At 46.1% G+C, this 56312-nt stretch carries 62 protein-coding genes and 1 pseudogene (1 of these 63 running past the window's edge); 26 read left to right on the forward strand and 37 right to left on the reverse strand.

Features of this window, described 5'->3' with window-relative positions; genetic code table 11:
- Positions 1–302: 302 nt before the first annotated feature.
- The 9 genes from ACJBF3_RS21425 (at position 303) to ACJBF3_RS21465 (ending at position 5074) form a co-directional block, all read left to right on the forward strand.
- The gene (locus ACJBF3_RS21425) at positions 303–593 is read left to right on the forward strand and encodes a nucleotidyltransferase family protein (RefSeq protein ID WP_001247892.1); all 291 of its coding nucleotides are present in this window, start codon (positions 303–305) and stop codon (positions 591–593) included.
- Entirely contained in the window at positions 590–991 is a 402-nt protein-coding gene (locus ACJBF3_RS21430) for a DUF86 domain-containing protein (protein ID WP_001293886.1), read from the forward strand. The genes ACJBF3_RS21425 and ACJBF3_RS21430 overlap by 4 nt, the downstream gene beginning before the upstream one ends.
- Positions 981–1337 (forward strand): cupin domain-containing protein, encoded by a 357-nt coding sequence (locus ACJBF3_RS21435; RefSeq protein WP_000215515.1) that lies wholly within the window; start codon positions 981–983, stop codon positions 1335–1337. The genes ACJBF3_RS21430 and ACJBF3_RS21435 overlap by 11 nt, the downstream gene beginning before the upstream one ends.
- Before the next feature lie 254 nt (positions 1338–1591).
- Complete coding sequence (locus ACJBF3_RS21440) at positions 1592–1918, forward strand: hypothetical protein (protein WP_003100858.1); 327 nt, start codon at positions 1592–1594, stop codon at positions 1916–1918.
- Entirely contained in the window at positions 1915–2415 is a 501-nt protein-coding gene (locus ACJBF3_RS21445; RefSeq protein ID WP_003100856.1) for a hypothetical protein, read from the forward strand. The genes ACJBF3_RS21440 and ACJBF3_RS21445 overlap by 4 nt, the downstream gene beginning before the upstream one ends.
- Positions 2412–2783, forward strand: a complete 372-nt coding sequence (locus ACJBF3_RS21450; protein WP_021243030.1) for a hypothetical protein — start codon at positions 2412–2414, stop codon at positions 2781–2783. The genes ACJBF3_RS21445 and ACJBF3_RS21450 overlap by 4 nt, the downstream gene beginning before the upstream one ends.
- Positions 2777–3334 carry a recombinase family protein gene (locus tag ACJBF3_RS21455; RefSeq protein ID WP_003100847.1) on the forward strand — a complete coding sequence of 186 codons (558 nt, stop codon included), beginning with the start codon at positions 2777–2779 and terminating at the stop codon, positions 3332–3334. The genes ACJBF3_RS21450 and ACJBF3_RS21455 overlap by 7 nt, the downstream gene beginning before the upstream one ends.
- Positions 3335–3412: 78 nt before the next feature.
- Positions 3413–4417: an IS110-like element IS4321 family transposase gene (locus ACJBF3_RS21460; RefSeq protein ID WP_000427623.1), complete on the forward strand. Its 1005-nt coding sequence runs from the start codon at positions 3413–3415 to the stop codon at positions 4415–4417.
- A 285-nt stretch (positions 4418–4702) separates the two neighbouring features.
- Complete coding sequence (locus tag ACJBF3_RS21465) at positions 4703–5074, forward strand: 3'-5' exonuclease (protein WP_223259313.1); 372 nt, start codon at positions 4703–4705, stop codon at positions 5072–5074.
- Positions 5075–5076: 2 nt separating this feature from the next.
- Here ACJBF3_RS21465 and ACJBF3_RS21470 read toward each other — a convergent pair whose 3' ends face one another.
- A complete protein-coding gene (locus ACJBF3_RS21470) occupies positions 5077–5331 on the reverse strand; it encodes a hypothetical protein (protein WP_000880375.1) in 255 nt (84 codons plus the stop codon).
- A 140-nt stretch (positions 5332–5471) separates the two neighbouring features.
- Positions 5472–5692: pseudogene (locus ACJBF3_RS21475) on the reverse strand (type I restriction-modification system subunit M N-terminal domain-containing protein); the annotation flags it as partial.
- A 625-nt stretch (positions 5693–6317) separates the two neighbouring features.
- Here ACJBF3_RS21475 and ACJBF3_RS21480 point away from each other — a divergent pair.
- On the forward strand, positions 6318–6659 hold the full coding sequence (locus ACJBF3_RS21480) for a hypothetical protein (protein ID WP_001151572.1): 342 nt from the start codon (positions 6318–6320) through the stop codon (positions 6657–6659).
- A gap of 91 nt (positions 6660–6750) precedes the next feature.
- Positions 6751–6942 carry a hypothetical protein gene (locus tag ACJBF3_RS21485; protein WP_000398479.1) on the forward strand — a complete coding sequence of 64 codons (192 nt, stop codon included), beginning with the start codon at positions 6751–6753 and terminating at the stop codon, positions 6940–6942.
- A 240-nt stretch (positions 6943–7182) separates the two neighbouring features.
- On the opposite strand, the gene ACJBF3_RS21490 is transcribed toward ACJBF3_RS21485, so the two are convergent.
- From ACJBF3_RS21490 to ACJBF3_RS21525, 8 genes are all read right to left on the reverse strand, one after another.
- On the reverse strand, positions 7183–7638 hold the full coding sequence (locus ACJBF3_RS21490) for a hypothetical protein (protein ID WP_000374058.1): 456 nt from the start codon (positions 7636–7638) through the stop codon (positions 7183–7185).
- 90 nt (positions 7639–7728) lie between these two features.
- Complete coding sequence (locus tag ACJBF3_RS21495) at positions 7729–8970, reverse strand: VWA domain-containing protein (protein ID WP_001053340.1); 1242 nt, start codon at positions 8968–8970, stop codon at positions 7729–7731.
- A gap of 428 nt (positions 8971–9398) precedes the next feature.
- Complete coding sequence (locus tag ACJBF3_RS21500; protein ID WP_000301247.1) at positions 9399–9974, reverse strand: TerD family protein; 576 nt, start codon at positions 9972–9974, stop codon at positions 9399–9401.
- Between the two features lie 68 nt (positions 9975–10042).
- Positions 10043–10621, reverse strand: a complete 579-nt coding sequence (gene terD, locus ACJBF3_RS21505) for a tellurium resistance membrane protein TerD (RefSeq protein ID WP_000116680.1) — start codon at positions 10619–10621, stop codon at positions 10043–10045.
- Between the two features lie 48 nt (positions 10622–10669).
- The gene (terC, locus tag ACJBF3_RS21510) at positions 10670–11710 is read right to left on the reverse strand and encodes a tellurium resistance membrane protein TerC (protein WP_000255079.1); all 1041 of its coding nucleotides are present in this window, start codon (positions 11708–11710) and stop codon (positions 10670–10672) included.
- Between the two features lie 22 nt (positions 11711–11732).
- Positions 11733–12188 (reverse strand): tellurite resistance TerB family protein, encoded by a 456-nt coding sequence (locus tag ACJBF3_RS21515; RefSeq protein ID WP_000007449.1) that lies wholly within the window; start codon positions 12186–12188, stop codon positions 11733–11735.
- Positions 12189–12210: 22 nt separating this feature from the next.
- On the reverse strand, positions 12211–13368 hold the full coding sequence (locus tag ACJBF3_RS21520) for a TerD family protein (protein WP_001054786.1): 1158 nt from the start codon (positions 13366–13368) through the stop codon (positions 12211–12213).
- Positions 13368–13949, reverse strand: a complete 582-nt coding sequence (locus tag ACJBF3_RS21525) for a tellurium resistance-associated protein TerZ (RefSeq protein ID WP_000254137.1) — start codon at positions 13947–13949, stop codon at positions 13368–13370. Before ACJBF3_RS21525 ends, ACJBF3_RS21520 begins: the two co-directional genes overlap by 1 nt.
- A 320-nt stretch (positions 13950–14269) precedes the next feature.
- Between ACJBF3_RS21525 and ACJBF3_RS21530 the strand changes: the two genes are divergently transcribed.
- From ACJBF3_RS21530 to ACJBF3_RS21590, 13 genes are all read left to right on the forward strand, one after another.
- On the forward strand, positions 14270–15328 hold the full coding sequence (locus ACJBF3_RS21530) for an ATP-grasp domain-containing protein (RefSeq protein WP_012695441.1): 1059 nt from the start codon (positions 14270–14272) through the stop codon (positions 15326–15328).
- A gap of 9 nt (positions 15329–15337) precedes the next feature.
- On the forward strand, positions 15338–16480 hold the full coding sequence (locus ACJBF3_RS21535) for a phosphoribosyltransferase domain-containing protein (protein WP_001280115.1): 1143 nt from the start codon (positions 15338–15340) through the stop codon (positions 16478–16480).
- On the forward strand, positions 16473–17246 hold the full coding sequence (locus ACJBF3_RS21540) for a hypothetical protein (RefSeq protein ID WP_001040058.1): 774 nt from the start codon (positions 16473–16475) through the stop codon (positions 17244–17246). The genes ACJBF3_RS21535 and ACJBF3_RS21540 overlap by 8 nt, the downstream gene beginning before the upstream one ends.
- 1 nt (position 17247) lies before the next feature.
- Entirely contained in the window at positions 17248–18327 is a 1080-nt protein-coding gene (locus tag ACJBF3_RS21545) for a cysteine protease StiP family protein (RefSeq protein ID WP_001585166.1), read from the forward strand.
- On the forward strand, positions 18327–19283 hold the full coding sequence (locus ACJBF3_RS21550; protein ID WP_031942304.1) for an HpcH/HpaI aldolase/citrate lyase family protein: 957 nt from the start codon (positions 18327–18329) through the stop codon (positions 19281–19283). The genes ACJBF3_RS21545 and ACJBF3_RS21550 overlap by 1 nt, the downstream gene beginning before the upstream one ends.
- Positions 19284–19293: 10 nt before the next feature.
- A complete protein-coding gene (locus ACJBF3_RS21555) occupies positions 19294–20502 on the forward strand; it encodes a DUF4236 domain-containing protein (protein ID WP_011152964.1) in 1209 nt (402 codons plus the stop codon).
- Positions 20503–20519: 17 nt separating this feature from the next.
- Complete coding sequence (gene terW / locus ACJBF3_RS21560; RefSeq protein WP_001176767.1) at positions 20520–20987, forward strand: tellurium resistance protein TerW; 468 nt, start codon at positions 20520–20522, stop codon at positions 20985–20987.
- A 463-nt stretch (positions 20988–21450) separates the two neighbouring features.
- Positions 21451–22089 (forward strand): VWA domain-containing protein, encoded by a 639-nt coding sequence (locus ACJBF3_RS21565; protein ID WP_001253657.1) that lies wholly within the window; start codon positions 21451–21453, stop codon positions 22087–22089.
- 22 nt (positions 22090–22111) lie between these two features.
- Positions 22112–22753 carry a TerD family protein gene (locus tag ACJBF3_RS21570; RefSeq protein WP_000116681.1) on the forward strand — a complete coding sequence of 214 codons (642 nt, stop codon included), beginning with the start codon at positions 22112–22114 and terminating at the stop codon, positions 22751–22753.
- A complete protein-coding gene (locus tag ACJBF3_RS21575) occupies positions 22753–23391 on the forward strand; it encodes a VWA domain-containing protein (RefSeq protein WP_001253658.1) in 639 nt (212 codons plus the stop codon). Before ACJBF3_RS21570 ends, ACJBF3_RS21575 begins: the two co-directional genes overlap by 1 nt.
- Positions 23392–23475: 84 nt before the next feature.
- Positions 23476–24516 (forward strand): TerY-C metal binding domain-containing protein, encoded by a 1041-nt coding sequence (locus ACJBF3_RS21580; protein WP_001253656.1) that lies wholly within the window; start codon positions 23476–23478, stop codon positions 24514–24516.
- Positions 24516–26153, forward strand: a complete 1638-nt coding sequence (locus ACJBF3_RS21585) for a PP2C family serine/threonine-protein phosphatase (RefSeq protein ID WP_000081060.1) — start codon at positions 24516–24518, stop codon at positions 26151–26153. The genes ACJBF3_RS21580 and ACJBF3_RS21585 overlap by 1 nt, the downstream gene beginning before the upstream one ends.
- 25 nt (positions 26154–26178) lie before the next feature.
- Positions 26179–27678: a helix-hairpin-helix domain-containing protein gene (locus ACJBF3_RS21590; RefSeq protein WP_001284318.1), complete on the forward strand. Its 1500-nt coding sequence runs from the start codon at positions 26179–26181 to the stop codon at positions 27676–27678.
- A 165-nt stretch (positions 27679–27843) separates the two neighbouring features.
- On the opposite strand, the gene ACJBF3_RS21595 is transcribed toward ACJBF3_RS21590, so the two are convergent.
- Together ACJBF3_RS21595 and ACJBF3_RS21600 are read right to left on the reverse strand one after the other, a co-directional pair.
- On the reverse strand, positions 27844–28926 hold the full coding sequence (locus tag ACJBF3_RS21595; RefSeq protein ID WP_001232447.1) for a hypothetical protein: 1083 nt from the start codon (positions 28924–28926) through the stop codon (positions 27844–27846).
- Positions 28927–29286: 360 nt separating this feature from the next.
- Positions 29287–29499 carry an Hha/YmoA family nucleoid-associated regulatory protein gene (locus ACJBF3_RS21600; RefSeq protein WP_001285422.1) on the reverse strand — a complete coding sequence of 71 codons (213 nt, stop codon included), beginning with the start codon at positions 29497–29499 and terminating at the stop codon, positions 29287–29289.
- A 169-nt stretch (positions 29500–29668) separates the two neighbouring features.
- Here ACJBF3_RS21600 and ACJBF3_RS21605 point away from each other — a divergent pair, with 169 nt between their 5' ends.
- Positions 29669–30844: a tyrosine-type recombinase/integrase gene (locus tag ACJBF3_RS21605; RefSeq protein ID WP_000795949.1), complete on the forward strand. Its 1176-nt coding sequence runs from the start codon at positions 29669–29671 to the stop codon at positions 30842–30844.
- Between the two features lie 21 nt (positions 30845–30865).
- On the opposite strand, the gene ACJBF3_RS21610 is transcribed toward ACJBF3_RS21605, so the two are convergent.
- The 24 genes from ACJBF3_RS21610 to trhI form a co-directional block, all read right to left on the reverse strand.
- Positions 30866–31210: a hypothetical protein gene (locus tag ACJBF3_RS21610; protein WP_001805195.1), complete on the reverse strand. Its 345-nt coding sequence runs from the start codon at positions 31208–31210 to the stop codon at positions 30866–30868.
- Positions 31146–32051 carry a hypothetical protein gene (locus ACJBF3_RS21615; RefSeq protein WP_001198595.1) on the reverse strand — a complete coding sequence of 302 codons (906 nt, stop codon included), beginning with the start codon at positions 32049–32051 and terminating at the stop codon, positions 31146–31148. Before ACJBF3_RS21615 ends, ACJBF3_RS21610 begins: the two co-directional genes overlap by 65 nt.
- A gap of 9 nt (positions 32052–32060) precedes the next feature.
- Positions 32061–33023: a DNA replication terminus site-binding protein gene (locus ACJBF3_RS21620; RefSeq protein ID WP_000119428.1), complete on the reverse strand. Its 963-nt coding sequence runs from the start codon at positions 33021–33023 to the stop codon at positions 32061–32063.
- A gap of 90 nt (positions 33024–33113) precedes the next feature.
- On the reverse strand, positions 33114–33560 hold the full coding sequence (locus ACJBF3_RS21625; protein WP_000549069.1) for a hypothetical protein: 447 nt from the start codon (positions 33558–33560) through the stop codon (positions 33114–33116).
- A gap of 16 nt (positions 33561–33576) precedes the next feature.
- Positions 33577–34113 (reverse strand): hypothetical protein, encoded by a 537-nt coding sequence (locus tag ACJBF3_RS21630; protein ID WP_000107167.1) that lies wholly within the window; start codon positions 34111–34113, stop codon positions 33577–33579.
- Between the two features lie 73 nt (positions 34114–34186).
- Positions 34187–34444: a hypothetical protein gene (locus tag ACJBF3_RS21635; protein WP_001371933.1), complete on the reverse strand. Its 258-nt coding sequence runs from the start codon at positions 34442–34444 to the stop codon at positions 34187–34189.
- Positions 34445–34451: 7 nt separating this feature from the next.
- Entirely contained in the window at positions 34452–35042 is a 591-nt protein-coding gene (locus ACJBF3_RS21640) for a hypothetical protein (RefSeq protein ID WP_000578891.1), read from the reverse strand.
- 44 nt (positions 35043–35086) lie between these two features.
- Positions 35087–35362, reverse strand: coding sequence for a hypothetical protein (locus tag ACJBF3_RS21645; RefSeq protein WP_001004201.1), 276 nt, complete (start codon positions 35360–35362; stop codon positions 35087–35089).
- Positions 35363–35625: 263 nt separating this feature from the next.
- On the reverse strand, positions 35626–36582 hold the full coding sequence (locus ACJBF3_RS21650; protein WP_000149830.1) for a hypothetical protein: 957 nt from the start codon (positions 36580–36582) through the stop codon (positions 35626–35628).
- Positions 36583–37071: 489 nt separating this feature from the next.
- Complete coding sequence (locus tag ACJBF3_RS21655) at positions 37072–37692, reverse strand: hypothetical protein (RefSeq protein ID WP_031942301.1); 621 nt, start codon at positions 37690–37692, stop codon at positions 37072–37074.
- 66 nt (positions 37693–37758) lie between these two features.
- Entirely contained in the window at positions 37759–38679 is a 921-nt protein-coding gene (locus tag ACJBF3_RS21660) for a hypothetical protein (protein WP_031942300.1), read from the reverse strand.
- Positions 38680–38747: 68 nt separating this feature from the next.
- Positions 38748–39683 (reverse strand): hypothetical protein, encoded by a 936-nt coding sequence (locus tag ACJBF3_RS21665; protein ID WP_000691119.1) that lies wholly within the window; start codon positions 39681–39683, stop codon positions 38748–38750.
- A 69-nt stretch (positions 39684–39752) separates the two neighbouring features.
- Complete coding sequence (locus tag ACJBF3_RS21670) at positions 39753–40631, reverse strand: hypothetical protein (RefSeq protein WP_000762003.1); 879 nt, start codon at positions 40629–40631, stop codon at positions 39753–39755.
- A 78-nt stretch (positions 40632–40709) separates the two neighbouring features.
- Positions 40710–41231: a hypothetical protein gene (locus tag ACJBF3_RS21675; protein WP_001011130.1), complete on the reverse strand. Its 522-nt coding sequence runs from the start codon at positions 41229–41231 to the stop codon at positions 40710–40712.
- A gap of 269 nt (positions 41232–41500) precedes the next feature.
- Positions 41501–42733 (reverse strand): toprim domain-containing protein, encoded by a 1233-nt coding sequence (locus ACJBF3_RS21680; RefSeq protein ID WP_000220379.1) that lies wholly within the window; start codon positions 42731–42733, stop codon positions 41501–41503.
- A 113-nt stretch (positions 42734–42846) separates the two neighbouring features.
- A complete protein-coding gene (locus tag ACJBF3_RS21685; protein WP_000192120.1) occupies positions 42847–43068 on the reverse strand; it encodes a hypothetical protein in 222 nt (73 codons plus the stop codon).
- 72 nt (positions 43069–43140) lie between these two features.
- Complete coding sequence (locus ACJBF3_RS21690; RefSeq protein WP_233904144.1) at positions 43141–45147, reverse strand: VWA domain-containing protein; 2007 nt, start codon at positions 45145–45147, stop codon at positions 43141–43143.
- A 77-nt stretch (positions 45148–45224) separates the two neighbouring features.
- Complete coding sequence (locus ACJBF3_RS21695) at positions 45225–46352, reverse strand: DUF3150 domain-containing protein (protein WP_000174396.1); 1128 nt, start codon at positions 46350–46352, stop codon at positions 45225–45227.
- 63 nt (positions 46353–46415) lie between these two features.
- Positions 46416–46589, reverse strand: a complete 174-nt coding sequence (locus tag ACJBF3_RS21700; RefSeq protein WP_031942299.1) for a hypothetical protein — start codon at positions 46587–46589, stop codon at positions 46416–46418.
- Positions 46590–46720: 131 nt separating this feature from the next.
- On the reverse strand, positions 46721–47779 hold the full coding sequence (locus ACJBF3_RS21705) for an AAA family ATPase (protein WP_031942298.1): 1059 nt from the start codon (positions 47777–47779) through the stop codon (positions 46721–46723).
- 57 nt (positions 47780–47836) lie between these two features.
- Positions 47837–48814, reverse strand: a complete 978-nt coding sequence (locus ACJBF3_RS21710) for a hypothetical protein (protein WP_000810361.1) — start codon at positions 48812–48814, stop codon at positions 47837–47839.
- Between the two features lie 60 nt (positions 48815–48874).
- A complete protein-coding gene (locus ACJBF3_RS21715; protein WP_000120822.1) occupies positions 48875–49252 on the reverse strand; it encodes a hypothetical protein in 378 nt (125 codons plus the stop codon).
- Positions 49253–49309: 57 nt separating this feature from the next.
- Positions 49310–50182, reverse strand: a complete 873-nt coding sequence (locus ACJBF3_RS21720) for a hypothetical protein (protein ID WP_000041927.1) — start codon at positions 50180–50182, stop codon at positions 49310–49312.
- A gap of 394 nt (positions 50183–50576) precedes the next feature.
- Positions 50577–52361 (reverse strand): IncHI-type conjugal transfer helicase TrhI, encoded by a 1785-nt coding sequence (gene trhI, locus ACJBF3_RS21725; RefSeq protein WP_000517885.1) that lies wholly within the window; start codon positions 52359–52361, stop codon positions 50577–50579.
- A 179-nt stretch (positions 52362–52540) separates the two neighbouring features.
- Here trhI and ACJBF3_RS21730 point away from each other — a divergent pair, with 179 nt between their 5' ends.
- Positions 52541–53413, forward strand: coding sequence for a hypothetical protein (locus ACJBF3_RS21730; protein WP_000771834.1), 873 nt, complete (start codon positions 52541–52543; stop codon positions 53411–53413).
- Positions 53414–53441: 28 nt separating this feature from the next.
- Here the strand turns inward: ACJBF3_RS21730 and trhN are convergent, their stop codons facing one another.
- On the reverse strand, positions 53442–56312 hold the 3' portion of the coding sequence (trhN, locus tag ACJBF3_RS21735; RefSeq protein WP_000776701.1) for an IncHI-type conjugal transfer protein TrhN. 318 nt of this gene lie beyond the right edge of the window; only the last 2871 of its 3189 coding nucleotides appear in the window; its start codon lies off the right edge, out of view — the gene reads right to left on this strand; it ends in the stop codon at positions 53442–53444.

A 56312-nucleotide genomic window follows, 5' to 3' on the forward strand; every position in this document is an offset into this window, starting at 1 on the left:
AGGCGCGGAACTCATCGAGGCGCGGGAATAAAATCCCATTCAGACGCCGGATAGATTCAAGCAAGCCAACTTATCGTCAAAATCGGTGTTGCAAAAACGGGAGTGACCATAGATTCCGTTTTCTGAGACGACCACAGATCAGAAAAGACTGTGCAGCCGACTCTTGATATTCCGTGCAGTCACCTTCTGAAAATGACAGGCGCGGCACGGGAATCAAGGCATTGCGATTCTCGAAAATAGTTCTTGAAATTCTATTCTTGATTGCATATCATCTCAACGAGTTTCGATAAGAAAGGATGCGCATGCGACCGTCTGTTGTGCTTGACATGAAGCGAAGCGCAGTGCGTGAAGCGGTAGGCCGCTTTCGCGCCGCGAACCCGCGCGTCTTCGGCTCGGTGCTGCATGGCACCGACCGGGATGGCAGCGACCTCGACCTGTTGGTCGATGCGCTGCCCGGTGCCACGTTGTTGGACTTGGGCGATTTGGAAGAAGAACTGAAATCGCTGCTCGGCGTTGACGTCGATCTGCTGACTCCCGGCGACCTGCCGCCGAAGTTCCGGGCCAAGGTGCTCGCGGAGGCGCAACCGATATGAGCGAGAACCGCCTGCCCGATTACCTCGACCACATTCAGCAGGCCGCAACCGATGCGCGCAGCTTCGTGGAAGGGATGGCCAAGGACGACTTCTTGGCCGACAAGCGCACCCAGCAGGCCGTCATCATGAGCCTGATCGTCATCGGCGAGGCGGCCACAAAGGTGATGGATGGCTACGTCGAGTTCACCCAGGCGCATGCCGACGTGCCGTGGCGCAGCATGCGCAATATGCGTAATCGCATGGCTCACGGCTATTTCGACATCAACCTCGATGTGGTGTGGGAGACGGTACAGGAATGGCTGCCGGCGTTGCTCCAGCAATTGCCCGCCGTGCGTCAGGATGCCGACGATGAAGACCGTAACGACAACTGTGAAAGAGGGATCTCCGATGACTGTTGAATCGAGAATATTTTCTGTAGCCGAGTATGTTCAGCCGTCCGAAGGCGAGCCTATTCGTTCCGTTGTGCTTGAAACCCGAGACTCAATTATCGTGGTTTGGCATGTCCATCCCGGGCAGGAAATTGCGGCTCACATTCATCCTCACGGCCAAGACACGTGGACTGTTTTGTCGGGAATGGCTGATTACTTTCAGGGCAATGGGATTGTTCGTGCCCTCAGGGAAGGTGAGATAGCCGTGGCAAGACCGGGCCAAGTGCACGGGGCGCGAAATACAGGTACCGAGCCATTTGTGTTAGTCTCGGTTGTGGCATCAGCCAATGCCGGTTTCGTATTGGCTGAGCGATAGAGCCCAATCTCTGGAGTTGGTCCAATGAGCGGTCGGGGAGATAGGTAACAGACATGCAGCGGACACGGCTGCTAAACCAGGTCGCAAACCTCCTTGCGTCGCAGCGTGCCGCAAGCGACGCGATCAATCGAATGGGGTCGGCATGAGACTGAACACCATCCAGTTCCCGACCGCGTAGCCGCCTGTCCTGCCGATCAGGTCTTGACCATCGACGCCTGGGATCAGTCCTGAATGTTCTTGGAGACCACTACGTTATGAGCCGCAGCCGCCGCAAAACACCCATCGTCGGGCACACGACCTGCGGCAGCGAGCGCGAGGACAAGAAGCTCTGGCATCAGCGCTGGCGCACCCGTGAGCGCACGGCGCTGACCAGCGCGTCGCCCGAAGCCCTGAGCGCCCATCTGCCCCTGCTGGAAAACCAGGCCAGCAGCGTCTGGTCGATGGGCAAGGATGGCCGCTCCTACTGGCCCGTCAAGCGCCAGGCCGCCACGGCGGATCGCATCGCCAATCACAAGGGACGCAACCCGCAAGAACGCGCCTCCCTGAAAAAGCGCCTGCTGCGCAAGTGGATGAGCAAATGAAGCTCTCCTTCCATCAGCACATTGCGCTGTTCTGGATGATCGGTGCTCCGGGCGTCTTCGCGCCCGTGATCGAGAACGCCAAGCGGCCCGATGCCGGCGCCGTCATGGCGTGGGGTGTCGCGATCGTGGCGGTGATGATCCTCTTCACCCCTTTGCTGCTGCGCTGTCCACCATTCCGGCGCTGGTATGGCCGGACGGATGCGCTGTCGGAGCGGCAGCGCCAGGCGCTTGCCGAGCGCGGCCTGCGCCGCTACTACCAGACCGCTTTCGATGACGGCTACGTGCCCCGCGTGATGCCCTACGTGTGGCGCATCATCTGGACGGTCGGCGGGTTGATGGCTGTGACCGCCGTACTGCCTACCAACACCGGACGGCCAGCCTTCGATGCCTTGGTGGTCTTCTCGACCTGGTATCCGATAGGCGTGATGCTGCTGGTTTTCGCGTCGAGGCCCCTTGGCCGGTTGATTCGCCAAAGAGCACAGGAGCGGCGGAAATGAGCACGTCAACCATCGAGGCGCTGGCCAGCGCCTGGGCAAGGATTGCCGAGGAAGCGGAATTCCCCGCTGACTACGAGGGGACTGCCACACCACAAGCGCATCGGGCTAGCGAAGCTATTCAGGAGCAGATTCGGGAGCGCATCGTCGCCACCAACGACATGCGGCTGTTCAGCCTGCTGCACCTGCTGAGTCAGGCGTCGCTGCGCATGGAGCAAGCGCTGTGGCCGGAGGATTACGAGCGGATGACGCGCGAGGTTGAGGAAGCCCTGCGGCAAGCCACCGACGCCAACGCCAGATCGTACACCCACGAAGAAGTGATGCAGGCGATGCAGGAACGCATCGACCGGGCGCGAGACAAGCCATGTTGATTGGCTATGCGCGCGTCTCGACGCAGGATCAGAACCTGGAGCTGCAACGCGAAGCCTTGAGCAAGGCCGGATGTAAAAAGGTCTTCGAGGACAAGGTGAGTGGCACGCGGGCAGACCGGCCTGGCTTGGCCAAGACGCTCGAAATGCTGCGCGAAGGCGATACTTTGGTCGTCTGGAAGCTCGACCGGCTGGGCCGGTCGGTCAAGCAACTGGTCGATCTGGTCGGCGATCTGCACAAGCACGGTGTCCAGTTCAGGAGCCTCACCGACTCCATCGACACCGGCACACCATCCGGGCGGTTCTTCTTCCACGTCATGGCGAGCCTTGCCGAAATGGAGCGCGAGCTGACCGTCGAGCGCACCCGCGCCGGGCTGGAAGTCGCCAAGCAGCTCGGCCGCAAAGGCGGCCGCAAGCCGAAGATGACCGACAGCAAGATCGAGTCGGCCAAGAAGCTGCTGGCCAGCGGGGTGCCGCCCAAGGACGTGGCCAAGAACCTCGGCGTGTCCATTCCGACGCTGTACCGCTGGGTGCCAGCCTCCACGCACGCTTAGCGTGCTTTATTTAATGAGATGGTCACTCCCTCCTTCCCGGTACTATGCTGAGGACAGGCTTTCATTCGGAGAACTATCATGGAAAACATTGCGCTCATTGGTATCGATCTGGGTAAAAACTCTTTCCATATTCATTGCCAGGATCGTCGCGGGAAGGCTGTTTACCGTAAAAAATTTACCCGGCCAAAGTTGATCGAATTTTTGGCGACATGCCCCGCTACAACCATCGCAATGGAAGCCTGTGGCGGTTCTCACTTTATGGCACGCAAGTTGGAAGAGTTGGGGCATTCCCCAAAGCTGATATCACCACAATTTGTCCGCCCGTTCGTTAAAAGCAATAAAAACGACTTTGTCGACGCCGAAGCTATTTGTGAAGCTGCATCGCGTCCGTCTATGCGTTTTGTGCAGCCCAGAACGGAATCTCAGCAGGCAATGCGGGCTCTGCATCGTGTCCGTGAATCCCTGGTTCAGGATAAGGTAAAAACAACCAATCAAATGCATGCTTTTCTGCTGGAATTTGGCATTAGCGTTCCCCGAGGAGCTGCCGTTATTAGCCGACTGAGTACCATTCTTGAGGATAATAGTTTGCCTCTTTACCTCAGCCAGTTATTGCTGAAATTACAACAGCATTATCACTATCTTGTTGAGCAGATTAAAGATTTGGAATCCCAGTTGAAACGAAAGTTGGACGAAGATGAGGTTGGACAGCGCTTGCTGAGCATTCCCTGCGTCGGAACACTGACAGCGAGTACTATTTCAACTGAGATTGGCGACGGGAAGCAGTACGCCAGCAGCCGTGACTTTGCGGCGGCAACAGGGCTTGTACCTCGGCAGTACAGCACGGGAGGTAGGACGACATTGCTGGGAATTAGTAAGCGAGGTAATAAAAAGATCCGAACTTTGTTGGTTCAATGTGCCAGGGTATTCATACAAAAACTGGAACACCAGTCTGGCAAATTGGCCGATTGGGTCAGGGATTTACTGTGCCGGAAAAGCAACTTTGTCGTCACTTGTGCTCTGGCAAACAAGCTGGCCAGAATAGCCTGGGCCCTAACGGCACGACAGCAAACTTATGTAGCATAACGGCAGAAATACACCGGTTTAAAGAATTACTGATCTGGTTTTGCGAATACTGATATTGATGATACTAACGGCCCACCGGCCTGTTGAGGAACCTGTAAAACGGAAAGGCTCATTGAAGCCGTATATTTTCTGGAGGTTCATCAGGCGCGGAACTCATCAAGGCGCGGGAATAAAATCCCATTCAGACGCCGGATAGATTCAAGCAAGCCAACTTGTCGTCAAAATCGGTGTTGCAAAAACGGGAGTGACCATAGATTCCGTTTTCTGAGACGACCCCTGATCGGGCTGAATGAGCAGGAATTTCCTGGCGGCAAACCCGATGATGTTTACAGCGTTCGCACATCGATGAACACCCCTCCGGCCGAAGAGGAAATCGAGGAGGAACGTCGGCTGTTTTATGTCGGTATCACTCGCACAAAACAGCAGCTAAATCTGGTGGTCCCTCTTGATGAAGGGCTTGCGCGGTGGCTCAAAAACCGCTGGGATAGCACCCCGAAGAAGTCACCGATAGCTACTCGCTTCGTCTATGAGGCTGGCTGGACTGCTTGTGCGGTTACCAGTGATGCGATCTATAACAGCACGGTAGAGAAACAGAAGGCTGACTTCAGCAAGTTTCACCAATGGTATCTAAGAGATCTTCAGCGGCTAAAAGTCTAGGGCTACCGATACTTTTCGATTTCAGACAGGTGCTCGTTATCCAGATCAATTGTGGCTTTTCTTTCAGAAGCGAGCTTCTTCGCTCGCTTTGCATACTGAAGCCCCTTGGCTGGCTGCTCTCCGCGTAGGATCTGTTCAGCCTGCTTGCTCGTGCTGTGCCCCAGAAAGCGTTCGTACTGCTCGTCAGATACCTCAGTGCCGATCAGTCGTTCGATCCAGCCGCTTTTCGGCGGGTAACTTACGCCCAGCGCAAGCAACTGCCTTTTCTGTACCCACTATTTCCGGCGCGGCCGGCTTCAATCAAGGCTTTGGTTAGAACTACAGCCATTTGGGGACTCTCATACACAAACCTGAACCATGCGGGTCTGATTGGCGGTCAAGATAGCAGCGCATCGAAATCAACACTGAACTCTGCTTCTAAGAACTCAATCGTGGCTGGTTGGCTATCGAGCGATGCTTCCCGTGTAGACTCCAGTGCGCACTCCAATCGACGCAGCAGAGTAAACGGCAAAATGATCTTGCCGAAGTCGGTATGCTTGAAATCCCCCCCCACAGGTCTTCCGCGTTCTTCCAAATGAAATCAGCTTGCGAAGCAGCCGAACCTACGAACTCTGCCATCTTGGCCTCCAACCAACTTTTGCACGAAACGGCACATCTTCCAAAAGAGGGTTGTCAACCAAGTTTTGCACAAAACGGACTTTGATCCATTTCTAACTAAAATCTACAATCCAACCTCAGATTGCAAATAGCCTATGTTTATTACAGATGGTATGGTTCGTGTTTTTGTTTATTCGATGGCAACTGTACTCTTTCTGCCGCTTGGCTTGTTGAAAAGCACGTGGTGGTTTTCACCATTGTTTGCGATAGCTGCTATTGATTACTTAATGTTTCTGCGTCGACAAGGCTAGTTGCTGAACCTCATACCTCAGAGCAATCTGTATGTTTTTTACACCACTGGTTAAAAGGTCAGGCTACGTTCCTGACGTTTTTTAAAAAACAGTTTTATGTTTGATGCGTTACTGGTCTGTCTGGTAACCCAGTGGTACATTACCATTATTAAGGCTGGCTGGCGGTGGTGCATCATGCTTAAACGACCCTCTCTGAGCGTACTTTCCGACAGTCCTGTGCACCGCACCACTTACCCGGCAGGCCTATGTCTTGGTTATTCTTCGTTGTACCTTTTTCTTCAGCTTTATCCCTGACATGTCTGTCTGAACAGTTCTAAGCAAACCGGAATGTTGTCATGGCCAAAGTACAAGGGCTCTTTGTTGGATACCGAAAATTCGCTGTTGATCGCGACTGGCTTCGTCAGCAGGAAGAACAACGTTATCGGGATCGCCAGCGACAATTTGATGAATGGTCCAGGAAATGGGTCACTGTAACCAGGCTCAAAGAGACTCGTTTATGGACTGACGGAGCCATCAGGCGATGGTTGGGTGAACCTCAGCAGCAGGGTAAATATAAAGTTTTCCCCGTTGAAGCGGTTTTGGCTGCTGAGAAGTTGAATGAGTTTCGGCTCTGGCTTAAACCCCGACTGGAAAAGAAACGTGCCCAGCACCACCACTTTTTAATTCCATTTCTGTAAAGTAGAAACAACGGCAGTTCCGGCCGCATTCAAGGCTTCGGCATCTGGTCAGAAATAAAGCGCCATTTTTCAGTATAAGGGAGGTTAGATAGTGGAAGGTATTGAGACACTGAGTTTGCAGCTTGATGAGAATGAAACTATGGCCCTTGCTCAATTAGTTAAACGTCTGAGCTGGAGCGATCTTCGTGGCTGTGCTGTGAGTGACGAAGAAGCCTGGGTAATGAAAAGCGCAATTGAAAAATTACAACAGGCGTTAAGGGAAGAAGGTTATGCGCCTCGATGAGGCTGGCTTCGTTCTTTATTCCGATAACAAATTTGCTTAAGGACTAACTATGAGCCAGCACTGGTATGAGGTGAAAAGCAATCAGGGAATTGTTCAGGTGATTGTTGGGAGAAGATATTAATGTAATGCGTTTCTGCATTACATCAAGCAGATTAGCTTTTTCTGGTCAAAATAGACGATGTGATTTTTCTTTAGCCGAAGTCCATCCGCTCCCCACGCAACCGGTAAAGGTTCGCAGGTTTAATAAAGATAGGTTTCGTATCTCCCTAAGGGTGGGATAGGTAAACTCATAATGGCATCTGTGTTTACTATGTAAGTATTCGGGTAAAATTCATCTAATACAGTAAAGTTTAGTTTCTTACAAAAGCTTAATAAATATGGGTTTTTCACGTCTTCTATTACAACATCGCACCAGGGATTCGATTCACAGCAAAGCTTCAGAAAAGACTTAAACCATCCCTTGTTTTGTATTTCTTCCGGAAGCCGTACCACATGTATGGTCAGACAATCTCCATGATAACGATTAGTACTTTGTCTAAGCCCTACAACAATCCCCTTTTCTTGAATCTGTACACCTGCCTGATGCTCTTTCATGTCGGGCGTATAGTGCCTTGCTCTGTTTAACCAGGCCACCAGCTGCTGAGCCGTACTTGGTGATTCTTCAGCTATCCATTTCAGGTACTTGATGCGGTCCATATGCGCCTCCCTGTACGATTTCCAATGAACAAAGGCTCTACAGTATTAAGCTGCTGTAGAGCTCATTCAACCAAGCTCAAACTGTGCGTATTAAAGGATGCCTAACCTTTTTGTTTCATCGATCCACGGTCTGAATTCTTCCAGTAGATTATCATATAACTTTTCATCGCTAATCGAACCGAAATCATCCATGGCAAAGAAGTGGGTGTTATCAACCCGGCGGTCAGTAAAGTCATCCAGATTTTTGAGGATACCGTAGCTTGAACCACCCAGGCCGACAAACTTCCAGAAGATGGGGTAGTTGGCAGAACGCCGGATTGCATCTTTAATCGCCCGGGTCTTGCTGATCCCGCCATCGGTAATAAATACAACATACACCGGGATTTTCGAGTCCTTAAAGTAGTCGACTATTTCTTCCATCACAGGAGGCTCGTTGTTTGTCCCTCCGAGGCCCGGCAGGTTCTCCCAGGCTGAACGCTTTCCAGCCCCGCGAATGGACTGAATATATGTGTCCAGGTTGTCCAGTGTGACGTTTGGATACTTCTTATGCTTCTCTCCAAATCCCCAGACATCCATTTCACCGTCGTCGTCGAACTGGGCGGCAAGAACGGCGATGCGGTCCAGCACAGACTGAACGTTACCCTTACTGAACTGGCCACTCATTGAGCCGGATGCGTCAAGTACAAATGCAACCGCTGCCTCAAGGGTGTCCAGTTTATTTTTAGTAAGACTGACCGAGGCTTTTTTAGCGAGGCTTACAAGGCGCGGAGATCTGGTTTCCAGTTTCTTTTCCAGACTGATACGAGCAGGCTTTGCTGGCTGCGGAGCTGGCTGTGCGACATCAACGCCATAGCTAATGGCCAGAGGCTCAAGACCACCGTTGAAACCCTGCCCGAGCGCACGAAGCTTCCAGGCGCCATTGTGCCGATATACTTCACCCAGGATAATTGCTTTCTCACTGCGGCCCTGAGTCTCAGCCTGGAACTCAGCGATTCCTTGAGCCTGCATGCTCAACGAACTGAGCCCACTGATGGTATCTTCACCATCAATGACAACTGTGATTGCAATTTTACTGATGTTCGCAGGAACACGATCCAGTGCTATCTCAATGCTGGACTGCTGAGAACCGGTAACGAGCTTTACTGCCCCTTCAGGAGAAGACAGATTATTGTAAAAGATAAAGTCAGAATCGCCGCTGACCTTTCCCTGAGCATTAAGCAGGAACAGGCAGGTATCGGGTTCGCCTTTAAAGCCGGATTTGGTAGGGTACTGAAGATTCAGCCTGATCGCAGATTGCTGAAGTGGTATGTTTTGTCCGGATTGTAGATTCACATTAACTCTCCTGATTTTTGATTATTTTAAAGCGCAGCGTTTATATAGGTTCCCCTGGCTTAGTTCAGGACGCTGGATTTCTGGTGAGGCGTATATATGGTGTGACACCATATTTCATCACGTTGAAGTTTCTATACCTGTTGAATTGGAATTTCCATTGGTCGGGTATTTTATCTTCCAGAACCCGTGCCTTCATAAGTCGCAAACGTAACATATATCAGAGGGGCATGCTGTTGATATAAGGCACGGAATACAGGCTTTAACCAGCAACCAGAGAAAAATCCGTTTCCTGCCTTTAAAAGGCTCACGTCAGAATTAACATCTCTCTGCTTTCTGAGATTCCCGAACCCTTTCTGCCCCCCCCCTCCTGATAGCGGATCGCAACCAAAAAAAACCCCGGCATTGCCGGGGTATGATTCAGCGTTATTTTAGATGTTAACGCCGTGCTGGGAGGCAAGAGCCGCCAGGCCACCGGCAAAGCCCTGACCGACAGCTTTAAACTTCCACTCAGCGCCATGACGATACAGTTCACCGAAGACCATAGCGGTTTCGGTTGAGGCATCTTCAGACAGATCGAAACGGGCAATTTCCGTGCCGTTGTCGTTGTTGTAAACGCGCATGAAGCTGTTGCTCACCATGCCGAAGTTTTGTTTACGCGCTTCTGCATCATAGATGGTAACGGCAAACACCAGTTTTTTGATATCTGCTGAGACTTTGGTCAGATCGATTTTGACCTGCTCATCGTCGCCGTCGCCTTCACCGGTACGGTTGTCGCCCTGGTGCTCTACCGCGCCATCAGGGCTGGTTTTGTTATTGAAGAAAATGAAATGCGCATCTGACAACACTTTACCGTCTTCGCCTACTGCGAACACGGAAGCGTCCAGGTCAAAACCCTGACCATCGGTTACACGGGCATCCCAGCCTAGGCCAACCATAGCAACATTCATGGTTGGTGCTTCTTTGGTCAGAGATACATTGCCGCCTTTTACGAGAGAAACTGCCATTTTTAGCTCCTGCAAACAGTTGAATGAGGGCTGCATTAACAGCCCCGGGTAGAAAAGTTACTTTTTGATCAGGACGCGTTAATGCCGTACTGAGCACATACAGATGCCAGACCACCAGCATAACCCTGACCTACTGCGCGGAATTTCCACTCACCATTGTGGCGATACAGCTCGCCGAACAGCATGGCAGTCTCAGTGGACGCATCTTCGGTCAGATCGTAGCGAGCAACTTCAGTCTGGTTATCGTCATTAACCAGACGAATAAACGCACCGGATACCTGACCAAAGCTCTGGCGACGAGCCTGAGCATCGTGGATGGTCACAACGAAGATGATCTTGTCAACTTCAGACGGGACGGCGTCCAGTTTAATTTTCAGCGATTCATCATCACCATCGCCCTCACCGGTGCGGTTATCGCCGGTGTGCGTTACGGAACCGTCGGATGACGTCAGGTTGTTATAGAAGATGAAATCTGAATCGCCGCGCACTTTGCCGTTTGAGGCCAGCAGGAATGCTGAAGCATCCAGGTCAAAGTCCTGACCGTCTGTTGAACGCGCATCCCAGCCAAGGCCCACCAGGACGTTTTTCATTGACGGAGCTGCTTTACTTAGGGAGACGTTCCCGCCTTTGGAAAGAGAAACACTCATAAAATAACCTCTTCGATTAGTAATTGTTCAGGTTAACACTTAAGGGGATTAACTCCCCTTTTCCTCAGATTCAGGTTTGCCCGGGAACATGACGCTTGCGAGAATGCCCAGCGCCAGTACACCCAGTACAACATACAGGCTGGTTGTTGCCGCGATGCTGTAACCATGATGCCAGATGTGATCGGTCGCATTCAGGCCGAGTTTTGCCGCGATGAAGAACAGTAGCACGATAACGGCCTTCTCCAGATGAACCAGGTACTGTTTCAGTGCCTCAAGGACAAAGTACAGAGTACGCAGGCCCAGGATAGCAAACATCATGGCACTATAGACGATAAGCGGTTCACGACTGACGGCAATGATTGCCGGTACCGAGTCAAACGCGAACATTACGTCCGAGAGTTCAACCACAGCCACACACAGGAACAGCGGGGTCGCATACAGCGCCGCTTTTTTACCACGGCCAATGGTGACATCGCTGTTTTCTGGTTTCGCCAGTTCAGCATCCACTTCCTTCTGGTTAAGCAGGAAGGCATGCCCTCTGAGCTTCGGCCAGATAGGGAAGAAGCGTTTAACCATGCGGTAAGCCAGATGCTGGGAGTAATCCTCAATTTCATCATCGTCATCACCGCTTTTAAGCATCATGACCGCTGTCCAGGCAACGATAATAGCGAAGACAACTTCAACATACGGCCCCAGACTCAGCAGGCTCGTACCGATGGCGACAAAGATGCCCCTGAAGACAATGGCACCAATGATCCCCCAGTAGAGAACACGGTGGCGATAACGATCCGGAACGGCGAACCAGGAGAAGATGGCCATCATGACGAACAGGTTATCGACCGACAGCACTTTCTCCAGCGCATAACCCGTGACAAACAGACTGGCAACCTCAGCACCGTGGTGGATATAGAGGAAACCGGCAAATGCCATCGCAACCACAACCCAGAATACGGACCAGAGCGCCGCACTCTTCAGCGAAATAGGCTTGTCATCACGGTGCATAAACAGGTCAATAAAGATGGCACCGACTGAAAGCGCAATAAAAACAATGACCGTTTCAGTCGGGAAGCCGATGTGTGTGGAAACCATATTTTACCCTTAGGGATGTGGATCAGAGGCCAAATTCAGCCGGGTCGAAGCCCAACGCGATAGCGATCTCGCGGGAGGCCAGTTTCTCGTCCTGATCGAAGTTACCGTCACTTTTCGCAACGGCAATACCAACACGTAAGGCCAGCTGAGCGGCCTCAGGCTGATCTTTCAGCGCCAGGATGTATTTCATGGTTTCGCCCTTGCCGATTTCAACATCGAAATCGAAGCTTGAAACCAGTTTATTGAAGAACTCAATCACCTCATTGGTATCGAAGACCTTCAGCTCTTCTGAAGAGCGCAGAAAGCCCATCATTTTCTGCTTTTCTTCCGAACTTACGCCGTCACTCGATACGGCAATACGGGCACATACAGCAACGGTGCCCTGCATGAATTTTTTGTTTTTGAAACGGCCAACCTGGCGGGTCAGTTCGTCACGGCCTGAGTTAATGGCACCTTTAACTTTGTCGAAAAAGCTCATACCTGTTTCCTTTGTTGCTGTGTTATTTAGAACCGGCGCTCCAGCGAAATCCCCAGCCAAATGCCCGGTCCATTTCGTCCTGGCCTTTGAAGTACTGGTTAATTCGCTCGACTTTAATTGCGCCGTTTTCGTTTACGAGTCTGGCAATGGCGCACAATGTGCGACGGTTTTCACCTTCGGTCAGGCGGGTCTCAATGGGCGGTTGATCCGGCACATGAATGGTGACCACACCATCAGTCTTGTCCCAGCTGGGAACACCTTCATAAATAAAGGCGTAAATCAGCACTTCGCGGATATGCTTCCATTCACGTCCATTGATATGCAGCCACTCGCCGTCTGATACATCACCCGTCCGGTCATCGCCCTTGAGCTGAACATACGGTTCATCGCGATAATCACCGAATGCATTACCGAGCGCCTGAATGACCGATTTATACCCGTCCTGAAGCTCAACAAAGGCCCCCAGATCCAGGTCGATTCCTTTGGAGCCGAACATGCCTGCAAAGCCTGATTTGCCGCTGCCCCGGTGCCAGTTCAGGTTGATCCGGATTTCACCGAAGTTATCCCGTTTGGTCAGGCTGATTGCAGGCTTCTCTTTTGTCAGCGATACCTTGCTCAGGCTGATTTTTGTCTCAACTGGCGGAGGGGTTACAACCGGAGGAGTCGGGGCTGCGGGAGCCGGTTCGTCGGCAATATTTACGCCGAAATGCTCTGCCAGCGGTTTAAGTCCACCGTTGAACCCCTGCGCAACGAAGCGGAATTTCCAGTCATTATTACGACGGTAAAATTCACCCAGAATTAAGGCTGCTTCCTGACGGCCGCTCAGTTCGACACTGCCGCTAACCAGGCCGGTAGCCCCTTGCTCCACGTCGATGGAAAGATTACGAAGACCGGACACCGTCTGCCCACCGTCACAGGTCACGGTGAACGCAATTTTCTGGACATCAGGTTTCAGCCGGTTGAGCGCGACAGTAAAGGTTGAGTACTGGCCTTCACTGACCAGGCTGACGGTACCATCATCGTTACGTGGCTGACCATAAAACACCATGTCCGCATCACCCTGCACCTTCCCGTCGGCATACAGGCGAAACGCCGAAGCATCCACCTGGCCGCCCGAGGTGATCCGGACCCGCAACTCCTGGGCTGGAACGGGGGCATTGCCCCCCGGCGTCAGGTTCATTAGCGAATAACCGCTGAAACGATATCGGAGTGCATATCGTCAATTGTGCGGCCGCGACAGGCATGGCCAAGGGCGGTAAAGTCCCAGTTGCCGTTATTACGGCGCAGCGAAGAAATAACGATCCCGGTATGTGAGCCCTGCTCAGTCAGCTTGTAGCGAGCCAGCTCTTTGCCGGTTTGATCGACAACGCGGCAGAACGCGTTTTCGACGTCATTGAACGACTGACCACGGAAGCTGTTTACCGTAAACGCCAGGTATTCAACGTTTGCAGGCAGTCGGGAGAGGTTGACATTAATCACCTCATCGTCACCGTCACCTTCACCGGTCAGGTTATCGCCACTGTGCACAACAGCGCCGCAGGTGGATTCCAGTTTGCGGAACCAGATGGTGTCAATTGTTTTACCGGTGCTGTCCATTAATACGCAGCCAGCATCGAGATCGATTGAGTCGTTGCCTCCAAACAATCCTCCAAGAAGACCTTTTTTCTTAACCGGATCCCAACCGAGACCGAAATGAAGCTGGCTTAATGCAGATGATTCTTTGCTGAGTGATACCGTCTGGTTCTTAACTAATGAAACCATGTTTTATTCCTTAAAATGGTAATGACCGAGACAATCAAAGGTATATTTAGTAACTGACGAAGAAAATCATATCATGATGAAGTTCTCTGACAAGGGAAATTTTGGTAGTTTTCTGTAAAAACACAAAAAGAAATCCTTTTCAGGGTGTTAATTTTCTAAGTTTAATTTAAATATCAATGTGTTATCAGGAATCCAAAAAACCTGACGCACTCCATAACCACAGGAGTTATAAATCATATTATGATTGACATGTAGCTTAGACACTCATAGACTCACTTCTCAATCATAAATTTGCATGGCGTTCCGGATAATTAAAAAAAATGAACAAGAAAATTTGGTTTATGGAAGGTTTATCCTCCCAGCGAGATATTATTCAGGGGGTAAAATCATTTGCAAAAAAAAATAATTTTGCCATTACCGTTTTTGCCTCCCACCGTAACGAAAGAAATGAAATCCTTTCCGTTGCCGACTATTCTTTGACTGAACCTGAAGATCCTCAAAAACGTCTTCAGTTTATCCAGGAAACCATTCAGTCCTACGGCATCCACCATATTCATACTGGCCGTAACAGCCAGTGGTTTGAAGAACACCGTTCAGCCATTGAATCGACCGGTGCCACCCTTACTACCGGTGCAACGGGCGTCGACTGGTTAACTCTGGCTGACGAAAAAGTTACTTTTGCTCAGTTTATGGAGCAAAAGGGTCTCCCGGTCGTACCATCCTGGCGGGTGAATACGCTGGCAGAATTAAAAACACACCTCGCGGCCCCGCCGTTCACTGACAGCCCGGTATGCGTGAAGCCGGTGACGGGTATCTATGGCATGGGATTCTGGCGCTTTGATGACAGTGCTTCGCCTATGGCCGTCTTTAATCATCCCGAACATCGTCTGGTCAGTCCGCAACAGTATATTGCAGCAGCATCAGCTGCTGAGTCGTTTAAACCCCTTGTTTTGATGCCGTACCTGCCAGGCCCGGAATTTTCCGTCGATATCCTCGCGGATAAGGGCGAAATACTCGCAGCCGTGGGACGCCGTAAGGAAGGGGTTATCCAGTATCTGGTAAACGAAGGAAGCGCCTGGGAACTGGCGTGTGACTGCGCCAGGGTTATGAAGGCCGACGGGCTGGTGAATGTTCAGACGCGAAACGATGTGAATGGCAACCCGGTGCTGCTTGAAACCAACATGCGTCCGTCAGGGGGGGTGGGTTATACCCTTCACAGCGGGGTGAACCTTCCTGGGTTATTTGCTGCCTTTAAGCTCGGTCTGATGTCTGAAGATATGGTGCGCCAGAGCGCTAAAAACACCTTTTCTCCGGTTGCGGTGAGATCCATTACGGATGTAATTGCATACCCGGAATCACTCTCTAACCTTCTGAATTAAGGCGTATTTATGTCTGATATCCTCGAAGATATGATTTATCGCCGTACCCTCTCATGCGGTACGATTCAGGTAACCCGCGACCAGGGTGAAGTTTCGCTCGATGACCTGTTTGACATCGCTGAAAGACGTAACCCGAAACGCGCCTTTCTGTTTGTCAGCAAAGTACTCGGCAGGCACATTCCCGTGCCACCCTCAGTCATGCGGCAGGCCTACAGACAGCTTGCCAGCCAGTTCCCCTCGACACTGACAGGACCCGTACTGTTTATCGGTATGGCTGAAACCGCCGTTGGGCTTGGGGCCGGTGTATTTGATGAAGTGCGCCACCAGCATCCTGAATCTGTCTATCTGACCTCTACCCGTCACCCGGTTGATGGCACGTTGCTTTGCGAGTTCAAGGAAGAACACAGCCACGCCACCGATCATCTGATCTATCTGCCAGATGATGAAGAGAAAAGACGTCGTGTTACCAACGCACGAACGCTGGTTTTGATTGATGACGAGGCAACCACCGGTAATACCTTTATTAACCTGCTTTCAGCCCTGCGTAATACCGGCAAGCTTCAACATATTGAACAGGTTATAGCCGTTACGCTTACCGACTGGAGTGGCAAAGCCTTGTCCGAGCGCAGCACCTTACCAGTCACTTCGGTTTCTCTTGTAAGCGGTAAGTGGGGATGGACCCCATTACCTGATGCACCTGTCCCGGACATGCCGAAAGTCAACGTAACTTCACGAGGAGAATGGGACATCCAGGGAAAACAGTCCTGGGGCCGACTGGGGATGCTCGCACCTGCGGCCGATCTCGGCCATGAGGTCTCCGTCCACAAGGGGGAACGTATTCTGGTTCTCGGGACCGGGGAATTCGTCTGGGAGCCGTTCCTGCTTGCTGAACGGCTCGAAGCTGCCGGAGCACAGGCATTTTATGGATCGACCACCCGCTCCCCTATCGCCGTTGGTTATGCCATTGAGTCCGCCATTTCCTTTACGGATAACTACGGGCTGGGCATCCCCAATTTTGTCTATAACGTCGCCCACCAGCAGTTTGACCGCATTCTTGTGTGTACTGAGACACCCGCAGAAAGTATTGACACGCAGCTTCTTAAAGCGCTGGCTGAGGTTGCGGCCGTCGTGGAGATTGTTACCTATGAATAAACCCGTTGTTCTGAGCGACCTTGACGACACGCTCTTTCAGACCCGTCGTAAAATGGTGGACGAGCTGGCCCTGGAGCCATTCCGTACCGGTGCCGTTGATCGCACCCTGAATCCACGAAGCTTTATGACGGAAGAACAGTCCATGTTGGTGGACTGGCTCCTGGAGCAGGCTGAACTCATACCCGTTACCGCACGGGGAACTGAAGAAATCAGCCGCGTACGGATCCCTTTCCACTCCTGGGCAATCACCACTCACGGGGCCGTCATTCTCACGCCAGAAGGCAAACCCGACGAGGAGTGGAAGGCCCATATGCTCGGCCAGCTGGCTCCCTATCAGGAAAAGCTGACATCGATGCAGCGTCTGATCACTGAAATGATGGACGCAAAAGGGATCAATGCCTGGGCAAGGCTGAACTTCGAATACGGTGAAACGGCGGTTTATATGGTGATGAAGCACCGCGACAGCACCCGCCTTGACGAGCTCAATGCCATTGCAGATGAGATAGAAACGGTGTTTCCGACCGAGGGCTTCTACATCCACCGCAACAGTAATAACGTGGCCTGGCTTCCCACCGCGGTTGAGAAAGGGCTGGCAGTCAGATGGCTTCTTGAAAAACTTCGGGCTGAACGCGGAGTCTTCCCCGTAATTGGTCTGGGCGACAGCCTGAGCGATCATCGTTTTATGAAACTGTGCAGCTGGTTTGGCATCCCGCGTCAGAGTCAGTTTGCAGATGCCATTTCACAGCGAATTTTTGGAGAAAATTAAAATGCAGCCACATGACACATTTACCGGCTCATACCAGCCCGGTGACGTGGAATTTCTGCTAAAGCCGGTAGTCATTGAGATGACGCCGGTTGAGCAAAAAGAAGAGCTGATTCAGTCAGGGAAGAAACATTATTCGGACATGCTCAGTCAGGAGCCAGCGCCAACACAATGGCATCTTGATTTGTTTCACCGGGCGCTGGATCGGGGCGCAGAGAGACTTGCAAAAGAAGTCACACAGCTCGCTATTGCTCTGGCCGAACGCTTCGGTGATGAGCCCATTGTACTGGCCAGTCTCGTCAGAGCTGGCGTGCCGCTCGGCGTTATGCTGCACCAGGCCCTGCGTGACATGGGGAAAACCTCATGGCATTACGGTATCAGCATTATCCGGGATCGTGGAATTGACGGTGCAGCCCTCGACGTCATTGAAGAGCGCCATGGTACCAGCGGTATTGTCTTTGTTGACGGATGGACAGGTAAAGGCGCAATTACCGGAGAGCTTGTACGCGCACTGAAAGATCGCCCGGGCTATCCTGAGCAGCCGCGACTGGTTGTCCTGGCCGATCCCTGTGGCTGCTCCTGGCTTGCAGCCAGTGATGATGACTGGCTCATTCCTTTTGGCATCATGGGTGCGCCGGTATCAGGCCTGATCTCCCGGTCAGTATGGTCCTCTGAAGGATTACATGGGTGCATGGTTTGCGAGCATCTCAGTGAATTCGAATGCAGCCGGATGCTTGTCGATACCGTCGCCCATTTCCGTAAGAAGTTAACCCCGTCATCCCTCGCTACCCTGAGCTGGAATATGGAGTCAGCCCGGGTCTTATGGCAGACAAGTCGCGACGTTATCGCGTTCCTGGCCGATGAATTTAAAGTGGACAGCGTCAATCGTATTAAACCCGGTATTGCTGAAGCAACCCGGGCTGTATTACGTCGGGTACCGGACCATGTATTTGTGCGTTCTATTGACGACCCGGACGTTGCCTTGCTTGTAGGGCTTGCTCGTGAAAAGGGAATAGTTGTTACAGAAATGGGGGGAACCCTCGGCCAGTATCGGGCTGTAACCATTATCAAGAAGGTACTCTGATGAAAAATCGTCTTTCTCCCTGGAATCTGGGAGCCACGCTATACATGCCTGCAACACGGGAAGATATTGCTGATGCCGTCCTGCACGGGAAAATCCCGGGTTTGCGCTCTCTGGTGATTTGCCTGGAGGATGCTGTCAGTGAAGCAGACATCCCCATCGCCCTCAAAAATCTGGAGCACCTGCTGCACGAGCTCAGTAACAGCATGCGTAGCCTGGGTAAAAATGACTGGCCTCTGGTGTTCATTCGCCCCCGGCATGCCGACATGGGCAGATGGTTAAAAGCGCATTATGATCTTTCCGCTGTCGATGGGTTTGTGTTGCCGAAATTTACCCTCAGTTCGTTAGCTGAATGGTGGGATATCATGGGCGGGACTCACCTGTGCATGATGCCAACGCTGGAAACAGAAGACGTCTTTGACGTGGTTCAGATGCGCGAGCTGGCCACTCGCCTGGTGGAACATCCCTGCCACGACCGCATTATTGCGCTTCGAATCGGCGGCAACGATCTTATGAACGTTGTGTCGCTTCGCCGCCCCCGGGACCTGACGCTGTATGACAGCCCGATGGGCTACGTCATCAAAATGCTCGTTTCAGTCTTCGGCCCGCGTGATTTTGCCCTGACCGCGCCCGTATGTGAGCATATTGACGATCATGCCGTTATGGCCAGAGAGCTGGCTCTTGATATGGCACATGGGCTTGTTGGGAAAACGGCCATTCACCCGGGTCAGATAGAGGTCATTCAAAACGCGCTGATGGTCACTCAGGGTGAGTATTCTGACGCTCTGCGGATCCTGAACTCTACCCAGGCCGTGTTTAAGTCGCAGGGAGCAATGTGTGAACCCGCCACACATCGCCGCTGGGCGGCTGGCATTCTGGACAGAGCTCGTTTTTATGGGTTACAGAACGAGCAAAGCGCTGATGGAATCAGATTACTTACCGTGACCCAGCATCATTAAGGAAATCATAATGGGGTTCAGGTTCAGAAAGTCGATCAACATTATTCCTGGCGTTCGCCTCAACCTGAGTAACGGTGCACCGAGCCTGAGTGTCGGGCCGAGAGGTGCTTCCGTTTCTTTTGGTAGCCGGGGGACCTATGCCAATCTGGGCTTGCCCGGTACCGGGCTGAGTTACCGTACCCGGCTTGACCGGGCCGCGCGTTCCGGAGGTGGAAACCGGACGGCAACCGACCCGGGGCTCAGACAGGCGCTTGAGCAGGAAGCCGCTGAACTCATGTCAGCGGTAACCGCAATCCGTAATATTCACGAGCTGACGCCGGATCCAAAAACAGGCATCAGCTGGGCAGAGCTGGAAGCAGTATACCTGCATAACAGAACGTCGCCTTTTCAGGTTCCGGCACCGGTGCGTCCAGAAAAGCCAGACTACCTTGCATTGCCGGAAAAGCCTGCCGAGAGCGAAGGCATTAGTTTTCTGGGTAAATGGTTTGAATCGGAATCAGCTAAAGCTGAGCGCCACGCCGAAAATCTTCGCCGGTGGCAGCAGGAGCTGATTGATGTGGAGCGTGAGAATACCCTTCGACAGCACCGGTACCAGCAACAACGGACGGCCTGGGCCGAACAGTATGCAAACTGGAAGTTTGAAGCAGAAGAACATGAAAAACGGCTCGCCACGGCTCAGGCAGATGCCCGGCAGCAGTTCCGGACAGACGCCGCGTTTTTCGAATCATACCTGGCGGGTGTGCTGGCAGAAACTGAATGGCCGCGTGAAACGATTGTTGCATTTGAAGTAAAGCCGGAGCTATCAGCAGTCCTGCTGGACGTTGATTTAGCTGAGATTGAAGATTTCCCTGATAAGATTTACGGCGTTAATGCCCGGGGCACGGAGCTGACGGAAAAAGCCATGACGCAAAAAGCCGTACGCGAAAACTATGCCCGCCACGTCCATGGCTGCTTGTTCCGCCTGGTCGGTATCGTTTTACATACGCTACCTTTCGACAACGTGATTGTGTCAGGCTTTACGCAACGGGTCAGTAAGCGGACCGGCTATCTGGAGGATGAGTATATCCTGTCCTGCAAATGCACTCGCAGCCAGATGTCGTCAGTAAATTTTGCAGGCATAGAACACATTGATCCGGTTGAAGCGTTAGGCGATCACCCGGTTATTCGAAAGATGAGCAGTACCTTCATTTTTCAGCCTATTGAACCACTAACCCTTTAAGCAGGCTAAATCTTACGATGCAATTAAATACCAGACAGGCCCGGATTTTTAAGCTTGCCAACTTACTGGGCACCGGCAAGCCCGTTTCCGCTGCCGACATTATAACCAGTCTGGAATGCTCAGAGCCGACATTAACCCGGGCCCTCAAAGAGCTACGCGAGTCATATTCTGCGGAGATCAAATACAGCAAGGCAGGTCATTCCTACCATCTCGTTAATCCGGGCCAGCTGGATAAAAAGACCCTTCGCCGGATGAATGAAGCGCTCGCACAGAATGCTGAACTGAAAACCGGTGAGTCTACAGGGAAGGTCGTACTCGATAAGGATAAAAAAACAGCCGTGTCCTTATCGCTACGCATGCGGATCTTAAGAAAAATTGACCGTCTGGCTGCGCTGAGTGGCTCGACCCGAAGTGAAGCGGTAGAGAAGCTGGCTCTGCACTCCGTTGACGAACTGATAAAAGAATACAGCGCTAAAAAGTCCTGACGCTAAATCTCAGACCGGGGTGAAAACCCCGGTTTTGTCATATTTTACCTCTGTATTGGCGTGACGTAGTTTTGATCTATTCTCCTCCCGCAATGCCAGCAGCGCCTTACTGACTACAAAACCTGGTGTCTTGACATCCTCTTGTGCTACACATCAATCTTTGGGCGTTTTACACTCCATTCATGCAGATCTGTGATGTATGATGAATTTCATACATAAGACAGTTTATTTTTGCCGGAGTTTTTTTCAGAAATCTTATATTCCAGTACGGTCTGAATTTTTTTCTCTGATAAGAGGCCATTCACATGTCGGTAATTCTATGGTGGTTAACTTATTTCTTTAATGCCGCTTCTGAGTATTTAATCTCCACCCGACAGATGTCGTGCCGTTTTATCAAATCAACAAACCCTGGCCTCTTCCTGAAACTACTCTCCTCTTCCGATCTCTTAAGAAGGAATTACATTTGAGACGCTTACCCGTATATCTGCTACTCGACACGTCCGGCTCTATGCACGGAGAGCCTATCGAAGCGGTTAAAAATGGCGTTCAGACGCTGCTTACCACGCTGAAACAGGATCCGTATGCACTCGAAACGGCTCACGTGTCAGTGATCACCTTTGATTCTTCAGCCCGACAGGCAGTCCCCCTGACAGACCTCCTGAGTTTCCAGATGCCAGCACTAACAGCCAGCGGCACCACGTCTCTTGGCGAAGCGCTTTCCCTCACGGCCAGCTCCATTGCCAAAGAAGTACAGAAAACGACGGCTGACACTAAAGGTGACTGGCGTCCCCTTGTATTCCTGATGACGGATGGAAGTCCGAATGATGACTGGCGTAAAGGCCTGAATGACTTTAAAGCGGCCAGAACCGGCGTTGTTGTGGCATGTGCAGCCGGGCATGATGCCGATACCAGCGTCCTCAAAGAAATCACTGAAATCGTGGTTCAGCTCGATACAGCTGACAGTTCGACGATTAAAGCTTTCTTTAAATGGGTCAGTGCGAGCATTTCGGTAGGCAGTCAGAAAGTGGAGTCCAGCAAAAAAGAAGTGATCGGTCTTGAAGACCTGCCACCGCCGCCGCCAGAAGTAAATGTGGTCTTATAATTTTATTGATTAAGGGGATATCATGTCTGTCAGTCTGAGCAAAGGCCAGGGCGTAAGCCTGAAAAAAAATGAATACGATCTCTCGTCCGTTACTATCGGCCTCGGTTGGGATATTAATGAGGAAAAGAAAGGTTTTCTCGGCGGGATCTTTGGTAAAAAAGAAGAAGAATACGACCTTGATGTGATCGCTTTCCTGTGTAATTCAGCCGGAAAGGTGACCGATCTCGGCAATGTGGAAAATGGTAAACCAACGCTTGTGAATGGCGATATCATCTTTTTCAACAGCCTTCGCCATAAGTCAGGCAATATCTGGCTGACGGGCGATAACCGAACCGGAGCCGGTGACGGTGACGATGAGCAAATTATTGTGCGCCTGAATTCCCTTGACGCTCAGTACGAGAAAATTGTGTTCATCGTTCAGATCTACAATGGTGAAAAGCTCCAGCAGCACTTTGGTAAAGTTCAGAATGCCTTCATCCGGGCAGTAGATGCCCGTAATATTGAAATGGCACGATTCGATCTTTCTGGCGGACCCGCCTTCGCCAGCCAGCGCTCCATGGTCTTTGCCGAGCTGATACGCGAGGCTACAGGCTGGAAACTCAGGGCAATTGGTGAGCCTTCAGAATCAGATTCGTTTGTCTCGCACCTGAGGAATTACATGTGATGCGCCGCCTGCCTGTTTACCTTGTTATCGACACATCCGGCTCGATGCGCGGTGAGTCAATCCATTCCGTTAACGTTGGAATTCAGGCGATGCTTAGCGCTCTTCGCCAGGATCCCTACGCCCTCGAAAGCGTTCATATCTCCATTATCACCTATGACAATGAGGCGCGTGAGTTCATTCCTCTCACGCCGCTGGAAGACTTCCAGTTTTCTGACATCGTTGTGCCAAGCGCAGGCGGGACGTTCACCGGTGCTGCCCTTGAATGTCTGATGCAGTGTGTTGAACGGGATGTACGTCGCTCAGATGGTGATACCAAAGGAGACTGGCGTCCTCTGGTATTCCTGATGACTGATGGAACCCCTTCTGATGCCCTGGCGTACGGTGAAGCGGTAAAAGCGATTCGCGGCCGGGGATTCGGATCCATCATTGCCTGCGCCGTTGGTCCTAAAGCAGGCCATGAGCACTTAAAACAGCTCACCGATAAGGTTGTGTCTCTGGAGACGCTAGATTCAACCGCGTTTGCAGGTTTCTTTAAATGGGTATCGGCCAGCGTGTCTTCCGGCAGCACAAGCGCGGGGATTAATAACGGAACTGATACCCTTCCCCCTCCTCCACCAGAAATCCAGCTGGTGCTCTGACAGACAGAAAGGTGCTGTTTCCGGGCAGCACCTTTCTGTACAGCAACGTTTTCTGCTGGCCGTACCAGCCGTACGAGGAAAATTATGAGACGCCTTCCCGTGTTTTTTGTCCTGGACTGTTCAGAGTCCATGATTGGTGAAAACCTGAAAAAAATGACTGATGGTCTGCAAATGATCGTCGGAGATTTAAGAAAGGATCCACACGCACTTGAAACAGCCTGGGTCTCGGTAATCGCATTTGCCGGTGTAGCCCGTACGATTGTACCTCTTCACGAAATTGCCTCGTTCTACCCTCCCCGCCTTCCCGTTGGCGGCGGTACGAGCCTTGGAGCTGCATTGCGTGAGCTGACCGTGCAAATTGATACCCAGGTCAGAAAAACCACTCATGAGGCTAAAGGCGACTGGAAACCCGTCGTGTATCTCCTTACCGACGGACGTCCGACTGACGACACAACCGCAGAAGTGAAGCGCTGGAAGGATCACTACGCGAGTAAAGTGAATCTCATTGCCGTTGGCCTGGGGCCGTCAGCGGACCTGAATATCCTGCGGCAACTGACAGAGAATGTCATGCTGTTCACCGAATCTCAGGAAGGGGACTTTACCCGCTTCATCAAATGGATCACGGCCTCGGTTACGGCGCACAGCCGCAGCGTCGGGGACGACAAACAACCTGAGCTCAGCCAGACTGAATACATAGTCCGGCTGGCCAAGGACGAGCCAGTAAAAGCGTACGACGAAAACTGCGTTACGCTTACCGGCCGTTGCAGCAAGACCCGTCGTCCGTACCTGATGAAGTATGAACGGCCACCAGCAAGGGTTTCCGGGCTCGATTTCAGTCTGAACCTGAACAGCTTTAATATTGCCGGATGCTATCCCATCGATGAGGACTATTTTGCGTGGTCAGATGCCACCGCTACCGGTTTGCAGGTAAATACCAGCGAACTGCATGGCGTACCGGGTTGCCCCCACTGCGGTAATGCCAGTGCGTTTGCCCTGTGCTCATGCGGAAAGTTGCTGTGTATTGACGGCCCGGATGACGTGATCTGCCCGTGGTGTGAAACAGGCCTGTCATTCAGCAATGATGGCGGAAACACTAACTTCGACGTAAACAGAGGGAGAGGTTGATGTCGCAAAATGCTTTACTTGAAGAGAAGATTATCCGCTTAGTTCTGTCTGAGCTGGGCCACCCTGTTGAAGGTGAGCGGCTTTTACTTCTATCGCAGGACCCATCCCTTACCGAAGAAATTATGCGGCTTAAAGAGCGGATTGAGAGCCTTGCACAGGGTTTATCTGCGCGGGTTAGCGAAGGTGATAACGACGCAGAGATTGCCGCCTCGTCAGCATCCAGTCTTTCCGATCAGCAACAAACGGTCGTAAGTGTTGCTGATAACCCGGGCATTGACGCTACCGATACATCAGCACTGCAACCCCTGCCAGAAAATGAGCCTCATCCTCCGTTCTGGAAGCTGATGCCTTATTACGAATTTGATAAACCAGCACAGAGGGAAGACGAAAACCTGTCTTCCCTGGTATTAAAACCCGGGCAGATACCGACAGGCCAGCAGCGGGCCAGCTTAGCTGTGCCACCTGCCGTTCCCCCGAGAGCTAAAATAACGATCCCCAACGCCCGCGCAGGCGAACGTTTCTCTTCGCCGGTTGCTATCGTTCTGGGTGAGGGCCAGCAGGCTACTGTCAGGGACGTTGTCTTTCCCCGGAACATTGGCCTGTCTTTTGACAAAGAACAGGAGTTGCTGACAGGTACTCCCACCGAAAGCGGCGATATAGAGCTTTCAGTAATCTGGTCATGCACGTCGCACGACGAATGTGAAACAAAACAGCTATTTATAATCAATCCCGATCCGAGAAGCCTGTGGAAGGTGGTAGAGCCACCAGCAGACGCTCCCTACCCTAAGTCCCATCTGGACGCTGCTGGCCTGGTCAGGGGTGATATACGTATTGCTGCCGCCAGTCGCCGGGGACGCTCTCATGAGCATGCCGGAAGCTTCAGAGATGACGACTTCTACATCAACCACTGCCAGGAAACAGGATGGTCTGTCATGCTGGTCGCAGACGGAGCCGGTAGTGCGGTAAATTCCCGGGAAGGCTCCCGGATTGCAGTCAAAACGGCTGGCGATTACCTTTTAAATCAGCTCAGTGGTGTGAAAGGCGTCCATTTAAAGCAGCACATCACGGCGTGGGAAGGGAGCGATCAGCAGGCAACAATAAACGCCATGCTTCATCATTTTAAACAGGCAGCTACGCTCGCGGTCAACAGTATCCAGAACGAAGCCATTTGTGCAGAACAACCTGTGAAATCCTATTCAACAACCCTTCTGGCAACTGTAGCGCTACGAACTGATAACGAGCTGTTTGCGACTGCATTCTGGCTTGGTGATGGTGCGATAGGTGCATACAGCCCTTCCGGTAAAGTCAGGATACTGGGAAATCCCGATAGCGGAGAATACGCAGGACAAACCCGTTTCCTTGACCAGAGCATTATCGCAGACCCCTCGTTTAGCGGCCGCATCAGCGTGGGTAAATGGAATGATGTATCTCACTTGATCCTCATGACAGACGGCGTCTCAGACCCTCTGTTTGAGACGGATAATGGGCTTCGCAGTGACGAAAAATGGACCCGTCTCGTTGATGAGCTCAACCCTGTCCTTACAGACGCCAGTATTGCGCCTGAGAGGTTAGGCGACTGGCTTAACTTTTTCTCCACAGGGAACCATGATGACCGCACTATTGCGGTGTTGTGGTAAGGGATACGCTTTTTCGGTGATCAATATGGCAAATATCGTTACGTGCAAAACAAAGGACGGCGAAACAGTCCAGTATGTTGACGAGGTAATTGGTTCGGGCTCGATGAAGGATGTTTACTTTTCGCCTGATAAATCATACGTCGTCGCTTTTTATCATAAACCGCAGAACGAGCAGGCCCGGGATCGGATTGATATGATCACCGGACGCTACAGGCAAAACATTTTTGGCCAGTCCGGAGGTGAATACTGGAAGGACCTGTTTTGCTGGCCGACCCATGTTGTTGAGCATGGGCATAAAATCGGCATCGTGGTTCCAACCTACAAAAGCTACTTTTTCTTTAAATACGGCTCTAAAAACGATGATTTTCTTGGCATAAAAGGTCGTGAAAAGGAAGGCAAATGGTTTGCCAGCGCCAGCAACCAGAACAAATTTCTCGACCCACGTGAACGAGGCAATACGCTTACCTATCTCAAGGTCTGTCTGCTGCTGACAAGAGCCGTCAGAAGGATGCATGCGGCAGGTCTCTGTCACAGCGATCTAAGCTATAAAAACGTGCTTATCGATCCAGAAATGGGACATGCCTGCATCATTGACGTAGACGGCCTGGTTGTCCCTGGAAAGTATCCTCCCGACGTGGTGGGCACCCCGGATTTTATCGCTCCGGAAGTGGTGAAAACCAGTCATCTTTCCAAAGAGGATCCGAACCGCGTATTGCCAAGCATTACTACTGACCGTCATGCGCTGTCGGTGCTTATCTACATGTATCTGTTCTTCCGTCATCCGCTACGTGGCGGAAAAATACATGACATGTCGGATGAAGTACGTGATGAGACCTTATCTATGGGTGAGAAGGCACTCTTCATTGAACATCCGACAGACAAAAGCAATGCAGTCAAAGTCAGTCAGCTATCGTCCTTTTCACTGCCCTGGGCTGACCCGGAGAAAATTCCTTACACCATCATGGGCCCTTATCTGACACCTTTGTTTGAGCGCGCCTTTATAGATGGCTTACACGATGCCACTAAACGCCCGACCGCCGATGAGTGGGAAAGCGCCCTGGTTAAAACAGTCGATCTGATACAGCCCTGCCAGAACAAGGCGTGTGAACAGAAATGGTACGTTTTCTCGGGTAAGACAAAGCCGGTTTGTCCCTACTGCGGTACGCCATACAAGGGTAAATTACCGGTTCTAAATTTATATTCTTCCCGAAAGGAAGGCAGTTATCGTCCTGACGACCACCGGTTGATGGTGTGGAGCGGGCAGTCAATCTATGCGTGGCATGTGAATCGCCTCATTGCGCCAAATGAGCGTACAACCGATTTGCAAAGGAAACGAGTTGGGTATTTTGTTTTCCATAACGATCAGTGGTGGTTAGTAAATGAAGGCATAAATGGGCTTATGTCATTACCGGATAAACGACAGATTGCCATTGGGGAAAAAATTGAACTGACGAATAACGCTCAGTTTGTTCTGTCAAAGGAGGAAGGCGGCAGGCTGGTCGTCGTTCAGTTAGTAGAAAACTAACGGACGCCCATAACGACTAAAACGTTCTGGCAGCATACTGAACCTGTTTAATGAATCACTATATTAAGCTGTGTCAAATTTAAGCTGCCAGAAAAACTGACTGTCTGTGCCGGATATGCGGTACACCTCCTGCGGCAAGGGTTTAATGCGCAAAGCCCAATTTATTTATAAGAGTGAATAGTTTTGTGGCTCTACCCTGCCGCTCTCCTTTCCTGTGTCATGGTTTTTAACATCTGAAATACTGACATTGTTAAGCCGGTGATTGTATAAGGCGATGCGGACAATCTCATGAAGATATTCAAGTTCGTTTTGTGTCAAGGACTGGCCTTCCTGGGTTTTTGAAATCATTTCCTGCCAGCAGATCAGTCTTTCGTAACTGACATGTTCGCTGTTTTCCAGGCAGTGCAACCTGAAATAGCGAAGGAACAAAGGAAATTCATCGGTCTGAGCGATGTCATAAGCCCGAACCGTTAACCGACACAGACATACAATCGTATCCTGCTGTAACCTGACTAACGCGTTATGACTGCCCGGAAGGATATCAGGCAATTTCATCTTACAGTCAGCAAGGCGCTGAAGAAGAGGCCCTTCCTCTGAAGGCTCCCGTCCCCGATACTCCTGAAGAGGTTCAGATTCAAGTTCATGCATTAATGGATGATATAGCCATTCCCGGGAACTGGTCTCATCAATGATCAGGCTTTCAATGCACTCACTGTATGTTGTTTTACGTCGCCCGAGCTGCACCTGACTGATTTCATATTCAATATCTGGAAGATCGATACGCAATGCGGCAACTCTTTCGGAAGGATGAAGGTGGTCAAAGGTTAACTTCGCAGAAATGCTACGATCCCTGTCCAGAAAGACGGCCACACATAAATCATTAACCTTTACGAACAGATCAGCTGTGCCTCCGAACATACTGCCGCTTCCAATAACCTCATTCAGTGAAACCGGCCCACCATCGTCGCCAGCGAGAAGATTTGGGAAACCAAGAACCTGGTGCTCGTTGATGACTTCAATAATTTTTCCCCGGATGGCTTCCATCAGACCATCACAGTCACCGGCTACAGCAGTACTGTGTGAGAAATGCCAAAGCTTGACCTCCCCCTGCTTTGCTAACAGATCAGTTTTGCAAGCGGGGCAGATGCAGTTACAGTCGATACCCCGGCTGACCTCTGTAATATCTAAAAAGAGTCCTGATTCTCTCTGGAGTCCAAATGGAATACCAAATGTGTAACTCTTACGCATGGCTGCACCCCGTTTTTGATAATTATTCAAACTATATCCGAAATAACGGAGGAGGATTTCTGTAAAACGAATTAAAAGAAATGATTTTTTAGTTTTCCAGATTAATGTTTGACAAGAATCAAATGAGAGCCTTACAAATATGGAGAGAGAAGTTTAGGTAAAGTAACTTTTATCACAACTTCTAAAATTAAGGAGAATATCGGATGTATTTAGCAGTGGGCTTGGCTTATGATTAAAGTCTTTCTCCGAACTTAATAAGAAAGTTAAAAAGACAGGCTATTACAGTGCCTTTAGCCCCGAAAGGGGCATAAACTATTTTCAAATCCAGACACAGTCTTTTTGTTGTGCCAATATCAATAATTACTCGCGAACAAAGGTCCACACACTCGCAGGAACTTTGTCATATAACTTTTTCATTGTCAGTTCAGCTTTACGATGATCATAAGCACCAGAAATTTCAAGAGAGGCGACACCCGAGTTTTTTTCACATAACCTTTCAAATACTTTTTCGAGCGTTTCGAACGAACTACACTTACGGAATTTCATTAAATAAGACTGCTTTGTGTCAGACATAATCAACCTTCTTTAGACAGGCCTCAACTGGCCAGGGATAATCTTAATATCATTTTTCACTTAAGCCTAACGATTTCACAACCTTTTTCGTTGTTTCCACCCTGTTCATAACCAGGTACATGAGTGCTAAAATGACTGTAAATAAAACCAGTGTATCCCGGTGAGCAGGATGAAGAATCAATCAGTGATCAGACAGTTTTCGGAAAGCGAATTGCATCAGCAGCTGGAAACGTTCGGCAACCATGATAAACAGCTTTCACGCTTGATCCGTTACTTTTCCCATCTGAGATACAACACAGCTAAAACCTATCTGCACTGGCTACGAGTATGGAACGAATGGTATCAGGCGAATGCCCGGTTGCATACAGACTGGCCAGTAAGTTCGCTCCCCGTGTCTGAGGAAGCTCTGCTGGCGTTTATGGGGCATCTTGAAGGCAAATTGTCACGAAGCAGCATAAACAGCTGTCTTCAGGCCTTAAACAGTATCCATAAAAAAGGGCTTAACCTGCCCGGGATTATTACGTCTGAAGCATGGTACATGCTGGAAGCCTTAAAACAATCGGAAGCCCGGAAGCGAAAGACGACTAAACAGGCAACTCCCTTTCTTATTGGCGATCTCAAGGCTCTGATAAAGTTACGCAGTACTACAAACTCAGTTCGTAAGCTTCGTGACCTGTGCCTGATCTGGACAGGCTTTGAAACACTGCTCCGTTCATCCGAAATTCGCCGTATACGTCTGAAAGATCTGTCTCTGGATAGTATGACCGGTGAATTTAACCTGACGGTATACCGTACAAAAACGAACATCAGTACACTTCTTACCTACCGGCTGACACGTCAGTTAACTAACTGCCTCTTGAGATTGATGAACCTTGTGAAAATGGATCAGCACAGTCATCCGGATGAATACCTTTTCCAGGCCGTAAATTTCCATGATACAGGCTATATGCCACCCGGCTGGAAGCTTCGGAGTAAAGGGAATGAGCTATCTGAGCTTCTTAAACGGCATAACCTGCCCTACCGTGCTAAACAAAGTCTTCTGAACGATGAAGATGAGGAAGACACTGTGGACGATGCCGGTATGCTCAGCAAAAATTCCCTTTTACGGGCATTTAAAGAAATGTGGAATGAGCTTTATCCAAATGAGACTAAAACCCGTTACTGGACAGGGCACAGCGTTCGTGTAGGCGGTGCGATACAGCTGGATATTGAAGGTTACTCGCTACCACAGATTATGGAAATGGGGAACTGGTCGAATGAAGAAATGGTTATGCGCTACATTCGCAATATTGAAGCTGGTAAAAAAGCCATGATCAAGCTTATGCGAAATGCCTTTGATGAATAGCGCCCTCACGGGCGCATAACTTTATTTTTTCTTGAACGGGTTAAGTCTGGTGAGATTAGAGAGTGCCCCTCCCGGAGGCAAAATTCCCGTCCTTTTATATTTGTACACGCCATTTAATTTCATTGTCTGGATTCCAAGATTAATAAGCGTGACAAGTTTAAGGGTATACAGGAGTGTAAATTGGGGAGCAACCTGAATAAAAACTAATAACAAGCCTGCACACATTACACGTAGCCATGCCGCGTACTCCATGCTCAGCGGACGCTTGAAATAGAATCTTTCGAGCAAATCAACTGTCTTATTACTGATCCACGCCGCCGCCACTGAGAGTAACAACACGATGCACACCATAATGCCCAGTTCCATTTTCACTCCCTTCTCTTTTAGTCTGTTTAAGTTGAGGCTTAGCCACAGTAGTTTTGTTTTTTGCTTTTTTCTTAGGTTTGGTATGGTGAAACAGAAAACAATCCACCATTACCCAACCATTTTTATATCGAGCCACCAGCATCTTCTGGCTGGGGTAATGAGCATGAAACAGCATTTTCACGTCCATGGTGCCCATCAACGACTGTTTGCGCTTTAGCTCATCCTCAGCCATCTGAAATTCTTGTAAGAATTCTGAAGACAGACGCTGACGCAGAATTCTTATGGCACTGGAGTTTTCATCATTCTTTGCCAGGTGCCCGAAGCGTACAAGTGCCTTGTGGGTTATCTGGATGGGTCCCAGATGAGAGCTGAGCTGTTCGTACTGCCAGAAGTAGGTCAAATCCACCTTAACCCAGCTGATGCTGTCCAGCAGAGCCTCGTTCATGATGGTTCCGGACATAGGTACCATTGTCAGCCTGGCCAGACGCATATGTATGTAGTCCGTAAGCAACCTCAGCGACTCAGGAACGTTTTTATTGAGTAGGAGATGCTGAAGCACCGGGGTTGCGGTCTGCCAACACAGATTGCGCCCGTCAGGCAGGAAAGCAAACTTTTGATCGTCAGGCGCAGAGTTCGAAGCGTTTTCCTTACGAAGCAAAAAATAATGGCCGCACAGCAGCTCTGCTCTTACCTGGTCCTCGTCAGGGTCATGTCGGGCTTTACTTAGATCAACGGTTAGCACAACGCGGTTAATCGCATCAGCGTGATATTTTTTTACCCAGACGCAGACACGATAGAGACGCTCATCGATTTTCTGGCTGGCTGTGGAAATCCATTGCATTGTTGTTCCTTAATTTTCGGGGCTGACAATGAAAATGCCCAGCTCAGCCCCCGGCACGAGTTCTGTATATTTCAGGCTCAGCTTCCGTTGGTTGGACGGACCCTGGCTGTTTTCAGGAGCCCAGTCAGAGAGCGTTTTTAATTGAGGTATGTTGCCTGCTGCGAAAATGGGCAAGGATGCTTTTACTACTGAATAATCAGTCTCAGCATATTTATTCCCGTTTCGTTCCTGCCCTTCAGGCCTAAATGCAAAAATGTGAGCAATCGGAACAGGGAAAGAGTTAGTTCGACAAAGGCGATAAGATTCGCCCTGCTTCAGTGGGTGAAATTCAAGACGGTGTAAAGCCTTATCGATATTAGACACGACATTCAAATTGGTAGTTGCTACATTTTTTACTTCTGAGGCTCTCCTGCGCTCCAACAAACTCACAAGTTGCTCTGCTGTTTTAACTTCCTGGTTTCGGTTTAGCCGCCATGAAAAAGTAACTTTTTTAAGCTGGGACTTGATGAAAAGGATATTTCTTGTTGAGTGCATAGCGACAAGGCCCGGGAGCTTCTTGTGCACTTTATCAAAACGGACATTCTTTTTATTATCGATACGCCTCATTGCCGCAGCAAAATCATTTTTTGCTTCGTTTATAGAAGTGATCAAGCTTTCGAGAAGATCTGCTCTTTCGGGGACAATGATTAGACCCGGGTATTTAGTGGTTACTTTGGTGGAATCATGACTTAATGACTCTATGTCATCCACACAGATGTCAGTAAGTGCCTGAATAATTTCCTCAACCGAAGCATCGTCTTTAATACTAACCCTGATGGGTTTAACCTGCTTCAAGCGCTCTTCTGTTCTAGATACGGTGGAGACAGTCATCAGGTTTGCCATCATCGGGGGGGTGTTCGAAAGAAAACACTTGAGCGAGTCGATGCGTTCCAGAATCTGGTCACGAAAATAGGGCAAATCGTCATAACTCATACGTTTCTCCAGGCTCATGTTATTTCCAATCAATTTTGCTGCCCAGGCTGACCTTGCAGAACATAAATGTCATGTAAACCTCTAAAGAAGTCATTTTGAAACAGCTTTCACAGCATGCGATTTATGTTCGATAGGGCTCATGAACAAAGGATGATAATGGAGACGCCATGGATAGTGGATAGTCTTACCCACCTGGGTGATCCGATTGAGGCGAAAACGACCATTTATACAGTCAACTGACCAAAGCCCGGGAGAAACTAACCTCTTCCAGCGGTAAAAAGAGAAACCTGCAACACAGAGGTCATGCTCCAGGAAATGTTGAGTTTCGACGACGCGAACTTTTATCAAAAACCCCAGCATTGGCGAAAACCAGATCAACAACCATGTTGGCGGCAGGATGACTTTGTTCAGGAGATGATCTGTCATAAGCAAGGCAGATAACATCAGAAAACTGATAGTCAACCACAGGGCCATCCAACCGGCCCATACGCGGCTCTGACAGGGTTTCCATTCGAGAAGAAAAAGTTTTTTATGCATTCTGCCCCGCCTAATTTTAATGTATTGCCGAAGTATGCTGCATCATGATGGTGGTGCGGGGAAAGATTTCAAACTTCCACAATTCTGAAGCCGTGTTCCAACCATGAAAGATCCCGTCTCCACAGCGAGTGTTAAAAGCAAGAATTTCATCCCTGACCTGGTAAGCGAGCACTTCTGGCATATCAATAAACTCAGGTAAGGAAAGAAGAATTCCATGGATAACTTCTCCGGTTAACTTACTCATAACCTCTTCCTCAGACAGGGCAGCGTCCGGGAACAAACACAACGGAAGTGAAAAACAACATAGGTCAAGACCAATAGCAGCCCTTCCTGCGTCGTAGCCTTCTTCATTAACGACAAAACGAAAGAATTTTTCTGTCTCACCCCGTAATGATGACGGTCCTTCAGACGGAACTTCAATACCACTGAAGACTTTATCGGTCCAGTTGGTAAAAGGACTGGTGAAAACCCAACAAATTAAGGATAACGCCAGCTCTTCCTTAAACATACGTTCAGTGCCGGTAGTTCTGGAAAGTTGCTTTTGAGTACTCATGTTTTACCTGTTGCATGAAATTATTGATGTTATATAAACACAACCGGCATTTTATCTAATAGGTTTGAAAACACTAAAAATCGCAAATGCTGGTACCTTTCTGTTTTAAGAGATTTTCAAGGTAAAGTGAGGCTAGATCAATTGGCTGGTTCTCTTCAAGACAGGCTCGCACAAGATCTTCAATAGAGACCGAATCAACCCCCCTTCCCTGTAAAATTTCTTTAGCAGATGCCAGCGTTTTATGAACGCTTCGACTTAGTTGTAATCTGACTTGTGTGCGGGTATCAAAAAGACAATCTTCTGTGACACTTTGTGAAACGGTTCTACTCATTGAAAAATCACTCCATTTCTGGGATCGAATGAAAATTAACAGCTATAGATGTATCAGGTTTCCCATTTTCTACGATACTCAACCACGTACGCGCTGAGATTTGTTGTTCACAGACGAGTATGTAACCTGTTCCCTGTTGATGATGTAGCTCAAGAGCTTTTAGGATAGGCTCTGAATGAGGTCCGAGAGCATCACGCGTGTGAATAAGCGTTTGCTCTGGCAATACGTTGCTAAGCATAGACAGCAGAACATTACGCTCATCCTCATTATCCGACAAAACAAGAATTATACGAAAACCCGTTTTTATACGAAATCTGATTTCTGAAACTAACTTTCTTAATCTTAATTTATATATGACCAGGCGGAATCGAGTCATCAGTAAAGAGACCACTGTGAAGATAACGATTACTGCGCCATATTTTGACCTGTAGAACCACCAGTTAAGGCCTCCAGCAACTATCAGGATTAACATTAAAATTAAACTCCCATAGAAAAAAAGTGCTGGGTAGCGAGTTGTCTTTCCTTCAATTAGTGCTGAGGCAAATATCAAAATGGATATTCCGTAAATTACCCAGTCAAAAATACTTTCTCCAATCATTCTTTAGTGAACATCCTTAAAAGTGGAAATGTAGGTTTATGGGTTTATGCATTTTCCTGATGGCCTTGACAACCAAGGATTTCACAGAAATTGTCACAGTGTGAAGCTGTAACAAAGCGCTCTCCACGTTCGAATCGCTCAACCAAATCCTTTCTTACTTCACTTCCAGGTTTCTGGAAGATGTACTCAAGCTGGAGATCCTCGGCCGTTGAAAGTAGTCGTTCTATGCTGAAATCAACATGGTAAAAGCAAAACTGATTATCAACCGGGGGAAAGTTGCTTTTGGTACTGTTCTCGTTTTTGGATTTTAGTTCATTCATGAGCTCTCCTTGGTTGAGAACAGTATACAAATCTCTTTAGGGATTTTTTTTCGTTAATAGCACTTTTTTGAGTTTAAAGAGTATGTTCATACCAGAGCATTAGAGGCTACGAAAAGGATAATGGAATTAGAAAGATAGATTTTAAGTGGTGATGTAAGGTGGGATAGGTAGAAGAGGAGTAGACGCTTGTAAGCGAGGCAAAAAAAAGGCACGGAAACCGTGCCATAAGAGTATGTGAGAAAAAATCAAAATCAGGGAAAGAATCAAGCAGCTTGTGAAACTGAATCTCCAACTGCAAGATTTAAATTTCTTAGGTTATCGAAAACTTCAGATACTAAGTCATTACGGTCGTGGATTTTAATCCGCCCACCGGTTAACTCTGAAACATAAACGGTATGGCAGAGGTCAGTAACCACTTCGCCGTATTCATCAACGACTTCCAAAGATGCAATCATCGGAATATAAGAAGCCGCAGCATAGCTCTCATAAATACTTATTATGGAGTCATTGTTGCGTCGAGAAATTACCCTACCAGAAGGTAAAGCCTCATCTTCCATATAGCAATCAGATAGGTCCTCACAGAAGTCATTTTCTTTAAGTGAAATATTAAGGGTCAATTCACTGTTGATAGAGCGTGAATAAGAATATTCACTCAGTTTATAGCAAGCCAAACTTATATCACTAAAAGTTTCATAAGCTTTATAGAGGCTCGATGTTATAGACTCAGATACAAATGTTATTAGTCCAATAAAATGAGTATCCCAGAACTGTTGCAAAGCAAAACGGGCAATCATAACCTGACCATCAACCTGCATCAGTCTGTTATATTCATCCCGGTCATAACCTTTCGACTGAGAAACATCATTAGACATGCTAAGAACTTCACTACAAACATCATCATATTCAAAACGGCTAGTTGCAAAGTGTTTTCCTGAAATCTCAAGGTACTGACCAGAGACTGCGTCAAACACCTCAAGAAAGTAACAGAGTCGAGATTTTAAAGATTCTCTGTTTAAAGCTTCTATTTCATTCTCAGAGATACTATCGACATATAAATCAACAGCATTCTTGAGTTCAATAGCTTTGATATTACAGGTAAAAGAAAGCTCGTCACTTTGACAATGGCAAACACTTAATACTATATCCGCCTCATCAAAATCTATGCCAAGATAGCTCAGAACTGCTCGGACATAGTTTTTATCATCAGATGAATGTGTCATATACACTACCTCAAATTTGAGAGGAAGTGCCCCAGAAGGGAAGCGACTTCCCCACTGGGTTAGATAAAAGTTTGGTTAAGCTAAAAGAAGATGCCAGCGACAGATTTTACATTGTCATAGACAAGTGTCTTCAGCCAACCAAAGTTACTTTTTTGGACTGAAGCAAAAGGATCATTGAGACGCGTTACGAAAATCGTCAAAAGCTTCAGTTATTAGTAATGTGCGATCAGTTACTCTGTATCGGTCATTACTTTCGAGAGATACGTAAGTTGAATGCGAAGAATCACAGACAACACGCCCTCTTTTATTGATCAATCTTACTTCCATCATCACCGGCACATTGATAATTGAAGCAACATCGGTATAGAGGGATATGAGGGCATCATTGTCACAATATAACGCCCCGTTCCCATCAAATGTATCGTTAAACTTAATATATATATCTGGCATATTTGCCGGATAATCATCAGTATTGAAATCAATGCATAACTATAAGTCATCATTAATACGGCGATTAATCTTATGCTGCCCAACACGTACAAAGCCATGTTCAACAGCTTTGATAATCCTTAAAGTTTCATTAAGACAATCTGTAATTCTTTTCTCGACAAATGAGATAAAGTCACCAAAGTCGGAATGAAAAAACTGTTTAAGTGCAAATTTCGCAACTAACACTTTCCCATCCACCTTCATTTTATCGAGATAAAGATTTCTTATAGCATCAGTAGAAGAATTAGCTTTAGATAACTCTTCACAGTCATTAATAATCATTGAAACAATATCAATAACTTTAACTGGGCTTAAAGTATTACTATATCCGCGAATATCAAACGTAAAAAATCCGAAATTCTTAAATACTCCAAGAAAATAAATTATTTTTTGTTTCAAAAGAATAGAATCGGAGTAAGATGCGTTGTGCTTTATTAGTTCAGATATGTAGAGATCCAACATACAATTTAAATTATCGATATCTACATCGTAATCAAAGGTTACTTTGTCGAACGAAGTATCAGATAATTGAACGGTTATATCGTCAGCGGGAACATTAAGGCCTAAATTTTGATAAAGAAAGGCACTAACAAATTCCACGTGGTCAGATTCTTTAAACATTTACACTACCTCATGACTAAAAAGGAAGTGCTTCCCACCGGGAAGCAAGTTCCCGGATGGGTTAGATTAATTATAAAAGAGTTCTTCAGAAGGTACATGCATTTCTGGTTTGAACTGTTTTAAGGAGTTGTTTATAGCTTTTCGATATAACCCTGAAGAGTGTGGCTTAAACATTTGATATTCCGTAACGAGCAGAGGAGACGTAAAGCATCCTAAGTTCACTAGTGAAATATTTGATGTTTCTTCACAAACATCTAATTCAGCGTATATCCGCCTCTTCATTACCCTGCCTGCTAAATAGCGACGAACATGATTTATAAACTTGTCCGCATCTGATATAGAATTAACTATATAATCAGATGTGACTATCTGATTAGATACAGTTTCAGGTATAGCTTCGGCTATTATTTTTACGTTCATTTCATAATCAACACTATGGAAGCAAGCAAGAATTTGTGGCTTCGCGCTTTCTAAAATCTTTTCAAGAACAGAAAAAATCAGAGAGAACTCGTTTAAAATTCGCTTTTGTATAAGTCCATGTAGATGTTTTATGAAAGGAGAACCGTGTTCAACAAGGCCTAGTATAAGATCCTTAGAGGCCAAATCTGAGCGGTAATAAACGTATTCTAGATTATCCCGGTTAAATCCTTTGATAAGCAAATCAGGCTTCTCTGAGACCAGTCGTAAATGAGTTGAAGCTATAGAAACTTCAAAACGAAAGTTCGCGAGATTTACAGGGCCTGCTTTTAATGTAGCCGCTTCGGAAAAATAAATGAAAAGAGGATGCAAATCATCGTTACCACAGTAAAGATGGTCTGCGCCCTTAAGATATTTCACCAAATGAGGTAGAAAAGATATTACTGGAATATCAGCCACAAATCGAATATGCCGAAATGGTTTTGAATCCAAATATATATTTTCCACTACAGCGCCAACAAAACCCATTTTAACAAGAATAGATTCAACTAACTTTTGTATCGCATTCATTTAAATACCCTCTTAATAGAGGGATTTCTCCCAAAGGGAGAAATCCCTATGGGAGAAAATAATTTTAATTAATAATTGTAGCGAAGCGCATGTTCTTTTTCACTAAGATGGTTTTCATATTCCGACTTACCAGAACTTAAACACTCTTTGAAAAAGACCTTTGAAAAATTCTTCAAGTCACTTCGGTTGTTAATTTCTTTGTCAGACATCAACTTAGCTGAGTGTGAGGTATCCACAGGCCCCAACCACCATTCATATTTAATATAAACACAATTGGTTTTTGTATGTCCATTTAGAAATCGTTTTGCATTTCTAAGTATTTTTCTACAACCGTTAAGGTCTGAAAGTAAGATATCTGGAGCAATGAGCTCTTCCAGAATATGACCAGGTAAGCCTTTCCTAAAAAGCTCAACATCGTAACTACAATACCAGTCACGATAATTAAAAGCTTTAATAAGTCTTTCAGGTGTATCCAAAGATATCTTATTCAGGATTTTTAATGCAAAGCATACAGCATCTTTTAACAACTCGTGCACCTCAACATTGATAAATGAGAAAAACGAGCTTAATTCTTTCTCTAAGGAATTATACAACTTACCGTAAATATCCTGAGAAAAAAGATACTGCAATCTTTCTTTATTATAAGTGCAATTCGAAATTGAATAGACTTCTCCTCTTTCGATTTTGCACCCTTCCCTTAAAACTATAGGAAACCTCAAATGGTTAACAATGAAAGAATGATTCTTTCTTTGCTTCAAAGCATCTAATTGAAATTTCGTAATTTCCTCCAGATTTGCATCTTCAAAACCTGGAAAGGGAATATCACAGAAACAAGAACTATATGCTTTTGCTGATTCATACATAAACTCCAGTGAAACATCAGCATCAAAAGACATACCAGAGAACATGCCCTGCCCATTGTCTAAAAATGTAATGTTTTTAACCTGTATTTTTTTATGTTGAACAACCAAAAAGGCATTAATGATTTTTTCGATAATTTTCATGTGATCCTCTCTCAATAAAAAAGGGATCACTCCCATATGGGGTGTGATCCCCACATGGGTATAATTTAATTAAAAATCTGTAAGACCTAAATCTTTATTTCTACCACAAACTGTAGAAGATATAAGACGTTTTACTCGCTTTCGAGCACTTCGGCCTGACGTATCTTTCAAGTACATCGGTAATGACAATGATGAGATTTGATTACTTCGCTTATGATGGCAGACTATATAGCCCTGCCTCCACCCCGAACGCACAAACTCACGGATGCGGTTAATATATGCCGAAGCTTGAGATTTTGTACTTATCGATTCAGAACACTTTAAGTTCTGTTCGATAGAGTAAAGCTCAGCCGCCATTAATTTCACCTCATACAGGTCATCCCCATAACTTATAGTTTTCAACAGCTCTTCCTTTTCCCGAATGAAAAATACTTGCTGCATTCCAAGGATCAGGTCATAGGCCTCTCGAAAGAGGTCGATAAGCTTATTACGAACATAAATCATAAACTCCTCAAAGTGCTGAAGCCAGAAATAAGCCGCATTACTTATTTGTGAATTGTGAGAACAAACAAGCCCTTTAGCAAGCTCGACCTCTTCCTCCCGAAAAGTAAAGTTACTTTTCTTAAACCGACTTTGTTCAAAAATGCTTTGATGCATTTCTATCCATACAGAAACAAAACCGAGGGATTCAAATTCTTCGTTTAACAAATGTAAACTTTCGAAGATTTTCTGAATTTCGATCCCGATGTCATATGACAGTGGACATTCTTTTATAGAATAAACATAACCGGGTAGGAAGTGAGATAAATGCTCAGTTCGCAAATATAAACTGAATTTAAGTTCTGTCAGTGGTTGTTTCAAAGATAATTTAGATGATTCGCTTATATTTACTGGTTCAACACCATTTCTAATCAAAATAGCTTTTACCAGGTCCGTAGCTAACTTCATACAGCCTCCAGTCGTTATTGAGGCCTCCCTGATGCAGGTTGGCCATCAGGGAAAATATGTAAATCAATTAGCAACCAATCAGACCGTTGCCATTACATTGTCAATGTATCTGACAAGGGATGGGCGGTCGTCCTGTAAGGCAAAACGGCGAAGGTCATCAAGATTATACGCAGGAAGATAATCAGCGTAACCTCGAATACGAAGGTCCTCAACCACAACTTTTATATACTCAAATCGTCCAAGATTTCCTTTTAATGGGGGTTTTCCTGGACTAGACAGCATATCGTCTGCTTGCTCCCATGTGATTTCTTTAGCTTCACCACTATGTAGATCAAGATGGACATATATGAATGACTTATAATCTCCACGGCAACGAAGATAATATTTCGGATAGAAATATTTGTCACAACGCAACAAACACGTTCCTGAAGGACGAACTACGTACAACAGGTTTCTGTCATTTTCTAATATGCCATGTTTCAAAATCGTTATATCTATCTCATTATCATGCAGCAAATAGCATGACGATGGTTCATTGACGATGCGCGATTTTATAACAGCAGCAAATTTATTAAAAACTTCGTTAGTTTGAAAATTCATTAAAATGCTCTCCGATGTAAAACGACGAGCATCACCATAACGGTAATACTCCCGTTATGGGTTTTAATAGTTTATGGAATAACCATGTCATACAACCGACCATAGCCAGTAGTACCGCACATTTATTTAACTGAGCAAGCATCTCAGCCGTGAAAAGACCTTAAAGGCAGGTAATTATCACGAAGGAAAGCGGTTATCTTATCAATACAATTTAAAAAATAATATTGATAAGATAACCCCCCCCGCAAAATGCGGGGGAGTTATCGTTGTTACAGCTGATTAAGACATTCAGGAGCCCAGTGAATCGGGAATCCATCCTGCCCTGTTAACTGGAGAACATCGTTCCAGTCGATACCCTTTTTCCCATCAGGAATATCTTGTGCTGGTTCGAAGACTTCAATTGTCAGCTTTGATGCGGGATATCGTTTAGCCAAAAACTCAACCATGCGGCTTTGAAGTCGCTGAGCAGCTTCGATACCGGCACGAGTGCCTTGTGAGTTAGCAATATCCTTATCCGCCCAGATATAAAAGTTTATATATTTTACATCCGGCGGAGGCAGTAAAAAATCAGGAACAGTAACGTTTTCAAGGCACCATGCGGAGCTGGCTGCCCAGCATGGTGTTGAAGTCGCTTCTACAACAGAAAGCGCATTCTCGATCCCTTCAGCCACTCCCAGTGTCCAGGTCGAACTACCTGAATCATAGTGAGGGTCAAACAACTGAATTGAGCCACCTGTCATATCGGCAGGAGGCTTCATCATCAGCTTTGGATTTTCTACAGGTGCCTTATCACCGTTTTTGTCTACGTATGTTCTATGGATAGTCAGAGGCCGACCTCGGGTGTCACGATAGATTGCAATCATTCCCGGATAGATAATCGATTTCTGCTTATCTTTATCCCAATAGTAGATCCGGTTATTAAAGCCTAAATCCTTTGGTAAGTGACTCAGTAAGCGGGAGATCCCACGATTACGGAGGTACAAAGCAACAGGAGTATTAGGCTTTATTTCACCGGTATAGTGATACATCACATCAAGTTTTCGCATTCGCTTTGCCACTTCCTCTCGGTCAAGAGTTTCTGTGGCACGAACTGCTGATTTATAGCGTCGTTCATTTTCAATGTCGGCGTCAGTTAACGGAGCATGCAGATCCATCCCGAAAAAATCTGAGAGAATCTTTTTGCAAGTCTGCGTTTTACTTAATTCATAATATTTCGCCAGAACATCAATTCCGTCGCAAAACTCATTTACCGGAAAGTCATTATGGATCGCACATCCGGTATAAAGGTCTTTTTGCCGGAAACGAAACTTCGATTTCCCTGCGCCAGTAAACGGGCAAGGAACCTGGCTCGGGGCTTTTGCACAAGCGTCTTTGAAAGCAGGTATTCTTTCGAATATATACTTCCAGCCAGACACTTCAGCAATTCGAGCATGAACGAGTTTAATAAAGTGTTCAGATACTTCCTGTGGTTTACGACGAAGAGCCGGGGATGCATAAGTCATGATGATCTCTCTTATCTGGCATTGTGAGTTTCTCAATGCCTTCTGCGGTGCAGAAGACAGGGAGAAACCCACAACGCAGAATTTAAGAAAGAGGGCCCGGGGGCCCTCAACATTTATGCTTCAGTCGTGAAGCCATTATTCTCAAGACGCTGTATGTAGTTATCTACAAGTAACGCAGCCTGCTGGCTATTACCCTCCGCTATAGTGACTTCGCGGAAGATTCTTTCCTGAGGGCTATCATTGCTTATAACTTCACCAACACGTCCGAAAATACGGACTTTATGCATCGCACCGACTTTTTCATGTTCTACACGGTAAGTTTTTATCTGAGTCATATTTTGCTCCTTATTCCTTCATGGAGCAAAAAGACCCACCGGGGCCTTTTTGCCCCGATTGGGTAGAGTTTATTAAGAAAGTATTTGATGAACTAGCTTACTGACTTCAATAGACAATAAAGAAGTATCATCAACTGTTACGAAAGTGTCCGTTTCAAAACCAATTATTTCATCAGTCTTAATACCAACACCAACGATTTCTATTCCATTACATTTAGCCTTTTCCATAACTTCGACGATAGTAAATTCCGATTTATTCGGATAACCATCAGTTATAAGAAAAATTATTTTCCTATCGAATTGGCTGTCAAGTAACAGATCAACAGCTGCCATTAAAGCAGATCCCGTAGGGGTATAATAACCCTTACATCCAAGAGTGAATTTCGATAGAGATTCCTCAACGCTTTGATCAAACGTTTTGATAATCTCAAATTCACTTTCCTTGAAGGGAAAAACTATATTGGAGACATGCATTTTTGACAAACTTTCAGCGGCCATCGATAAAGCAAGATCTGACTTAATGGCATGAATATATCTTTCATCATTAGCCATTGACGCTGAAATATCACGAACTAATACGAGGCCAACATGCCCTCTATTTTTAGATTCGCTTTGAGCTCTGAAGACATCACGAACTCCCATTTGTGACAGAATTAATCGATTTCCATCGAAGGTAATTCCACGCTCATGAGTTTTGTTTCGGCCACGCATTTTAACCTGCTGTAAAACAGACAAGTCGCTACCGATTGAATGACTCAGAGACAAAGCCTCATTGTAAACATTCAAATCGATAAGGAGATCAGGGATATCACATTCAGAAGCACCGAATTCGGCTTTCACGTCATCGGATACTTTTGATGCAATACCTTCAATCTCTTTAGCCAAAGCATCGTGATAATCTTCGCTATCCTCATCACTGCTAAGAAAGGCATCCAACAAATCTGCCAGTATCTCCCATTGAGCCGATGAAAAGTTACTTTCATCTTCAACGTTAGTCGAACTGGCTTCATCTGATTCACTCTCGGAAGGGTTAATCGCATCAGTATCGTCTTCAATAATGTTATCACCCGTGGGATTGCCACCGGTGGGTTCATTATTTCCCTCGTTATCTTCAGCAAGTTCTGAAGGCTCAGAACATCCCTCTTGAGCAAGATCAGCGTTATCGGAAGTATCTGCCTGACCTTCACTATCGTCCTCAGAATCATCCTCACGACTATCAGTCGACGTAAGCGATTTATCTTCTGATTCGGTATCGGTATCGGTCTCGGATTCATCATATGCCTCCTGCTCCTCCTGCTCTGTCTGCTGCTGTTGTTCCTTTGCCTCATCCCGCAGTCTCTCTAAAAGAGCCAGGGTCTTACGAGCAAGGGATTCACAGCCCTGAGTATTTTCACAACCAAGAGCATCATGAAAAATTTCCTCAACATCAGAAATTACTGGAGAAAGTATCTTTTGGGCATAGTCAAAAAACGGATCGAGGGTTTCTTTGTGACCTACCTGCTGAAGGACTTTTACTCGCAATGAGTTAAGCAGATACCACTCAATAAATAGGACAGGATTTTCCGGACGAGAAGATATATCAGGAGTCATCCTTCCGGCTTTAACCATCAGTGCGTAAGTGGCTGCAAGCCGCCGCTTTGCATCCGGATAATCGTTACCAACCTTCTCTTCCATCTGTACATCATCGAACAGATTTATAAGCCCGGTAAGACGTTTTGCCCTGCTATAAGCTTTACGTTTCTCAGCGAGGCTCTCAAACTCTGCATTCATTCCGTCATCGAAGCGTGTAAACCCTTCAGATGACATGAGAACACTATTAAAGGCGTCACTGTAAACCTCACTGACGGTATAGCGACCATGACCAGCTTCATGACAGGTAAAACCTTCAATCAGACTGACAAAGTCATCATCGCTATAATCGCCGTTTGGTAAAACACAAACTTTATTGACAGGATCAAAATACGGTCCTTTGGTATTGTCGTCTATTACAACTCTTACATCGCCTAAGCCGCTAATGACTTTTGCTATATTCTGTAAACGCTTAATATGGCGCGGCGATGATTTAAGATCTAATTTCATAGAATACCTCTTTATAAAAAAGGGGTACTCACCCAGATGGTGAAGTACCCATCTGGGGTTTTTAATAAAGCAAACAGTTACCAGCCTTTGAGCTCGATATCAAAACCATTTTCAGCATTGTCTTCCTGTTGCGAAACTGATTTCTCAGGTTCAGCTACAGAATCAGTGTTTGAAAACGTGCTGTTTTTTATATCGTTCTCTACGACAGGTTCAACCTGAAACACATTTGTTGAATCTAAAATAGCTTCAATACCTGTGTTCTGTAGCGCGTTCGGTTCTGTTTGTGAGCTTTGATTAAATGATCTGGTAATAGATTCCAACCAGTCAGTAACCTTTTGCTCTCCTGAAATAATACGCTTTAACATTGAAGCATCACTCATGAAATAAAACCACTGCTGTAACACCGCAACGTCGCGAGGTTCAGAAATGGCACCTTTAGGTAAATTATTCATTATGTGTTTTATAGCTTCTGCAAGTACTGCCGCCTCTTTATGTATAAACATGAAGCTAATGATCTTATTTTGCATTTGCTTCAGTCGGTCAATAGTACTTGAGCGCAAATTATTATTTTTACTAATTTTTTCATAAACCCTCATTGCTTCTTCTGCCAGATCTGTTATCAATTGTTCCTGATAGTAGTCCTGGGTTTCATCACCTTCAACGCTAATAGGCGTAAAAGGAATAAAGTGAGCAATATTAAATCTAAAGGATTTTATGAAATCATCTTTAGTTAATTTCAACTGATCAATCAAAGAAGACATTCTTGGGCTTCTATTTTTTTCAGCCTCAATATGCATCTCATAATTGTCTACAACGTTTTGAATACCTGCCTGAAACTCTCGTTCAATCTCTTGGGCCCCTTCCAGAAACTCTTCCATACTGGAAACTGGTAAAATCCACATATTGCTATAGCGGATGCACAAGCGTGAGCAAAGGGTTGATATTCTGCTGGTAATCGTACTTTTGAAGCTAAGGGCTTTTATGTCAATCCAACGTACTTCGCTTTTAGATACGCTTTTTTGATCCGTAATATCATCTCCATCATAAGACAAATCGATTTTATCGGTTCGACGCGATCCTTGACAGCCACTTATTTCAATTTTTGTTATAACTGCACCTTCCAGTAAATCTGGATATGATTTTGCAAAATTCTCAGAGATTTGTTTTGCAGATACTTTGTTAAGCATTGAAGTATTTAAAGTCATGGGTTTCTCCAAAAAAAAGGGGAAACCCTCCCCAACGGGAAAGATTTCCCGATAGGGTTGATATTAAAGCTTCTCTGGCGCAATTAAAAGAATACCGGGAAACTCAGCGGCAACATCATCATTGCCCATTGCTCCCTGATACATATAACCTTTTAATTCCATTTCTTTAATTATACCTTCCATATTTATTTTACCATCATGATAAAACAATAAAGAATAGTCGTTATTCAGTTGCATAAGTCCAGTAAAATTAGTTCCGTTTTTTGCTATAGCAATGGTAGCAGCACCATCCGTACTTAAAAACGCACTAAATTCAAGATGGGATAACTCTGAGATACAAATATCAGAGGTTTCATAACAAATCCCATCTAACTCGACTTTTTTGCTGTGAAATACTCCAGCGATTTATCCTTGTCTTCGCCAAGAGAAAGATCTATAGCTTGAAGAACAAGATCGACCACATGTAAAGGTAAAGCAGAAGCAAAAGCTATTTTGAAAGTGTCAAGAAGACTAAAGGTTTTTAACGTCATCGACGTGCCAACCCAAGCTACTAATTGACGAATATCCATCACACTGTCTTCTGTACCAGAGTCATTTACTGCAATCGCTACTCTTACGAACTTCTCAATGACCTGAAAAGGCAAAGAGCTATATCGTTTAGTAAGCACATTGGTTAAAGCAACTTTGTCGGGCTTCACCATTTCAACTATCAAGAACCGCTTTATAAAAGCTGCATCTTGACGTTGAGAAGAAACGAACCGGCGAGCGCCTCCACTCATGTTTGTGTTTGCAGTACCAATAAATCGCGTGTAGCCATTAGCAGTTATAACCTCACCACCATTAGCACTGAGTGACCAGGGCTTACGTTCAATGGGCATGTGAAGTTTTGCTGCCGTATCAGGATCGATTTTGTCCACTTCATCCAGAAGAATGAGGTGACCATTACGAAATCCCGTTACCAAATCGCTGTGTACAAAACCTGTATTACCACCATTAAGACTGCGCTCACCTTCAAGCTCATCAACTCGAATATTGCTGTTGATCTGCTTAATTGTCAGCGGCCAATTCATCATGTGGCTAATGTACATTACCATTTCAGTCTTGCCAGAACCGGACTCACCTTTAAGACACACACTTAAATCTATATCCGGACTGATAAGCAGTTTAACCACTTGTTCAAGTATTCGGGGATTTGGTATGTAGTCTTTGTTCAGCGGAGCTCGATACGAGGTTTTAGTTTTGAAAACAGGCACAGCCATCTTTGGATCCATTTCTGGAATACCAAAAAGGTCCTTTGCTAGAACTAAAAGATACTCACCTTTATCCACATAATGTTTTAACTTTATAACATCCGGGGAAAGAAGAGCTTCTAATTTTTCATAAGCATCAGAAGATGTTTCATTTAACTTCATAGCGGCATTAGACATTTTTAACTCCGGTAAAATGCAAACACCGCCCTCTGGCAGATGTTTGCCAGTGGCATTTTATTTGAGATTCATTTGGCAAATAGTTGCCATCAGTTTCCTGATTTGAGGCACATTATAACCAAGATGATTTCCCACTATTTCAAAAGCTTCAGACATGATCCATTCAAAATGATTTTCGAATATTGGATTTATTTCTAACTTGCCAAAAGCGTTTCGTTTAGTTAACAGATCACATGAAACAAGCTCGTCAAACAACTCTAATGTGGATTTAAAAGCTTTTATGTAAACATCCATAATTTCCCTGTCAGTCCATTTAACAGCCAGTTTTTTTTCTGACATTAAATAATCCTGATCAAAGAAGATGTCCCAGCCCATATCGTCATTGCAATCATGCAAAATGATTTCATCATCATTCCTGCATTCAGCTAATTTCGTGTTTTCACTAATCGAACGATGCGAATGATAATAGAGCCATGATTTTAATTCCGCTCTAAATTCACATGCATCAAGTCCATGAGATAAACAAGTGTATTCAAATGATTTTGACATATACCACCGTGTTTCAGCTTCTAAAAGTGGATTCACTGTGATATTACCATTGTCATCTTTGAAGAATAACTTTCTCCTCAACACTAGTTCTTTAATGATTTCCAAAGACTCTTCCATAGCGGATAGAAAAACAACATACACATCCTCAGGGGTCCATTCTATTACCAGACCACCCAAATCTGGGTTATATTCTTCAACCGAATATAGATAATCTGTTTCTGCTGCAAAATTAATTGTATGCAAAATCTGATTTTTAAGTAATTTGGATTTTTCATAAAGGTGATTTTCACGCCTTTCAGAATCATAATTTATCTCAGAAATGTTACTTTCATCTGATTTAAAGTTTAATCCGGACGTGTATGCATCATTTAAATGCTCTTTGGGTGAATCAACTATTTGCGTTATTTCATCTTCATCTATATCGAATATAGAAAAAAAACTAAGTTGATTACTACTTATTGCAGTAGCCCTAAATTTTTGTTTCATGGGGACTCCAAAAGGAGAAATCCCATGAAGGGATTTCTCCCCTTTAGGGTGGGTTTAATGTCAGATCTGATTAAAGCTACTTTGTCCAAAACCTTTTAGAGGTTTAGGTATGTGAGCCAACTTACTTGTTGCTACCACTCTCATGTAGTCAAGAGGATGTTCTCTCCCTTCAATCATAATAGTATCGACAACAATATAACCGGAGACCATCAACTCATCACCCTGATTTATACCAGTGAAACAGGTTGAATACATTTCAGGCGACACCTTGATTTGAACTGAAAATTCTCTCTCAGTGATTTCACCATCAACTTCTGTCTTCATCCTATTTTTGAGCTTTATTAACAAACCTATACTCTGGTCAGTCATTTTTTTCTCCACAGCACTGATAACTATCCCGGACACTTTTACTTCATTGATATATTCAAGATATGACATTTTCCGCTCCTCGATTTGTTCAAAGAGAAGCCCCGTTAGGGTTCCCCCTTAACAGGATTAAATAAATTTATTAGTTACATACATGAACGTGCAGACTACCAAACAGGCAATTCCGGCAATATGTAACCAATTTCTTGTTGGTTTAGTTGGTGCAATCGCTAAAGAGTTCTCCAACTTCTCTGTTACAAGACGTCGATTCTCTGCTTTAGCCGCATCATCTAAATATTGAGTTTCACGCTTAGCGAGAGTCTCAATTTTCGATTTTATTGCATGGTCCCATCCTTTAGTTTCAAAAACGCTTAACTCACTAAAGGTGTGCGTCATGAGATCTTCTGGGAAACCCAGTTTTTTCATTAACGGACGAATGGTATCATACATTTTTTCTACATTTTCGTAGTGGGCCTTTACTGCGACATCAAAACGCTTACGTAAAGTTAATTTTTCACGTTTGCAAATGATGTCCGAAACCCAATTTATTAACTGCTCATTTTTGAGTTCACTGGCTTTTTCAAGTGAGTAATCCAGATTATCCACGTCAAGAAATGAATTTAATCCGTATTTTTCAAACTCCTCAACAAGATATTTATCCAGTTCAGTTAAGCTTTTAAAAAGTGGTACATCTGGGGAAGCTTTAAGAAGCTTATAAGCTCCTTCGAAATCAATTTTCTTGACCACGAGCTCCACAACATCCACATGATAATAGCTTGAATAAGCAGAAAGCTTTTCGGCCAACAAAGACACAGGCTTAAGAGACTTAAGTTCAATGATATTTGGGCCGTCCTCATTCAAAATAACAATCAGTTCATTATCACGTTCTGTATATTTCATCAGAACTTCTAAGAGCTGTTTGTTTAGCGCCTTATCCATCTCTGGAATAATTTCACTAAAGGTTTGATGAAGGGCTTTACTGCGAGCTTTATTTTTAGACATTTGGGGTCACCTATATATAGTAAGAAGGAAGAAACAAATTTTTGTTTCAACACGAAGGCAAAGCCTGTCATTCATCTCCCGTAAGCTATGAACCGCCTGATTTATACTATCTGGCATTAGAAGTACGCAACAAAAATAGCCCCAGGAGGAGCTAAATTAGTTACGGTTTGGTAAATTCAGATTGCCTTTTGCAGGCATGGGAAGTGCACCAGCGACAAAGGTGACATTTTGCCGGTGGTGTCTTACAGCTTGTTTAAGCTGGCCGCTTTTCACGGCTAAATCAACGCTTAACGCGAAAGTAACTTTAAGCAAAGTTACTCAAATTTGGGAGCTGATATTTAAGCTCATTGTTTTTATACTATAGCTTTAAGCATAAGTAAATGCCCATATCGAATTATTCTGTATAAAGTGGAGAAATTCGAATATTAGCTGCTTCTTTTATCTTTTCTTCACTGCATTCTCTTAAAAAGAAAGAAGGATCACCATACCACATTACAAAAAGTTGCTTTTCTGCACGCGTAAATCCAACATAAAGCAAACGTCTTTCTTCTTCTATTGCCTCCTCCCCAACTGATCTTTTACTTGGTATCTGATCCGCATTACAACTCATTATTATTACTTTATTCCACTCAAGACCCTTTGAACCATGCAAGGTTGATAGGACTACTTTCTCTGGGCTGTATTCCTCGTCCTTCTTCCTAGGGCCTAATGACATTGCAGCAGCACGATTTATCATATTCATCCAACCAGTCTTTTCTGCCCACTGTTTACAAGTGTCTAAAGCAATTTTTGTTAAGGTTGCTGTACCTTTATTACTCCTCATCTTGATTGACGACGATTCCATCCATTTCGTAAGGTTGGCGAAACGTTTTGCTATCTCAACTTTATCAGAACTTTCCTGGGTAAAGCGCACGAAGTTTGAATGTAATGTTTTTGTTTCGAGAGAACTGTCCTCCGGGATGGCAAGGTCGCCAAAAGTAACTTTTCTTCCTCTCATACTCAATGCCACTTCATCCAAAACTGATTCCTGTTCTCCAAACAATGCCAATACTCTCTTCATTAAGCGAGGATCATTTGATTGTCGGAAAAAGGCCATAAGGCTTAACACATCGCTTGTTTCTTTTTCATCCCAGAATGATTTACCTCCGTAACGAATTACTGGCTGTTCGATCAAACTTTCTAGCTCATCCAAGTGAGCATTATTGCGGCTTAGAATTGCCCATCCATGTGGATCCTGATTTATAAGGCTTAAAATACCCTGTATCTGTTCCTCCATATCTACATATGAACGAAAAGTGACCTTTCCCCCTCCCTTTTTTGCCGAGCGTAACTCTTTGGCATAACGGTAAACATTCTTTCCTATCAGTGCTCCGGCCACCTCTAAAATTTCAGGTTCACACCTAAAGCATGTGTTTAAGTAAAATATGTTAGGTCTGAAGTGTTTTTCAAACTGTTGAAATATTTTGACTCCTCCTGAGGATCTGAAGGAGTAGATGGCCTGATCATCGTCTCCAACTATACTCGTATAGACTCCAGCTCTTGTATGCAATGCTATCCATGAGAATTGTATAGAGTCAGTATCCTGAACTTCGTCTACTATCAAATGTGTCAAATCTAACGTGCGCATTTTTCCCGAATGCATTTGACCGACAACAAATTTTGAAAGAGCATTGAGGTCCGCCACATGGTCTTTCTGGCATAACGCCTGATAGGTATTAAACAAATGGATCTGTTGTCTGTTATGCCGAACTGAAATCACATCCGTATCCATTTCTCTGCCGATAGCATCAATAACGAATTCAGCTTCAGCAAACTTCATCGTTACACCGGATTCTTTCAAAGCCCGGTGAATGACAGATCTCTGTGCTGGCCCTATCAACATCTTTCCCGGCCAGCGAATCATGTCCAGTTGCTTCTTAACGAGTCCGTGAAAAGTATCCACCAGCACCCGGTCAAGATCCTTCTTGCTCAATCGCTTTTGTAACTTTGCTGCAAGTGCGTTTGTTGCAGCGCGAGTAAAGGTCACCATCCCGATTCTTGCATATGGATACTTTTTGAGAATCGATATAACCGCTTCTATCATGGTGAACGATTTGCCTGATCCAGGCGCTGCTATCACCATATTGTTTGCGCTAGCATTCTCGATAACAGGTCTTTGCTCTTCTGTTGGCTTACCCATTTCAACCTCATTACTTCGTTTTAATAATTATACATTTTTATAAAAGCGCTTTTCTTGTGTACTGCTGGTTCTACTGGAAATCACTTTTTTTCCTTTTTTATGCAATCAGGTTGTTTGTGAAACGCGTGACTATGGAATAATGGTTCCATCTCCAAAAGACATTACAAAAAGGGCTTTAAATGAAACTTTTACGTTTAGTATCTCTGGTCTCTTCTGTCGTCATTGGTTTTTCCCTATCGGGTTGTGCCGGTGACACCGGCACTACGCCAGGCACCGCTCTGAATGCGTACAGTCACGGCCAGTACTGGCATGCTAATGCAAATGATTCTGTCGCCAAGAATGCCTATTCGTTTGCTGGTTTCGACGTTAATTTTAAGGAGCAAGAGGTTACTCCTGGAGGGGATGCCGACAACTTTCTTTCTAAGTATCTCATCAATAGTTCGATGGGCTACGTAACAGGCGGTCTAAAAGGTTTTGGGATCATGAGCCTCAGCTCTTTGTACAGTTCTTCTGACGCCGAATACATCCAGGTCAATCAATACCTAGTGTTCGTCCCCAATCCAAAAAAATTGCCTTACAATGATGAAAGTTTGGTACGTGAGGGAGCTAAGTATGTTTTTGAGCATACAAAAGCAACTCAGGCCTCATTTGGATACAACCCTGAAAAACAGAAAGCAGCTCTGGCCACATGTAAAATTGATATGGCAGTCGTCAATAAATGGAGTACCTGTGATCTGCCCTCTAAGCCTGATGCTGATGTTTTCCCTACAGATTCAATGTACAGCTTTCAGGCGATTCGCCCCGCAACAGGAACCGAAATTCCTGAGCTAAACCTTCCCGCTGGTGATTACGCTGTAATTCGTTATGTGTTCATCCCATTTAAAGGAAACGAAACAAGCGCTGATTTTTCGGGTATCATTTTCCGTTCTGATAGCCCAAATACAACAACTCCAGGGGGTGTTGCAGCCTCCATCAACGGAAAAGATTATTACCTCTTTACCGGTGAATACGGTAAAAAAGGCTTCCCAGAAAAAACATTGAAAGCCAAGTAATTAAAAAAGGGGCCTAACGGCCCCTTCTTCAATATTTCGGCAACTGCTTGCCCGTAACCGGATCCAGCGTAGTTGAACCTACCTCACATATGGCCGGTCGAGGTAAATAGCTACAATCTACATTTTCCTCTTTTATAGCCTGAGCATTTTCTTGTCTGGCCTTTATCATATTTTCTTCACCGCCCATTGCTTCCTTGGTACGTTCTGATGGAAGTTGATAGTTCTCATTCTGGAATGGTAAGTTTTCCACAATTGATTCTTCGGAGAATTTTGAATATTGATCAGGAACTTCTCCTACCTGAACTGCATCATTAATCCACTCCGTCAGATCAATTTTATCGAAATCCAGTTGCTGTATTTGCTTTATTGATAGCCCCACGCAATTAGAGGCGACAGGGTCTATTCCTAATTGCGGATAAGCTTGTTGCATAATAACGCGTGACAACATGGAATTATAACAGCACATGTCTGTTGCTTTTTTAACGCATTTCTTTGTGAAACCAACATTCAGATATTTGACGCATCGTTCCGTATCTAATGTAAAACAGGATTTTTGATTCTTATGAATAGAAGCTTCCATCTCTTTCTGGTCGCATGCTACCAACATTTCTAAAAGCATTTTAGTGACCTGATAGGCTGTATAAATCCAACCGATCACGTTTAATGCAAGCATAAAGTTTTGAACCGCAGCCGAGAAGACAACCTCTCCTCCGGTAGTAGCAACGTTCTTAAAGACAAAGTCACGAACTGTATCTGGTAGCAATTCGTAGGCTTTCTTCATTGCCATCTGCTTAAGCTGACCTATACCGAAGCTGGACATTGTTTCCTGTGCCAACTGGCCAGCACCTCCTGCCCCTCCAGAAGTTGCGGAAGACCCAACTGCCCTGCTTAGATTACCAGCGACGTTTTCATATACGCTCGTTAAGGAGCTCGTGACGTTGTTCCACATTTGCCCTACTGTTTTACCAGCTGATGCAGTCCACTCTCCGACCGCATTAGACATAGAAGCCCATGTACCTGTATCACCGCCGGTCCATTTTATTAGCTGAGCATTAACTCTGGTCCAGTTTGTGTTTCTGATCATAGATCCGGCAAGCATGATACCTTCAAGTGCTCCTGCGGTTCCCTGTGGTGCTTCGCAGCAGTCCGTCTTTGCCAGGCCATTTACAAAGCCTACTGAACGACCACACCATTCAGGTTTTCCTTCAAAGACGGAACATGAATTGGCATCGTTAGGGTCTTCGCATTTGGCTTCGCCCTGCATGTACTGAACCATGTTTGAATAAGCCGCAACTTTTCCAAAATCGTTGTTCTCTTCCTTTGGCCCAGTTTCGCATGTTCCACCTGAACATGGGATCATGCCAACACAGGCATTTGTAGAAGATTCAACCTCCCGAACTACATCCTTCCCTCTGTCACAGGTGTATTTCTGTTCATACATGTAGCAACTGTTAGTGCCCTCATCGAACCAACCCTCTGCACATGTTTGTTTATCGAGTACACATGCTGCATCATTTTTATAAGCACTACATGCATCAGGCATACTCTTTATTTCTTCATAGTTGTAACAGAGGTCCTTTCCATTAGCGTCTTTCATAATTTTTCCACTAGCGTCATAAGAGCAAATTTTGTCTTTGGCCAATGGATCACAAAAGTAGCCTTCAAGGTTTGTCTTCCAGGTAAGAAATCCTTTATCACCTTCATACAGAGGCTTTGCCAATGAAAGCACGCTTTCCGGAAGCCGTTTTGTGCCAACATCCATATCTTTAAACCGATCGAAACGGCAGAATGTATTCGGAGCTTGTACAGCATCGTAACAACCAGCTGGTTCCTGGACGTGCTTATCTTCGAGCTTCATATTTTCAAAAGTCAGCTCAACCTCAAAATACCCTTCACCCTTCCCACCAACCCATACTCTGGATGCCATTGTCACTTCTCGATCAGGCTCCTCATACACCGATTTTCTGACCTTATCAGTCACATCGTAAACCTTGTCGAGTTTCCACGATTTTTTTAACTCCCAAGATCCCTTAGGAGCCGGATAGTCACTTTCTCGATATGCACCATCTATGTGAGCAAAAATCTGCGTGCCATCAAGTGTTACCCGCATGTGGTCATCCCACTCCGCGTTAACAATCTTTGCTGAGGCCAATTTTGCATCCGGATGGAATTTTAATGTCAGTTCGTTATCATATACCCCGTCACTCCAGTAGTTGTCATCACGGCGACCAAACCATATACGCACACAATTATCGCCGCACATCGACATGTCTCCGTTTCCGCCTGAAATGTAAACAGGGACTGAAAAATCACGGGTTATCGTGCAGCTGCTGAAGTTATCTTGCTTAGGCGAGTTACAGTAGAACTCTTTGTAATCAGGATAGTGTGTGGTTACTGTTTTTTTAGAGGTCTCAACATTACAGTTCTGAAGCCAGTTTCCAGTACCAGCAACAGCATTTGTTATCTCATTTCTCCCCGCAGTAAACATGGGATCGTTAGGCTTTATAGATGATGCCGGGTTGTCCTTGTTAGCATTTACGAGGGTGCGGTAGGCAACGCCATCATAACTTTGAGCATCAAATAACTGGCTTTTCCGATTCTTTATATCGTTTACAAAGCCATCCTCATCCCCATAACGATCTGCGGCATTGAACTTAATATCGCTGTGCTTTTGCTCTGAGCTGAAAATCTCTCCGGTATTTGTTTTGGTTCCAGGAGTAGTATTGGGATTACTGCTTATACCAATGTTGCCATTAGCATCCCGAGAGAGCAGCTTTGCCCCTTCCTTGGTATAGTTTGAATTGATTGTCCCTCCAGACATACTCGGCAGTTGTACGGCGCTACCAATGGACTTTCCATCGGATGCGGCATTTTTCATGACACTTTCATTTGAGTTCCC

Origin of the sequence: Enterobacter sp. PP-008-ECC_S150 (assembly GCF_045257065.1) — a bacterium.
Classification (GTDB): Bacteria; Pseudomonadota; Gammaproteobacteria; order Enterobacterales; family Enterobacteriaceae; genus Enterobacter; species Enterobacter chengduensis.

Excerpts from the sequence above, each read along its gene's own strand:
- ACJBF3_RS21425 (WP_001247892.1), top strand. The coding sequence starts at position 303 with ATGCGACCGTCTGTTGTGCTTGACATGAAGCGAAGCGCAGTGCGTGAA.
- ACJBF3_RS21430 (WP_001293886.1), top strand. The coding sequence starts at position 590 with ATGAGCGAGAACCGCCTGCCCGATTACCTCGACCACATTCAGCAGGCC.
- ACJBF3_RS21435 (WP_000215515.1), top strand. The coding sequence starts at position 981 with ATGACTGTTGAATCGAGAATATTTTCTGTAGCCGAGTATGTTCAGCCG.
- ACJBF3_RS21440 (WP_003100858.1), top strand. The coding sequence starts at position 1,592 with ATGAGCCGCAGCCGCCGCAAAACACCCATCGTCGGGCACACGACCTGC.
- ACJBF3_RS21445 (WP_003100856.1), top strand. The coding sequence starts at position 1,915 with ATGAAGCTCTCCTTCCATCAGCACATTGCGCTGTTCTGGATGATCGGT.
- ACJBF3_RS21450 (WP_021243030.1), top strand. The coding sequence starts at position 2,412 with ATGAGCACGTCAACCATCGAGGCGCTGGCCAGCGCCTGGGCAAGGATT.
- ACJBF3_RS21455 (WP_003100847.1), top strand. The coding sequence starts at position 2,777 with ATGTTGATTGGCTATGCGCGCGTCTCGACGCAGGATCAGAACCTGGAG.
- ACJBF3_RS21460 (WP_000427623.1), top strand. The coding sequence starts at position 3,413 with ATGGAAAACATTGCGCTCATTGGTATCGATCTGGGTAAAAACTCTTTC.
- ACJBF3_RS21480 (WP_001151572.1), top strand. The coding sequence starts at position 6,318 with ATGGCCAAAGTACAAGGGCTCTTTGTTGGATACCGAAAATTCGCTGTT.
- ACJBF3_RS21490 (WP_000374058.1), bottom strand. The coding sequence starts at position 7,638 with ATGGACCGCATCAAGTACCTGAAATGGATAGCTGAAGAATCACCAAGT.
- ACJBF3_RS21500 (WP_000301247.1), bottom strand. The coding sequence starts at position 9,974 with ATGGCAGTTTCTCTCGTAAAAGGCGGCAATGTATCTCTGACCAAAGAA.
- terD (WP_000116680.1), bottom strand. The coding sequence starts at position 10,621 with ATGAGTGTTTCTCTTTCCAAAGGCGGGAACGTCTCCCTAAGTAAAGCA.
- terC (WP_000255079.1), bottom strand. The coding sequence starts at position 11,710 with ATGGTTTCCACACACATCGGCTTCCCGACTGAAACGGTCATTGTTTTT.
- ACJBF3_RS21515 (WP_000007449.1), bottom strand. The coding sequence starts at position 12,188 with ATGAGCTTTTTCGACAAAGTTAAAGGTGCCATTAACTCAGGCCGTGAC.
- ACJBF3_RS21520 (WP_001054786.1), bottom strand. The coding sequence starts at position 13,368 with ATGAACCTGACGCCGGGGGGCAATGCCCCCGTTCCAGCCCAGGAGTTG.
- ACJBF3_RS21525 (WP_000254137.1), bottom strand. The coding sequence starts at position 13,949 with ATGGTTTCATTAGTTAAGAACCAGACGGTATCACTCAGCAAAGAATCA.
- ACJBF3_RS21530 (WP_012695441.1), top strand. The coding sequence starts at position 14,270 with ATGAACAAGAAAATTTGGTTTATGGAAGGTTTATCCTCCCAGCGAGAT.
- ACJBF3_RS21535 (WP_001280115.1), top strand. The coding sequence starts at position 15,338 with ATGTCTGATATCCTCGAAGATATGATTTATCGCCGTACCCTCTCATGC.
- ACJBF3_RS21540 (WP_001040058.1), top strand. The coding sequence starts at position 16,473 with ATGAATAAACCCGTTGTTCTGAGCGACCTTGACGACACGCTCTTTCAG.
- ACJBF3_RS21545 (WP_001585166.1), top strand. The coding sequence starts at position 17,248 with ATGCAGCCACATGACACATTTACCGGCTCATACCAGCCCGGTGACGTG.
- ACJBF3_RS21550 (WP_031942304.1), top strand. The coding sequence starts at position 18,327 with ATGAAAAATCGTCTTTCTCCCTGGAATCTGGGAGCCACGCTATACATG.
- ACJBF3_RS21555 (WP_011152964.1), top strand. The coding sequence starts at position 19,294 with ATGGGGTTCAGGTTCAGAAAGTCGATCAACATTATTCCTGGCGTTCGC.
- terW (WP_001176767.1), top strand. The coding sequence starts at position 20,520 with ATGCAATTAAATACCAGACAGGCCCGGATTTTTAAGCTTGCCAACTTA.
- ACJBF3_RS21570 (WP_000116681.1), top strand. The coding sequence starts at position 22,112 with ATGTCTGTCAGTCTGAGCAAAGGCCAGGGCGTAAGCCTGAAAAAAAAT.
- ACJBF3_RS21575 (WP_001253658.1), top strand. The coding sequence starts at position 22,753 with ATGCGCCGCCTGCCTGTTTACCTTGTTATCGACACATCCGGCTCGATG.
- ACJBF3_RS21580 (WP_001253656.1), top strand. The coding sequence starts at position 23,476 with ATGAGACGCCTTCCCGTGTTTTTTGTCCTGGACTGTTCAGAGTCCATG.
- ACJBF3_RS21585 (WP_000081060.1), top strand. The coding sequence starts at position 24,516 with ATGTCGCAAAATGCTTTACTTGAAGAGAAGATTATCCGCTTAGTTCTG.
- ACJBF3_RS21590 (WP_001284318.1), top strand. The coding sequence starts at position 26,179 with ATGGCAAATATCGTTACGTGCAAAACAAAGGACGGCGAAACAGTCCAG.
- ACJBF3_RS21595 (WP_001232447.1), bottom strand. The coding sequence starts at position 28,926 with ATGCGTAAGAGTTACACATTTGGTATTCCATTTGGACTCCAGAGAGAA.
- ACJBF3_RS21600 (WP_001285422.1), bottom strand. The coding sequence starts at position 29,499 with ATGTCTGACACAAAGCAGTCTTATTTAATGAAATTCCGTAAGTGTAGT.
- ACJBF3_RS21605 (WP_000795949.1), top strand. The coding sequence starts at position 29,669 with ATGAAGAATCAATCAGTGATCAGACAGTTTTCGGAAAGCGAATTGCAT.
- ACJBF3_RS21610 (WP_001805195.1), bottom strand. The coding sequence starts at position 31,210 with ATGGAACTGGGCATTATGGTGTGCATCGTGTTGTTACTCTCAGTGGCG.
- ACJBF3_RS21615 (WP_001198595.1), bottom strand. The coding sequence starts at position 32,051 with ATGCAATGGATTTCCACAGCCAGCCAGAAAATCGATGAGCGTCTCTAT.
- ACJBF3_RS21620 (WP_000119428.1), bottom strand. The coding sequence starts at position 33,023 with ATGAGTTATGACGATTTGCCCTATTTTCGTGACCAGATTCTGGAACGC.
- ACJBF3_RS21625 (WP_000549069.1), bottom strand. The coding sequence starts at position 33,560 with ATGCATAAAAAACTTTTTCTTCTCGAATGGAAACCCTGTCAGAGCCGC.
- ACJBF3_RS21630 (WP_000107167.1), bottom strand. The coding sequence starts at position 34,113 with ATGAGTACTCAAAAGCAACTTTCCAGAACTACCGGCACTGAACGTATG.
- ACJBF3_RS21635 (WP_001371933.1), bottom strand. The coding sequence starts at position 34,444 with ATGAGTAGAACCGTTTCACAAAGTGTCACAGAAGATTGTCTTTTTGAT.
- ACJBF3_RS21640 (WP_000578891.1), bottom strand. The coding sequence starts at position 35,042 with ATGATTGGAGAAAGTATTTTTGACTGGGTAATTTACGGAATATCCATT.
- ACJBF3_RS21645 (WP_001004201.1), bottom strand. The coding sequence starts at position 35,362 with ATGAATGAACTAAAATCCAAAAACGAGAACAGTACCAAAAGCAACTTT.
- ACJBF3_RS21650 (WP_000149830.1), bottom strand. The coding sequence starts at position 36,582 with ATGACACATTCATCTGATGATAAAAACTATGTCCGAGCAGTTCTGAGC.
- ACJBF3_RS21655 (WP_031942301.1), bottom strand. The coding sequence starts at position 37,692 with ATGTTTAAAGAATCTGACCACGTGGAATTTGTTAGTGCCTTTCTTTAT.
- ACJBF3_RS21660 (WP_031942300.1), bottom strand. The coding sequence starts at position 38,679 with ATGAATGCGATACAAAAGTTAGTTGAATCTATTCTTGTTAAAATGGGT.
- ACJBF3_RS21665 (WP_000691119.1), bottom strand. The coding sequence starts at position 39,683 with ATGAAAATTATCGAAAAAATCATTAATGCCTTTTTGGTTGTTCAACAT.
- ACJBF3_RS21670 (WP_000762003.1), bottom strand. The coding sequence starts at position 40,631 with ATGAAGTTAGCTACGGACCTGGTAAAAGCTATTTTGATTAGAAATGGT.
- ACJBF3_RS21675 (WP_001011130.1), bottom strand. The coding sequence starts at position 41,231 with ATGAATTTTCAAACTAACGAAGTTTTTAATAAATTTGCTGCTGTTATA.
- ACJBF3_RS21680 (WP_000220379.1), bottom strand. The coding sequence starts at position 42,733 with ATGACTTATGCATCCCCGGCTCTTCGTCGTAAACCACAGGAAGTATCT.
- ACJBF3_RS21685 (WP_000192120.1), bottom strand. The coding sequence starts at position 43,068 with ATGACTCAGATAAAAACTTACCGTGTAGAACATGAAAAAGTCGGTGCG.
- ACJBF3_RS21690 (WP_233904144.1), bottom strand. The coding sequence starts at position 45,147 with ATGAAATTAGATCTTAAATCATCGCCGCGCCATATTAAGCGTTTACAG.
- ACJBF3_RS21695 (WP_000174396.1), bottom strand. The coding sequence starts at position 46,352 with ATGACTTTAAATACTTCAATGCTTAACAAAGTATCTGCAAAACAAATC.
- ACJBF3_RS21700 (WP_031942299.1), bottom strand. The coding sequence starts at position 46,589 with ATGCAACTGAATAACGACTATTCTTTATTGTTTTATCATGATGGTAAA.
- ACJBF3_RS21705 (WP_031942298.1), bottom strand. The coding sequence starts at position 47,779 with ATGTCTAATGCCGCTATGAAGTTAAATGAAACATCTTCTGATGCTTAT.
- ACJBF3_RS21710 (WP_000810361.1), bottom strand. The coding sequence starts at position 48,814 with ATGAAACAAAAATTTAGGGCTACTGCAATAAGTAGTAATCAACTTAGT.
- ACJBF3_RS21715 (WP_000120822.1), bottom strand. The coding sequence starts at position 49,252 with ATGTCATATCTTGAATATATCAATGAAGTAAAAGTGTCCGGGATAGTT.
- ACJBF3_RS21720 (WP_000041927.1), bottom strand. The coding sequence starts at position 50,182 with ATGTCTAAAAATAAAGCTCGCAGTAAAGCCCTTCATCAAACCTTTAGT.
- trhI (WP_000517885.1), bottom strand. The coding sequence starts at position 52,361 with ATGGGTAAGCCAACAGAAGAGCAAAGACCTGTTATCGAGAATGCTAGC.
- ACJBF3_RS21730 (WP_000771834.1), top strand. The coding sequence starts at position 52,541 with ATGAAACTTTTACGTTTAGTATCTCTGGTCTCTTCTGTCGTCATTGGT.